Origin of the sequence: Mycobacterium sp. E2327, assembly GCF_001672675.1 — a bacterium.
Taxonomy (GTDB): Bacteria; Actinomycetota; Actinomycetes; order Mycobacteriales; family Mycobacteriaceae; genus Mycobacterium.
Map to the genome: position 1 here is coordinate 1 of NZ_LZKE01000030.1, position 55,018 is coordinate 55,018.

The 55,018-nt window shown below is 69.8% G+C and carries 60 protein-coding genes and 2 pseudogenes (1 of these 62 cut by a window edge); 21 read left to right on the top strand and 41 right to left on the bottom strand.

Features of this window, described 5'->3' with window-relative positions; translation table 11 throughout:
• Together A5712_RS03805 and yajC are read right to left on the bottom strand one after the other, a co-directional pair.
• Positions 1 to 512: pseudogene (locus A5712_RS03805) on the bottom strand (protein translocase subunit SecD); the annotation flags it as partial.
• A 70-nt stretch (positions 513 to 582) separates the two neighbouring features.
• Positions 583 to 921, bottom strand: coding sequence for a preprotein translocase subunit YajC (yajC, locus tag A5712_RS03810; protein WP_068101534.1), 339 nt, complete (start codon positions 919 to 921; stop codon positions 583 to 585).
• A gap of 161 nt (positions 922 to 1,082) precedes the next feature.
• Between yajC and gabT the strand changes: the two genes are divergently transcribed.
• Together gabT and car are read left to right on the top strand one after the other, a co-directional pair.
• Positions 1,083 to 2,432 (top strand): 4-aminobutyrate--2-oxoglutarate transaminase, encoded by a 1,350-nt coding sequence (gene gabT, locus A5712_RS03815; RefSeq protein ID WP_068101536.1) that lies wholly within the window; start codon positions 1,083 to 1,085, stop codon positions 2,430 to 2,432.
• Positions 2,433 to 2,562: 130 nt separating this feature from the next.
• Positions 2,563 to 6,045 carry a carboxylic acid reductase gene (gene car, locus A5712_RS03820; protein ID WP_068101539.1) on the top strand — a complete coding sequence of 1,161 codons (3,483 nt, stop codon included), beginning with the start codon at positions 2,563 to 2,565 and terminating at the stop codon, positions 6,043 to 6,045.
• A 63-nt stretch (positions 6,046 to 6,108) separates the two neighbouring features.
• On the opposite strand, the gene A5712_RS03825 is transcribed toward car, so the two are convergent.
• From A5712_RS03825 to ruvC, 6 genes are all read right to left on the bottom strand, one after another.
• Positions 6,109 to 6,786, bottom strand: a complete 678-nt coding sequence (locus A5712_RS03825) for a hypothetical protein (protein WP_068101542.1) — start codon at positions 6,784 to 6,786, stop codon at positions 6,109 to 6,111.
• Positions 6,787 to 6,911: 125 nt separating this feature from the next.
• Complete coding sequence (locus tag A5712_RS03830) at positions 6,912 to 7,298, bottom strand: DUF1304 domain-containing protein (protein ID WP_068101545.1); 387 nt, start codon at positions 7,296 to 7,298, stop codon at positions 6,912 to 6,914.
• A gap of 165 nt (positions 7,299 to 7,463) precedes the next feature.
• Positions 7,464 to 8,114, bottom strand: a complete 651-nt coding sequence (locus A5712_RS03835) for a hypothetical protein (protein WP_068101707.1) — start codon at positions 8,112 to 8,114, stop codon at positions 7,464 to 7,466.
• Between the two features lie 92 nt (positions 8,115 to 8,206).
• Complete coding sequence (ruvB, locus tag A5712_RS03840) at positions 8,207 to 9,253, bottom strand: Holliday junction branch migration DNA helicase RuvB (protein WP_068101548.1); 1,047 nt, start codon at positions 9,251 to 9,253, stop codon at positions 8,207 to 8,209.
• A gap of 49 nt (positions 9,254 to 9,302) precedes the next feature.
• The gene (gene ruvA / locus A5712_RS03845; protein WP_068101550.1) at positions 9,303 to 9,896 is read right to left on the bottom strand and encodes a Holliday junction branch migration protein RuvA; all 594 of its coding nucleotides are present in this window, start codon (positions 9,894 to 9,896) and stop codon (positions 9,303 to 9,305) included.
• Positions 9,893 to 10,462 (bottom strand): crossover junction endodeoxyribonuclease RuvC, encoded by a 570-nt coding sequence (ruvC, locus tag A5712_RS03850; RefSeq protein WP_068101557.1) that lies wholly within the window; start codon positions 10,460 to 10,462, stop codon positions 9,893 to 9,895. The genes ruvA and ruvC overlap by 4 nt, the downstream gene beginning before the upstream one ends.
• Before the next feature lie 142 nt (positions 10,463 to 10,604).
• On the opposite strand from ruvC, the gene A5712_RS03855 reads away from it, so the two are divergent.
• The 5 genes from A5712_RS03855 to A5712_RS03875 are packed head-to-tail and all read left to right on the top strand — an operon-like array spanning position 10,605 to position 14,168.
• Positions 10,605 to 11,216 carry a DUF4178 domain-containing protein gene (locus A5712_RS03855; RefSeq protein ID WP_068101559.1) on the top strand — a complete coding sequence of 204 codons (612 nt, stop codon included), beginning with the start codon at positions 10,605 to 10,607 and terminating at the stop codon, positions 11,214 to 11,216.
• Between the two features lie 10 nt (positions 11,217 to 11,226).
• The gene (locus tag A5712_RS03860) at positions 11,227 to 11,730 is read left to right on the top strand and encodes a DUF2617 family protein (protein ID WP_068101561.1); all 504 of its coding nucleotides are present in this window, start codon (positions 11,227 to 11,229) and stop codon (positions 11,728 to 11,730) included.
• Complete coding sequence (locus tag A5712_RS03865) at positions 11,727 to 12,158, top strand: DUF4247 domain-containing protein (protein ID WP_068101710.1); 432 nt, start codon at positions 11,727 to 11,729, stop codon at positions 12,156 to 12,158. Before A5712_RS03860 ends, A5712_RS03865 begins: the two co-directional genes overlap by 4 nt.
• Before the next feature lie 22 nt (positions 12,159 to 12,180).
• On the top strand, positions 12,181 to 12,636 hold the full coding sequence (locus A5712_RS03870) for a DUF350 domain-containing protein (RefSeq protein WP_068101564.1): 456 nt from the start codon (positions 12,181 to 12,183) through the stop codon (positions 12,634 to 12,636).
• Positions 12,633 to 14,168, top strand: a complete 1,536-nt coding sequence (locus A5712_RS03875) for a polyamine aminopropyltransferase (RefSeq protein WP_068101567.1) — start codon at positions 12,633 to 12,635, stop codon at positions 14,166 to 14,168. The genes A5712_RS03870 and A5712_RS03875 overlap by 4 nt, the downstream gene beginning before the upstream one ends.
• Before the next feature lie 10 nt (positions 14,169 to 14,178).
• Here A5712_RS03875 and A5712_RS03880 read toward each other — a convergent pair whose 3' ends face one another.
• The 4 genes from A5712_RS03880 to pdxS form a co-directional block, all read right to left on the bottom strand.
• Entirely contained in the window at positions 14,179 to 14,934 is a 756-nt protein-coding gene (locus A5712_RS03880; protein WP_068101572.1) for a YebC/PmpR family DNA-binding transcriptional regulator, read from the bottom strand.
• Positions 14,935 to 15,168: 234 nt separating this feature from the next.
• Positions 15,169 to 15,765, bottom strand: a complete 597-nt coding sequence (gene pdxT / locus A5712_RS03885) for a pyridoxal 5'-phosphate synthase glutaminase subunit PdxT (RefSeq protein ID WP_068101575.1) — start codon at positions 15,763 to 15,765, stop codon at positions 15,169 to 15,171.
• Between the two features lie 7 nt (positions 15,766 to 15,772).
• Entirely contained in the window at positions 15,773 to 16,618 is an 846-nt protein-coding gene (gene tesB / locus A5712_RS03890; protein ID WP_068101580.1) for an acyl-CoA thioesterase II, read from the bottom strand.
• 9 nt (positions 16,619 to 16,627) lie between these two features.
• Positions 16,628 to 17,542, bottom strand: a complete 915-nt coding sequence (gene pdxS, locus A5712_RS03895) for a pyridoxal 5'-phosphate synthase lyase subunit PdxS (RefSeq protein WP_068101581.1) — start codon at positions 17,540 to 17,542, stop codon at positions 16,628 to 16,630.
• Between the two features lie 120 nt (positions 17,543 to 17,662).
• Here pdxS and A5712_RS03900 point away from each other — a divergent pair, with 120 nt between their 5' ends.
• Positions 17,663 to 19,324, top strand: a complete 1,662-nt coding sequence (locus tag A5712_RS03900) for a PE-PPE domain-containing protein (protein ID WP_068101583.1) — start codon at positions 17,663 to 17,665, stop codon at positions 19,322 to 19,324.
• A 4-nt stretch (positions 19,325 to 19,328) separates the two neighbouring features.
• Here A5712_RS03900 and A5712_RS03905 read toward each other — a convergent pair whose 3' ends face one another.
• The 9 genes from A5712_RS03905 to A5712_RS03945 form a co-directional block, all read right to left on the bottom strand.
• A complete protein-coding gene (locus tag A5712_RS03905) occupies positions 19,329 to 20,369 on the bottom strand; it encodes an NUDIX domain-containing protein (RefSeq protein WP_068101586.1) in 1,041 nt (346 codons plus the stop codon).
• Complete coding sequence (locus A5712_RS03910) at positions 20,369 to 21,493, bottom strand: glycosyltransferase family 4 protein (RefSeq protein WP_068101589.1); 1,125 nt, start codon at positions 21,491 to 21,493, stop codon at positions 20,369 to 20,371. Before A5712_RS03910 ends, A5712_RS03905 begins: the two co-directional genes overlap by 1 nt.
• On the bottom strand, positions 21,493 to 22,467 hold the full coding sequence (locus A5712_RS03915) for a phosphatidylinositol mannoside acyltransferase (protein ID WP_068101592.1): 975 nt from the start codon (positions 22,465 to 22,467) through the stop codon (positions 21,493 to 21,495). The genes A5712_RS03910 and A5712_RS03915 overlap by 1 nt, the downstream gene beginning before the upstream one ends.
• A complete protein-coding gene (pgsA, locus tag A5712_RS03920; RefSeq protein ID WP_068101594.1) occupies positions 22,464 to 23,096 on the bottom strand; it encodes a phosphatidylinositol phosphate synthase in 633 nt (210 codons plus the stop codon). Before pgsA ends, A5712_RS03915 begins: the two co-directional genes overlap by 4 nt.
• Complete coding sequence (locus tag A5712_RS03925; protein WP_068101597.1) at positions 23,093 to 23,653, bottom strand: HIT domain-containing protein; 561 nt, start codon at positions 23,651 to 23,653, stop codon at positions 23,093 to 23,095. The genes pgsA and A5712_RS03925 overlap by 4 nt, the downstream gene beginning before the upstream one ends.
• Positions 23,646 to 25,700, bottom strand: coding sequence for a threonine--tRNA ligase (gene thrS / locus A5712_RS03930; RefSeq protein ID WP_068101600.1), 2,055 nt, complete (start codon positions 25,698 to 25,700; stop codon positions 23,646 to 23,648). Before thrS ends, A5712_RS03925 begins: the two co-directional genes overlap by 8 nt.
• Before the next feature lie 66 nt (positions 25,701 to 25,766).
• Positions 25,767 to 26,393, bottom strand: coding sequence for a PaaI family thioesterase (locus A5712_RS03935; protein WP_068101713.1), 627 nt, complete (start codon positions 26,391 to 26,393; stop codon positions 25,767 to 25,769).
• 25 nt (positions 26,394 to 26,418) lie between these two features.
• A complete protein-coding gene (locus tag A5712_RS03940; RefSeq protein ID WP_068101604.1) occupies positions 26,419 to 28,248 on the bottom strand; it encodes a PE family protein in 1,830 nt (609 codons plus the stop codon).
• Positions 28,249 to 28,437: 189 nt separating this feature from the next.
• Complete coding sequence (locus tag A5712_RS03945) at positions 28,438 to 29,313, bottom strand: aldo/keto reductase (RefSeq protein ID WP_068101607.1); 876 nt, start codon at positions 29,311 to 29,313, stop codon at positions 28,438 to 28,440.
• Between the two features lie 23 nt (positions 29,314 to 29,336).
• Here A5712_RS03945 and A5712_RS03950 point away from each other — a divergent pair, with 23 nt between their 5' ends.
• Positions 29,337 to 29,837 carry a DUF1990 family protein gene (locus tag A5712_RS03950; RefSeq protein ID WP_068101610.1) on the top strand — a complete coding sequence of 167 codons (501 nt, stop codon included), beginning with the start codon at positions 29,337 to 29,339 and terminating at the stop codon, positions 29,835 to 29,837.
• A gap of 3 nt (positions 29,838 to 29,840) precedes the next feature.
• Here A5712_RS03950 and A5712_RS03955 read toward each other — a convergent pair whose 3' ends face one another.
• Genes A5712_RS03955 through A5712_RS03970 form a run of 4 tightly spaced genes read right to left on the bottom strand, consistent with a single transcriptional unit; the run spans position 29,841 to position 32,259 of the window.
• Positions 29,841 to 30,782 carry a nitronate monooxygenase family protein gene (locus A5712_RS03955; protein WP_068101613.1) on the bottom strand — a complete coding sequence of 314 codons (942 nt, stop codon included), beginning with the start codon at positions 30,780 to 30,782 and terminating at the stop codon, positions 29,841 to 29,843.
• A 4-nt stretch (positions 30,783 to 30,786) separates the two neighbouring features.
• The gene (locus A5712_RS03960; RefSeq protein ID WP_068101616.1) at positions 30,787 to 31,131 is read right to left on the bottom strand and encodes a cupin domain-containing protein; all 345 of its coding nucleotides are present in this window, start codon (positions 31,129 to 31,131) and stop codon (positions 30,787 to 30,789) included.
• A 31-nt stretch (positions 31,132 to 31,162) separates the two neighbouring features.
• Entirely contained in the window at positions 31,163 to 31,588 is a 426-nt protein-coding gene (locus tag A5712_RS03965) for a hypothetical protein (protein WP_068101618.1), read from the bottom strand.
• On the bottom strand, positions 31,585 to 32,259 hold the full coding sequence (locus A5712_RS03970; RefSeq protein WP_068101623.1) for a metalloregulator ArsR/SmtB family transcription factor: 675 nt from the start codon (positions 32,257 to 32,259) through the stop codon (positions 31,585 to 31,587). Before A5712_RS03970 ends, A5712_RS03965 begins: the two co-directional genes overlap by 4 nt.
• A 269-nt stretch (positions 32,260 to 32,528) precedes the next feature.
• Between A5712_RS03970 and A5712_RS03975 the strand changes: the two genes are divergently transcribed.
• The gene (locus A5712_RS03975) at positions 32,529 to 33,419 is read left to right on the top strand and encodes a universal stress protein (RefSeq protein ID WP_068101626.1); all 891 of its coding nucleotides are present in this window, start codon (positions 32,529 to 32,531) and stop codon (positions 33,417 to 33,419) included.
• Here A5712_RS03975 and A5712_RS03980 read toward each other — a convergent pair.
• The 4 genes and pseudogenes from A5712_RS03980 to A5712_RS03990 all read right to left on the bottom strand — a co-directional run bounded on the left by A5712_RS03980 (position 33,416) and on the right by A5712_RS03990 (position 36,150).
• Positions 33,416 to 34,093, bottom strand: coding sequence for a GAF and ANTAR domain-containing protein (locus A5712_RS03980; protein ID WP_197519289.1), 678 nt, complete (start codon positions 34,091 to 34,093; stop codon positions 33,416 to 33,418). The genes A5712_RS03975 and A5712_RS03980 overlap by 4 nt on opposite strands.
• A 147-nt stretch (positions 34,094 to 34,240) precedes the next feature.
• Positions 34,241 to 34,330, bottom strand: a pseudogene (locus A5712_RS32620) (universal stress protein); the annotation flags it as partial.
• Positions 34,331 to 34,354: 24 nt separating this feature from the next.
• Positions 34,355 to 35,506 (bottom strand): site-2 protease family protein, encoded by a 1,152-nt coding sequence (locus A5712_RS03985; RefSeq protein ID WP_068101629.1) that lies wholly within the window; start codon positions 35,504 to 35,506, stop codon positions 34,355 to 34,357.
• Between the two features lie 35 nt (positions 35,507 to 35,541).
• A complete protein-coding gene (locus tag A5712_RS03990; protein WP_068101632.1) occupies positions 35,542 to 36,150 on the bottom strand; it encodes a hypothetical protein in 609 nt (202 codons plus the stop codon).
• A 187-nt stretch (positions 36,151 to 36,337) separates the two neighbouring features.
• Here A5712_RS03990 and A5712_RS03995 point away from each other — a divergent pair, with 187 nt between their 5' ends.
• Positions 36,338 to 36,568 (top strand): hypothetical protein, encoded by a 231-nt coding sequence (locus tag A5712_RS03995; protein ID WP_068101635.1) that lies wholly within the window; start codon positions 36,338 to 36,340, stop codon positions 36,566 to 36,568.
• Here the strand turns inward: A5712_RS03995 and A5712_RS04000 are convergent.
• Positions 36,565 to 37,971: a wax ester/triacylglycerol synthase family O-acyltransferase gene (locus tag A5712_RS04000; protein ID WP_068101639.1), complete on the bottom strand. Its 1,407-nt coding sequence runs from the start codon at positions 37,969 to 37,971 to the stop codon at positions 36,565 to 36,567. The genes A5712_RS03995 and A5712_RS04000 overlap by 4 nt on opposite strands.
• Before the next feature lie 9 nt (positions 37,972 to 37,980).
• On the bottom strand, positions 37,981 to 39,135 hold the full coding sequence (locus tag A5712_RS04005; protein ID WP_369830357.1) for an alpha/beta hydrolase family protein: 1,155 nt from the start codon (positions 39,133 to 39,135) through the stop codon (positions 37,981 to 37,983).
• Positions 39,136 to 39,405: 270 nt separating this feature from the next.
• On the opposite strand from A5712_RS04005, the gene A5712_RS04010 reads away from it, so the two are divergent.
• Positions 39,406 to 39,678, top strand: coding sequence for a hypothetical protein (locus A5712_RS04010; RefSeq protein WP_068101645.1), 273 nt, complete (start codon positions 39,406 to 39,408; stop codon positions 39,676 to 39,678).
• A gap of 16 nt (positions 39,679 to 39,694) precedes the next feature.
• Here A5712_RS04010 and A5712_RS04015 read toward each other — a convergent pair whose 3' ends face one another.
• Complete coding sequence (locus tag A5712_RS04015; protein WP_068101648.1) at positions 39,695 to 40,177, bottom strand: flavodoxin family protein; 483 nt, start codon at positions 40,175 to 40,177, stop codon at positions 39,695 to 39,697.
• Positions 40,178 to 40,291: 114 nt separating this feature from the next.
• Between A5712_RS04015 and A5712_RS04020 the strand changes: the two genes are divergently transcribed.
• On the top strand, positions 40,292 to 42,130 hold the full coding sequence (locus A5712_RS04020; RefSeq protein ID WP_068101651.1) for a long-chain fatty acid--CoA ligase: 1,839 nt from the start codon (positions 40,292 to 40,294) through the stop codon (positions 42,128 to 42,130).
• A 3-nt stretch (positions 42,131 to 42,133) separates the two neighbouring features.
• Here the strand turns inward: A5712_RS04020 and A5712_RS04025 are convergent, their stop codons facing one another.
• Together A5712_RS04025 and A5712_RS04030 are read right to left on the bottom strand one after the other, a co-directional pair.
• Complete coding sequence (locus tag A5712_RS04025) at positions 42,134 to 42,937, bottom strand: sigma 54 modulation/S30EA ribosomal C-terminal domain-containing protein (RefSeq protein ID WP_068101655.1); 804 nt, start codon at positions 42,935 to 42,937, stop codon at positions 42,134 to 42,136.
• 23 nt (positions 42,938 to 42,960) lie between these two features.
• On the bottom strand, positions 42,961 to 43,242 hold the full coding sequence (locus A5712_RS04030; RefSeq protein WP_068101657.1) for a DUF1876 domain-containing protein: 282 nt from the start codon (positions 43,240 to 43,242) through the stop codon (positions 42,961 to 42,963).
• Between the two features lie 264 nt (positions 43,243 to 43,506).
• On the opposite strand from A5712_RS04030, the gene A5712_RS04035 reads away from it, so the two are divergent.
• Positions 43,507 to 44,154 (top strand): TetR/AcrR family transcriptional regulator, encoded by a 648-nt coding sequence (locus tag A5712_RS04035; RefSeq protein WP_068101660.1) that lies wholly within the window; start codon positions 43,507 to 43,509, stop codon positions 44,152 to 44,154.
• On the opposite strand, the gene A5712_RS04040 is transcribed toward A5712_RS04035, so the two are convergent.
• The 5 genes from A5712_RS04040 to A5712_RS04060 are packed head-to-tail and all read right to left on the bottom strand — an operon-like array spanning position 44,141 to position 48,080.
• Positions 44,141 to 45,367 carry a lyase family protein gene (locus tag A5712_RS04040; protein ID WP_068101663.1) on the bottom strand — a complete coding sequence of 409 codons (1,227 nt, stop codon included), beginning with the start codon at positions 45,365 to 45,367 and terminating at the stop codon, positions 44,141 to 44,143. The two genes, A5712_RS04035 and A5712_RS04040, sit on opposite strands and share 14 nt — an antisense overlap.
• A complete protein-coding gene (pcaG, locus tag A5712_RS04045) occupies positions 45,364 to 45,882 on the bottom strand; it encodes a protocatechuate 3,4-dioxygenase subunit alpha (RefSeq protein WP_068101666.1) in 519 nt (172 codons plus the stop codon). The genes A5712_RS04040 and pcaG overlap by 4 nt, the downstream gene beginning before the upstream one ends.
• Complete coding sequence (gene pcaH / locus A5712_RS04050; RefSeq protein WP_068101669.1) at positions 45,875 to 46,630, bottom strand: protocatechuate 3,4-dioxygenase subunit beta; 756 nt, start codon at positions 46,628 to 46,630, stop codon at positions 45,875 to 45,877. The genes pcaG and pcaH overlap by 8 nt, the downstream gene beginning before the upstream one ends.
• A gap of 29 nt (positions 46,631 to 46,659) precedes the next feature.
• Positions 46,660 to 47,145, bottom strand: coding sequence for a hemerythrin domain-containing protein (locus tag A5712_RS04055; RefSeq protein ID WP_068101672.1), 486 nt, complete (start codon positions 47,143 to 47,145; stop codon positions 46,660 to 46,662).
• Positions 47,142 to 48,080: a Rieske 2Fe-2S domain-containing protein gene (locus tag A5712_RS04060; protein WP_068101675.1), complete on the bottom strand. Its 939-nt coding sequence runs from the start codon at positions 48,078 to 48,080 to the stop codon at positions 47,142 to 47,144. The genes A5712_RS04055 and A5712_RS04060 overlap by 4 nt, the downstream gene beginning before the upstream one ends.
• 300 nt (positions 48,081 to 48,380) lie before the next feature.
• Between A5712_RS04060 and A5712_RS04065 the strand changes: the two genes are divergently transcribed.
• From A5712_RS04065 to A5712_RS04090, 6 genes are all read left to right on the top strand, one after another.
• On the top strand, positions 48,381 to 49,664 hold the full coding sequence (locus A5712_RS04065) for an aromatic ring-hydroxylating dioxygenase subunit alpha (protein ID WP_068101678.1): 1,284 nt from the start codon (positions 48,381 to 48,383) through the stop codon (positions 49,662 to 49,664).
• A complete protein-coding gene (locus A5712_RS04070; RefSeq protein ID WP_068101681.1) occupies positions 49,661 to 50,197 on the top strand; it encodes a 3-phenylpropionate/cinnamic acid dioxygenase subunit beta in 537 nt (178 codons plus the stop codon). The genes A5712_RS04065 and A5712_RS04070 overlap by 4 nt, the downstream gene beginning before the upstream one ends.
• A complete protein-coding gene (locus A5712_RS04075) occupies positions 50,194 to 50,421 on the top strand; it encodes a dihydrodiol dehydrogenase (RefSeq protein ID WP_068101684.1) in 228 nt (75 codons plus the stop codon). Before A5712_RS04070 ends, A5712_RS04075 begins: the two co-directional genes overlap by 4 nt.
• Complete coding sequence (gene hcaB, locus A5712_RS04080) at positions 50,418 to 51,212, top strand: 3-(cis-5,6-dihydroxycyclohexa-1,3-dien-1-yl)propanoate dehydrogenase (protein ID WP_068101687.1); 795 nt, start codon at positions 50,418 to 50,420, stop codon at positions 51,210 to 51,212. The genes A5712_RS04075 and hcaB overlap by 4 nt, the downstream gene beginning before the upstream one ends.
• On the top strand, positions 51,209 to 51,922 hold the full coding sequence (locus A5712_RS04085) for a class II aldolase/adducin family protein (protein WP_068101689.1): 714 nt from the start codon (positions 51,209 to 51,211) through the stop codon (positions 51,920 to 51,922). Before hcaB ends, A5712_RS04085 begins: the two co-directional genes overlap by 4 nt.
• Before the next feature lie 76 nt (positions 51,923 to 51,998).
• On the top strand, positions 51,999 to 52,838 hold the full coding sequence (locus tag A5712_RS04090; protein ID WP_068101720.1) for a polysaccharide deacetylase family protein: 840 nt from the start codon (positions 51,999 to 52,001) through the stop codon (positions 52,836 to 52,838).
• A gap of 7 nt (positions 52,839 to 52,845) precedes the next feature.
• Here A5712_RS04090 and A5712_RS04095 read toward each other — a convergent pair whose 3' ends face one another.
• Entirely contained in the window at positions 52,846 to 53,646 is an 801-nt protein-coding gene (locus A5712_RS04095) for an IclR family transcriptional regulator (protein ID WP_068101692.1), read from the bottom strand.
• Between the two features lie 26 nt (positions 53,647 to 53,672).
• A complete protein-coding gene (locus A5712_RS04100) occupies positions 53,673 to 54,740 on the bottom strand; it encodes a permease (RefSeq protein ID WP_231981961.1) in 1,068 nt (355 codons plus the stop codon).
• Positions 54,741 to 54,816: 76 nt separating this feature from the next.
• On the opposite strand from A5712_RS04100, the gene A5712_RS04105 reads away from it, so the two are divergent.
• A protein-coding gene (locus A5712_RS04105) for an SGNH/GDSL hydrolase family protein (protein ID WP_068101699.1) crosses the window boundary here: on the top strand, positions 54,817 to 55,018 show its start. The gene runs 674 nt beyond the window's last position; 202 of the gene's 876 nt are visible here — the first part of the coding sequence; the start codon lies at positions 54,817 to 54,819; the stop codon falls past the right edge of the window.

The following is a 55,018-nucleotide window of genomic DNA, read 5'->3' on the forward strand; positions in this document are numbered from 1 at the left end:
CGACGATGTAGCCGCGTTCGGTTTGCACCCCGGCCGCCTCGAGACCCAGGTCGTCGGTGTTGGGGCGCCGGCTGCTCGGGCGCCGGTCCGCCCGCGGGCGCCTGGGCCGGCGGCTTGGGCTGGGCGGCCTGCGCCGGCATCGAGTTGAGCACCGGCCGGATGTACAGCCGCGCGGTCTGCCCGAGGTTGCGGGCCTCGCTGCCGTCGCTGCCGGGCACCGTGATGACCAGGTTGTCGCCGTCGACCACGACCTCCGAACCGGACACGCCCAGCCCGTTGACCCGCGCGCTGATGATCTGCTGCGCCTGGGCCAGCGCCTCCCGGCTCGGGCGTGACCCGTCGGGGGTGCGCGCGGTCAGGGTGACGCGGGTGCCGCCCTGCAGGTCGATGCCGAGCTTGGGCGCGGCCTTCTTGTCGCCCGTGAGGAACACCAGCAGGTAGACGCCGATCAGCAGCAACAAGAACACCGACAGGTATCGGGCAGGGTGCACCGGCGCCGAAGACGATGCCACTTTCCTCGTATCTCCTTGAGAATCGGTTTCTTGCCCCGGCAGAGCCTAGAAAAGCCTACGTGCCCCTCACCTACCGGCCCGGGTCGGTCAGCCCGTCGGATTCCTCCAAGTCGTCGGCGGCGTCGTCGTCACCGAGCTCGGCCGGCTCCTCGGGCAGGATCTTGTCGCGGATGGCCAGCTTCATCCACGTCGTGACCACGCCGGACGCGATCTCCAGGTCGACGGTGTCGTCGGTGATGGCGACGACGGTGGCCTGAAGCCCGGACGTGGTGTGCACCCGGTCCCCGGGACGCAACGAGTCGTGCAGGTCGATGGTGGCCTGCATCGCCTTCTTCTGGCGGCGCCCCTGCAAGTAAATGAAACCGACCATGATGAGCACGAACGGCAAAAACATGACCAAACTATTCATTGCGCCTATCTTTCGTATTCGCCCGTTCCGAAGCTCGAAACGACCAGTAACGGCCAGTCTGCCAGCACCGCAGGGGGCCAACGACTGGCCCCGCTGCCTCGCGCGGAACCAGATAGGCTTGACGCGCGACGTGACATGCGCGCCGCGGTGAGGAGGACGTCGTGGCCAGCCTCGAGCAGACTCGCCACCTGGTCACCGAAATCCCCGGTCCCACATCGCTGGAACTGAACAAGCGCCGGGCCGCGTCGGTGTCGCACGGCGTCAACGTCTCGCTGCCGGTGTTCGTCGCGCGCGCCGGTGGCGGCATCGTCGAGGACGTCGACGGCAACCGGCTCATCGACCTGGGCTCCGGCATCGCGGTCACCACGATCGGCAATTCGTCGCCCCGGGTGGTCGACGCGGTCCGCGCGCAGGTCGCCGACTTCACCCACACCTGCTTCATGGTGACCCCGTACGAGGAGTACGTCGCCGTCGCCGAGGAACTCAACCGGATCACGCCGGGCTCCGGCGAAAAGCGCTCGGTGCTGTTCAACTCCGGCGCCGAGGCAGTCGAGAACGCCGTCAAGGCCGCGCGCGCCTACACCCGCAAGCCCGCCGTGGTGGCGTTCAACCACGCCTACCACGGGCGCACCAACCTGGCGATGGCGCTCACCGCCAAGTCGATGCCCTACAAGAGCGGCTTCGGCCCGTTCGCGCCCGAGATCTATCGGGCCCCGCTGTCCTATCCCTATCGGGACGGCCTGCTGGACAAGGAGCTGGCCACCGACGGCCAGAAGGCCGCCGAGCGGGCGATCCGGGTGATCGAGAGCCAGGTCGGCGCGGACAGCCTGGCCGCCGTCCTGATCGAGCCGATCGCCGGCGAGGGCGGATTCATCGTCCCGGCCGAAGGGTTCTTGCCCGCCCTGCTGAATTGGTGCCGCAAAAACGACGTGGTGTTCATCGCCGACGAGGTGCAGACCGGGTTCGCGCGCACCGGCGCGATGTTCGCCTGCGAGCACGAGGGCCCGGCGGGCCTGGAACCCGACTTGATCTGCACCGCCAAGGGCATCGCCGACGGGCTGCCGCTGTCCGCGGTGACCGGCCGCGCCGAGATCATGGACGCCCCGCACGTCGGGGGTTTGGGCGGCACGTTCGGCGGTAACCCAGTCGCGTGTGCCGCGGCGCTGGCCACCATCGAGACCATCGAGAATGACGGATTGATCGAGCGGGCCCAGCACTTGGAACGGCTGATCACCGAACCGCTGCTGCGGCTGCAGGCGGCCGACGACCGGATCGGGGACGTTCGGGGCCGCGGCGCAATGATCGCGATAGAGCTGGTGAAGTCGGGCGGTTCGGAGCCCAATCCCGAACTGACGGAAGCGCTTTCGAAGGCGGCCCACGCGGCCGGGGTCATCGTCTTGACGTGCGGGATGTTCGGCAACGTCATCCGGCTTTTGCCGCCGCTGACGATCAGCGACGAGCTGCTGACCGAGGGCGTCGCCACCCTCACCGGCCTCCTCAACGAGCTCTAGCGTCGGTGTGCAACATCACACCCACGGCCAGTCCATTGAGGAATACCGTTAGTTTTGCTAACGTTTTTGACATCAGCGCAACGTCGCGCCACCCATTCACCTAGTGCTTATGCGTTAAGAGGGAATCTTTATGTCGACTACTACTACTCAGGAACAGTGGCTCGCACGCCGCGTCGACGACCTCACCGCCAACGACGCCCAGTTCGCCGCTGCCCGGCCGGACCCGGCCGTCGCCGAGGCCCTTGAGCAGCCTGGACTGCGATTGCCGCAGATCATCCAGACCGTGCTCGAGGGCTACGCCGACCGCCCGGCTCTCGGGCAGCGCGCGGTCGAGTTCGTCAAGGACGCCGCGACCGGGCGCACGTCGGTGCAGCTGCTCTCCCGCTACGAGACCGTCACCTACGGCGAACTGCGCGACCGGGTCGACGCGCTGGCCCGCGCGCTGACCCACGACTCGGTCCAGGCCGGCGACCGCGTGTGCGTGCTCGGCTTCAACAGCGTCGACTACGCCACCATCGACATCGCGCTCGGCATGATCGGCGCCGTGTCGGTCCCGCTGCAGACCAGCGCGGCGATCGCCCAGCTGCAGCCGATCGTGACCGAGACCGAGCCCAGCGTGATCGCGGCCAGCGTCAACCAGCTGCCCGACGCCGTCGAGCTGATCCTGAGCGGACCGGCACCGGCCAAGCTGGTCGTGTTCGACTACCACCCCGACGCCGACGACGAGCGCGAGGCCGTCGACGCCGCCCGCGCGCGGCTGGCCGACACCGCCGTCACCGTCGACGCCCTGGCCGACCTGCTGGAGCGCGGGCGCGCGCTGCCCGAGGCGCCGGCGTCGGCGCCCGCCGAGAATGACCCGCTGGCCCTGCTGATCTACACCTCCGGCAGCACCGGCGCGCCCAAGGGCGCGATGTACCCGGCGAGCAACGTCGGGAAGATGTGGTGCCGGTCGGCCCGCAACTGGTTCGGACCGAGCGCCGCGTCGATCACCCTCAACTTCATGCCGATGAGCCACGTCATGGGCCGCGGCATCCTCTACGGCACGCTCGGCAACGGCGGCACCGCCTACTTCGCGGCCCGCAGTGACCTCTCGACGCTGCTGGAGGACCTCGAGCTGGTCCGGCCCACCGAGATGAACTTCGTGCCGCGGATCTGGGAGACGATCTACGCGGAGTATCAGCGCCGGGTCGACCGCGGCGACGACGAGGCCGAGGTGATGGACGAGCTGCGCAACCACCTGCTGGGCGGGCGGTTCATCTTCGCGATGACGGGCTCGGCGCCCACCTCACCGGAGCTGCGGCAGTGGGTCGAGTCCCTGCTGCAGATGCACCTGCTGGACGGCTACGGGTCCACCGAGGCCGGGATGGTCCTGTTCGACGGCGAGGTGCAGCGCCCGCCGGTCGTCGACTACAAGCTGGTCGACGTCCCGGACCTGGGCTACTTCTCCACCGACCGGCCCTACCCGCGCGGCGAGCTGCTGCTCAAGACCAACAACATGTTCCCCGGCTACTACAAGCGGCCCGAGGTGACCGCCGGCGTGTTCGACGAGGACGGCTACTACCGGACCGGCGACGTCGTCGCCGAGGTCGCTCCAGACAAGCTGGTCTACGTCGACCGCCGCAACAACGTGCTCAAGCTCGCGCAGGGCGAATTCGTCACCGTCGCGAAGCTGGAGGCGGTGTTCGGCAACAGCCCGCTGGTGCGCCAGATCTACGTCTACGGCAACAGCGCCCACCCGTATCTCTTGGCGGTCGTGGTGCCCACCGAAGAGGCGCTGGCGGCGTACGACGTCGAGACGTTGAAGCCGATGATCGCCGACTCGCTGCAGTACGTCGCGAAGGAGACCGGGCTGCAGTCCTACGAGGTGCCGCGCGACTTCCTCATCGAGACAACGCCTTTCACGCTGGAGAACGGTCTGCTGACCGGCATCCGCAAGCTGGCGTGGCCGAAGCTGAAGCAGCACTACGGCGAGCGCCTCGAACAGCTCTACGCCGAGCTGGCCGAGGGCCAGGCCAACGAGCTGAGCGAGCTGCGCCGCAGCGGCGCCGACGCGCCGGTGCTGCAGACGGTGAGCCGCGCCGCGGCCGCCCTGCTGGGCACCGCGAGCAGCGAGGTGTCGCCGGACGCGCACTTCACCGACCTGGGCGGAGACTCGTTGTCGGCGTTGACATTCGGCAACCTGCTGCACGAGATCTTCGACGTCGACGTGCCGGTGGGCGTGATCGTCAGCCCGGCCAACGACCTGGCGGCGATCGCCACCTACATCGAGGGCGAGCGCCAGGGCACCAAGCGCCCCAGCTTCGCCTCGGTGCACGGCCGCGACGCGACCGAGGTGCATGCCGCCGAGCTGACGCTGGACAAGTTCCTGGAGGCCTCGACGCTACAGGCCGCGCCCGAGCTGCCCAAGCCCACCTCCGAGGTGCGCACCGTATTGCTCACCGGCGCAACCGGATTCCTGGGCCGCTACCTGGCCCTGGACTGGCTCGAGCGGATGGACCTGGTCGACGGCAAGGTGATCGCGTTGGTGCGGGCCCGCTCCGACGAGGACGCCCGGGCGCGGCTCGACAAGACCTTTGACAGCGGCGACCCCAAGCTGCTGGCCCACTACCAGGCGCTGGCCGCCGACCACCTGGAGGTCATCGCCGGCGACAAGGGCGAGGCGGACCTCGGCCTGGACCGGCAGACCTGGCAGCGGCTGGCCGACACCGTCGACCTGATCGTCGACCCGGCGGCGCTGGTCAACCACGTGCTGCCGTACAGCGAGCTGTTCGGGCCGAACGCGCTGGGCACCGCCGAGCTGATCCGGCTCGCGCTGACGACGAAGATCAAGCCGTACACCTACGTCTCGACGATCGGGGTGGGCGACCAGATCCAGCCCGGCAAGTTCACCGAGGACGCCGACATCCGCGAGATCAGCGCGACGCGGGCGATCAACGACAGCTATGCCAACGGCTACGGCAACAGCAAGTGGGCCGGCGAGGTGCTGCTGCGCGAGGCCCACGACCTGTGCGGGCTGCCGGTCGCGGTGTTCCGCTGCGACATGATCCTGGCCGACACCACCTACGCCGGCCAGCTCAATGTCCCGGACATGTTCACCCGGATGATGCTGAGCCTGGCCGCGACCGGGATCGCGCCCGCCTCGTTCTACGAGCTGGACGCCGACGGCAACCGGCAGCGCGCCCACTACGACGGGCTGCCCGTGGAGTTCATCGCCGAGGCGATCTCCACGCTGGGTGCCCAGAGCGCGGACGGTTTCCGCACCTTCCACGTGATGAATCCGTACGACGACGGCATCGGGATGGACCAGTTCGTCGACTGGCTGATCGACGCGGGATGCGCCATCCGGCGCGTCGACGACTACGGCGACTGGCTGCAGCGGTTCGAGACCAGCCTGCGTGGGCTGCCCGAAAAGCAGCGCAACGCCTCGCTGCTGCCGCTGCTGCACAACTACCAGAAGCCCGAGCGGCCCATCAACGGCTCGATGGCGCCCACCGACCGGTTCCGCGCCGCGGTTCAGGACGCAAAAATCGGCCCGGACAAGGACATTCCGCACATCTCGCCGAAGATCATCGCCAAGTACGTCAGCGACCTGCAACTGCTCGGTTTGCTGTAAGCACGCACAGAAAATCGCCGGCCCTACGCGGGTCGGCGATTTTCTGCGTCAGCTCTTCCTGACTCAGCCCTGCGGGTGGGGCCAGCGCAGGTACGCCGCGTTCGGCGAGGAGGCGGCGTCGCGCTGGCGGCGCCAGCCGCGCTCCATCCGCGGCTTGGTCACCGCGCCCGACGACACCGCGGGCGACTCGTCCAGCCCGGACACGTACACCGGCTCCCCGACCGGCGCAGCTGCCTCGGGCTCCGGGTGACCCAGGGGTGCCACGTCGCGCGCCAGCCGCACCGCCGTGCGGGCCAGGACGACTCCGCCCACGAAGATGATCAGCGCGCCGAGGCCGGAGAAATAGGAGACCTCGAGGGCGGCGCGCTTGCGCTCGGTCGCCGCGATCGGGTCGCCGGCGGATCCGATGCCCAGCAGAGGAGCGATTTGGCCGCCCACCACGAACCACGCGCCGGACAGGACCGCGAGCCAGCCGCCCAGCATGGCGGCGATGCGGTTGCCGGCGACGATCAACAGCAGGCCACCCACCACCGTGGCGGCGCCGGGGAGCACCTCGAGCCAGCCGCGCGCCGTCGTCCACGCCCAGTCGCGGTCGGGCGTGTAGGCGAAGTTGAAGTGGGGGCCGACGAACGGGATCAGCGCCCCCCAGGCGCCAAGGAGCACCAGGATCAATCCGCTGATCGCGCCGCGCGAGCGCGGCATGGTCAACGCGCCTGGATAGTCCCTATCTGCGTTTTTCATTCCATCTCCTCAATTGAAGCCGGGCCCATTTCCGGCCCCCCGGGAGTACCCGACCCGGCCGCGATGTAACACCCGCGGCCGCAAGGAGCGGATTTGCGTGACCAGTGAGGCTGATGTTGCTGGCGTTACCAGGACAGGCCGAGCACCACCAGCACGATGGCGATCACCGGAAAGGTGCCCTGGATGACCGCGGCCCGTGCCTTGTCCCGCGCGGAGAACACCAGCACGATCGCCGCGGCGGCCATGGATCCGACTCCGGCGAGAATGAGCGCGACCCCGACGGCCTTGTCGCCCATGATCACCGGGGGAATGCCCAGGAGGGTGACGATGGCCAGGAACAGGTTGTAGAACCCCTGGTTGAAGGCGAGCAGCCGGGTGGTCTCGGCTTCCTCGGCCGTCGTGCCGAAGACGGCGCGGGTGCGCTCCGAGGTCCAGGTCAACGACTCCATCGTGAAGATGTAGACGTGCAGCAGGGCGGCCAGCCCGGCAAACACCAACCCGGCGGTGAGCATCGCTCCTCCTCGGTAAGCCAACGACCCAAGAACCATACCGAGCGGCGCTCGCCCTGGCGCGCAACAGCACCGGCGGCCCGCTGGGGCTACCGGTGCTCTCGCGCGATCAGGCCAGATGGTGCCGACCCGCGGCGCCCGGCGCCAGCGCCGCGCTTGCGATCGGCACTAGACGCCGGCGTGGTGGTGGCGGCGGAAAAGGCCGCCCCCGGTGCGCCGATGGAAGAAGCCGCGCCCGGTGCGCTCGTCGGTCGGCACGTCGCGACGCGATTCGTCATACATGGCCGGTTGCTCCGCCGGGGCCGCGGCCACCGGCGCCGGTTCCGCCACGACGACGTCGCGGGCATGCCGCACCGCGACACGCCCCAGGGCGGCGCCGCCGAGGAACACGATCAGCGCACCGAGGCCGGTGAAGTAGGTGACCTCGAGCAGGGCCCGCTTTAGGTCCGTCGCGGCCGCCGGCTGGCCGAAGTCCCCGATGTTCAGCATCGGCGCGAACGCCCGGCCGACGACGAACCAGGCGCCGGCGACGACGGCCAGCCAGCCGCCGAGCACCGCGCTGGCGCGATTGCCGGACACGAGCAGGATCAGGCCGCCCACCGCGGCGACGACGCCGGGGAGCACCTCCAGCCAGCCTTTCGCCGTCGTCCACGTCCAGGCCGGGTCGGCCATGTACGCCCAGTTGACGTTGGGTCCGAAGAACGGGATCAGCGCGCCCCACGCACCCAAGAGGATCAGCAGCAGCCCGCTCAGCGCGCCGCGGCTGCGAGGCATGTACGCCGCGCGAGGGCGGTCATAGTCGGGGTTGGTTCGCCTCATCAGAATCTCCTTCAACAGTGATTGCTGTTGCGAGGCGGGTACCCGCGGCGCGAGTGACGTAACCCACACCCCGGGGGGCGGCGCCAACCGTCCTAGTCGAACAGGCCCGGTTGCCCGAGGCCGGTCGCCCCGGCCGGCGGCGTCAGGCCGAGGTGCGTCCAGGCCTGGGCGGTGGCCACCCGGCCGCGCGGGGTGCGCGCGACCATGCCCGCCCGCACCAGGAACGGCTCGCACACCTCCTCGACGGTCGCGGCCTCCTCGCCCACCGCCACCGCCAGCGTCGAGACCCCGACCGGGCCGCCGCCGAAGCCGCGGGTCAGCGCCGACAGCACCGCCCGGTCCAGCCGGTCCAGCCCCAGTTCGTCGACGTCGTAGACCTCCAGCGCGGACTTCGCGACGTCGCGGGTGATCACGCCGTCGGCGCGCACCTCGGCGAAGTCGCGGACCCGGCGCAACAGCCGGTTGGCGATCCGCGGGGTCCCCCGCGAGCGTCGCGCGATCTCGGCGCCCGCGTCGGCGCCCAGCTCGATGCCGAGGATCCCGGCGGACCGGGCCAGCACCCGCTCCAGCTCGGCGGGCTCGTAGAAGTCCATGTGCGCGGTGAACCCGAACCGGTCGCGCAGCGGGCCGGTCAGCGCGCCGGACCGGGTGGTGGCGCCTACCAGCGTGAAGGGCGCCACCTCCAGCGGAATCGACGTCGCCCCGGGGCCTTTGCCCACGACCACGTCCACCCGGAAGTCCTCCATGGCCAGGTAGAGCATCTCCTCGGCGGGCCGCGCGATGCGGTGGATCTCGTCGATGAATAACACGTCGTGCTCGACCAGGTTGGACAGCATCGCGGCCAGGTCGCCGGCGCGTTCCAGCGCCGGACCGGACGTCACCCGCAACGACGAGCCGAGCTCCGCCGCGATGATCATCGCCAGCGAGGTCTTGCCCAGCCCCGGCGGACCGGACAGCAGGATGTGATCCGGTGTGCCGCCGCGGTTCTTGGCCCCCTCGATGACCAGCTGCAGCTGCTCGCGCACCCGCGACTGCCCGATGAACTCCCGCAGGGAGCGGGGCCGCAGGCTGACGTCGATGTCGCCCTCGCCGACGGTCAGCGCCGGCGAGACGTCGCGGTCGGAGAAGTCGTCGGTCATTTGCGCCGCTCCTCCTCATCGCTCCGCTCTGCATCGTCGCCGGCGCGCGTCATCGCGACTTACCCAGCAGGGACAGGGCGGCCCGCAGCGCGCTGGACGTGGTCGCCTCGTGATCGCCGGCCAGCACCTTGTCGGTGGCCTCCTCGGCCTGCTTGGCGGCGAAGCCCAGGCCGACCAGCGCCTCCACCACCGGGCTGCGCACCGCGTGGCCGTTGACGAGCGGCGCCCCGTTGGTCGCGGCCACGGCCCCGACCTTGTCGCGCAGCTCCAGCACCATCCGCTCGGCGCTGCGCTTGCCGATGCCGGGCACCCGGGTCAGCGCGGCGACGTCGCCGTCGTGCAGGACCTGGCGCAACGTGGCGGCGTCGTGCACCGCCAGCGTCGCCATCGCCAGCCGCGGCCCCACCCCCGACACCGACAGCAGCGTCAGGAACAGGTCGCGGGTCTGCGCGTCGGTGAACCCGTACAGCGTCATCGAGTCCTCGCGCACGATCATCGCGGTGATCAGCCGGGCCTCGCTGCCCTGCCGCAGCGTCGCCAGCGTCGACGGCGTCGCGTTGACCCGGTAGCCGACGCCGGCCGCCTCGATCACGACGTGGTCGAGCGCCACCTCGAGCACCTCGCCGCGCACCGACGCGATCATCGGGCGGCCGCCTTGCGCGTCGCCGCCAACTTGGCCCGGTAGGCGTGCCGTTGCTGCGCGGCGAGGGCCTCGGCGGCGGCCATCCGGGCGATCATCGGCGCGCGCCAGCTGTGGCAGATCGCCAACGCCAACGCGTCGGCCGCGTCGGCCGGCGTCGGTTTGGCCTGCAGCGCAAGGATTTTGGTGACCATCGTGGTGACCTGCGCCTTGTCGGCGAACCCGTTGCCGGTGACCGCGGCCTTCACCTCGGTGGGGGTGTGGAAGTGCACGTCGATGCCGCGCCTGGCCGCCGCCAGCGCGACCACGCCGCCGGCCTGCGCGGTGCCCATCACGGTCGACACGTTGTGCTGGGAGAACACCCGCTCGATGGCCACCACGTCCGGCCGGTGGGTGTCCAGCCAGTGCTCGACGGCATCGCTGACGGCCAGCAACCGCTTGGTCAGCGGCGCGTCCGAGCCGGTGCGCACCACGTCGACGTCGAGCGCGACGACCTTGCGCCCCCCACCGGTCTCCACAACCGCCAGGCCGCATCGGGTCAGCCCCGGGTCGACGCCCATCACGCGCATTGCCGGCTCCTTCGTACGAACAGCTGTTCGAGAGCCTAACCGGCGACACCGACGGCATCCGGTAGGACACGCTGCCCTCGGGTAAAAGCTGTTAACTTATAGCCCACGTTCGCTCTAGCCCTGTGGCAACGGAAGGTTCAGCGTGGGAACAGTCCTGCTCGTCCTGGCGGCGGTGCTGTTCATCGCGTCGATCGTGGTGCTGGTCATCGCTTTGCGGCGACCCAAGAAGCCGGCCCCGCCGCGGGGGCGCTCCGACCCGCTGTCGTTCAACGCCATGCCGCAGTTCGGGCCCCGCCAACTCGGCCCCGGCGCGATCGTCAGCTACGGCGGCGTCGACCTCGTGGTGCGCGGCTCGGTGACGTTCCGCGAGGGGCCGTTCGTGTGGTGGGAGCACCTCCTGGAGGGCGGCGACCAGCCGATCTGGCTGAGCGTCGAAGAGGACGACGGGCGCCTGGAGCTGGCCATGTGGGTCACCCGCAAGGACCTCACTCTGCAGCCCGGTGACCAGTACGTCATCGACGGCGTGGCCTTCCACGAGACCGAGCGCGGCCGGGCGTCCTACACCACCGAGGGCACCACCGGCCTGCCCGCCGGCGGCGAGATGGAATTCCTCGACTGCACCAACGCCAACGAGAGCGCCCTGCTGTCGTTCGAGCGCTGGGCACCGGACATGCCCTGGGAGGTTTCGACGGGCAAGTCCGTCGTGCCCGGGGAGCTGACCGTCTACCCCGCGCCCCCACCCTCCTCGCCATAGGACCGCCTCGGTGCCCCTCCATCAGCTCGCCGTGACTCCGGCGGACGTGTCCGGGGAACGGCTGGGGCTCGCGCTCAACGCGCCCGCGCCGGCGCCGCTCGCCACCTGTTCGCTGGAGCATCCGGACGGCGGCGCGCTGCTGCTCGGCGTGCTGGGCGCATCGCACGTGGTCGCGGTCGAGCACGCGAAAGGCCAGTTCTCCGAACAGGTTTCGTGTACCGCCCGCGGCATCGGCGGCGACCTGCCGCGGCGCACCGACGCCCCCGGCTACCGGCTGCGGTCCCGCACCGAGACGCACGAGGAGGCGAGCTTCCGCCGGCTGGCCGGCGAGCTGCGCGAACGCTGTGCGCGGCAACCGGGCTGGCTCGGCGGCACGTTCCCCGGCGACGACGCCGCGCTGACCGCCCTGGCCGCCGAGCCCGACGGCGCCGGATGGCACTGGCAGACCTGGCATCTGTACCCGCTGGAGTCGGGCGGCGTGGTGGTGCACACCGAGAGCCGGTGGCGCCCGTGAGCCGCAACCGCCTGTTCCTGATCTCCGGGGCGCTGGCCGTCGCCGCAATCGCCTGCCTGGTCTTCGGAATCATCTTGGAGCAGAAGGACATCGGGTCCTACATCGCGAGCCATTACCACGAGTACTCCCGCGACGTGAACGGCACGCGCTACCAGTGCACCGGCTCCCCCGACCAGGTCGCCGACGCGCTCGCCGACTATCAGGCCCCCGAGGCGCGCGCGTCCAACGGCGACAGCGAGTACCTGCGGTACAGCAACAACATCGTGATCGTCGGGCCCGACGGCAACAATCCGTGCAGCATCCGCGTCGAACCCCTGAGCGCCGGATACAGCCACGGCGCATTCGTCTTCCTGGGCCCCGGCTTCTTCCCGGGCTCCCCGTCGGGCGGCGCCGGCGGCACCCCGGGCGGCCCCGGCGGAACCAAGTGATCTAACCGCAAAGGAGACAACCATGAACCTCGCCGTCGAGATCGGCAACGTCGACGTCAATCCCGTCTTGAAGGGCGCGGTCGCGACGATCCTGTACTTCGCCGTCGGGATGGCGGTGCTGCTCGTCGGGTTCTACATGGTCGACTGGCTGACCCCGGGCAAGCTGCGTCAGCTGGTGTTCATCGACCGCCGCCCCAACGCCGTCGTCGTCGCGGGCGCCATGTACATCTCGCTCACCATCGTCATCATCACCGCCATCGCCAACAGCTACAGCCAGCTGGGCCAGGGGCTCCTCGGCGTGGCGGTGTACGGGTTGATGGGCGTGATCCTGCTGGGGATCGCGCTGCTGGCGATGCACCTGCTGATCCCCGGCGACTTCCACGAGCACATCGACGAGCCCACGCTGCACCCGGGGTCCTTCGCGGTCGCCCTGATATTGCTGGCCGTGGGAGGGGTGACCGCCGCGGCGGTGTCATGACGTCCCAGGGCCGTTGGCGCGCCGTCTTGTTGGCCGCCGTGGCGGCCTGCGCGGCCTGCGGCATCATCTACGAACTCGCGCTGCTGACGCTGTCGGCCAGCCTCAACGGCGGGGGCATCGTCGCCACGTCGCTGATCGTCGCGGGCTACATCGCGGCGCTGGGCGCGGGCGCGCTGCTGGCCAAGCCGCTGCTGGCGCACGCGGCGATCGCCTTCATCGCCGTCGAGGCGCTGCTGGGAATCATCGGCGGCCTGTCCGCGGCCGCGCTGTACACGGTGTTCGCGTTCCTGGACGGCTCGGTGGGCTCGACGTGGGTGCTGGCGGCGGGCACGGCCCTGATCGGCGGCCTGGTCGGCGCCGAGGTGCCGCTGCTGATGACGCTGCTGCAGCGGGGGCGGACGGCGCACGCCGCCGACGCCGGCCGCACGCTGGCCAACCTCAACGCCGCCGACTACCTGGGCGCGCTGCTGGGCGGGCTCGTCTGGCCGTTTCTGCTGCTGCCGCACCTCGGGATGATTCGCGGCGCGGCGGCGACGGGCATCATCAACCTGGCGGCGGCGGGGATCGTGGCGGTCTTCTTGTTGCGCCGCATCGTGTCCGCGCGGCAACTGGCCACGGCGCTGTGCGCGCTCGCGGCCGCGCTCGGGCTGTTAGCAACGCTGCTGGTGCGTTCGGCCGACATCGAAACCACAAGCAGGCAAAGGCTTTACGCCGACCCGATCATCGCCTACCGGCACACGGCCTATCAGGAGATCGTGGTGACCCGGCGCGGCAACGACATGCGCCTCTACCTCGACGGGGGCCTGCAGTTCTCCACGCGCGACGAATACCGCTACACCGAAAGCCTGGTATACCCCGCCCTCGGTGCCGGCGCCCACTCGGTGCTGGTGCTCGGCGGCGGCGACGGCCTGGCCGCCCGCGAGCTGCTGCGCCAGCCCGGCATCGGCAAGATCGTGCAGGTCGAGCTCGACCCCGCCGTCATCGAATTGGCGCGCACCACCATGCGCGAGGCCAACGGCGGCTCGCTGGACAACCCGCGCGTCAAGGTCGTGATCGGCGACGCGATGACCTGGCTGCGTGGCGCCTCGGACACCGGATTCGACGCGGTGATCGTCGACCTTCCCGACCCCGACACGCCCGTGCTGGGCCGGCTGTATTCGACCGAGTTCTACGCGCTCGCCGCCCGCGCGCTGGCGCCCGGCGGGCTGATGGTCGTACAGGCGGGCAGCCCGTTCTCCACGCGGACGGCGTTCTGGCGCACGGTCTCGACGATCCGGGCCGCCGGTTATGCCGTCACGCCGTATCACGTGCATGTGCCCACGTTCGGGGACTGGGGGTTCGTCTTGGCGGCGCGCGCCGGTTCCGCACCGGTCCCGAGGGTGCCGGCCGACGCTCCCCCGCTGCGCTTCCTGAACCAGCGGGTGCTCGACGCGGCCACCGTCTTCGCCGGCGACATCGGCGACCGCCCGCTCGAGCCGTCGACCCTGGACAATCCGCGCGTCGTCGAGGACATGCGGCACGGGTACGACTAAGAGGGTTGGTTCACTCCTCGTCGAGCGCGGCCAGCACCTCGTCGGAGACGTCGACGTTGGTGTAGACGTTCTGCACGTCGTCGCTGTCCTCCAGCGCATCGACGAGCTTGAACACCTTGCGGGCGCCGTCGAGGTCGACGGGAACGCTGACCGACGGCTGGAAGCTGGCCTCGGCCGACTCGTAGTCGATGCCGGCGTCCTGCAGCGCGGTGCGCACCGCGACCAGGTCGGTCGGCTCGGAGATGATCTCGAAGCTGTCGCCCAGGTCGTTGACGTCCTCGGCGCCGGCGTCGAGCACGGCCGTCAGCACGTCGTCTTCGGTCAGGCCGTTCTTCTCCAGCGTGACAACGCCCTTGCGGGAGAACAGGTAGGCCACCGAGCCGGGGTCGGCCATGGTGCCGCCGTTGCGCGTCATCGCCACCCGCACCTCGCTGGCGGCGCGGTTGCGGTTGTCGGTCAGGCACTCGATCAGCACCGCCACCCCGTTGGGCGCGTAGCCCTCGTAGGTGATGGTTTGCCAGTCGGCGCCGCCGGCCTCCTCGCCCGCCCCGCGTTTGCGGGCGCGCTCGATGTTGTCGTTGGGCACCGAGGTCTTCTTGGCCTTCTGGATCGCGTCGTAAAGCGTCGGGTTGCCGGCCGGGTCACCGCCGCCGGTACGGGCGGCGACCTCGATGTTCTTGATCAGCCGCGCGAACTCCTTGCCGCGACGCGCGTCCTTGACGGCCTTCTGGTGCTTGGTGGTGGCCCACTTGGAATGGCCGCTCATCGGTGTTGCTACCTCTTCTTCTTTTGCATTCTGGTGCTCGATAACTCGCCCAACGAGTCTACGTGGGCGGTGGATGCCGATGGCCCCGGTGCTCCCCGCCGTCACCGCAGTCACAGGCGTCACAAGAAAGCGAGCGGCACCCTACTTGCCCGCCTCAGAGCGACAACGGCTGTCGCTGTGAGGCGGACAGAAAGCCTCATGCCACCCCTCGGGGGACGCAAGTGGCGGATGTGACTACGCCTCGCCCCTGACGATGTCGACGAACATGTGGTGGATGCGGCGGTCGCCGGTCATCTCCGGGTGAAACGCGGTCGCCAGCATCGGGCCCTGCCGGACCGCGACGACGTGCCCGGCCGCGCTGGCGAGCACCTGGACCCCGTCGCCCGTCCGCTCGACCCACGGCGCGCGGATGAAAACCGCGCGCACCGGCCCGTCGAGCCCAGCGAATGGAATGTCGCCCTCGAACGAGTCGACCTGTCGCCCAAAAGCGTTGCGCCGCACGGTCATATCGATCGCGCGCAGCGGCAGCGCCTGCCGGCCCCGGGCGCCGGCATCGAGGATGTCGGTGGCCAGCAGGATCATGCCGGCGCACGCGCCGTAGGCGGGAAGCCCGTCGGCCAGCCGCCTCCGCAACGGCTCGAGCAGCTCGAAATCCAGCAACAGGTGGCTCATCGTGGTGGATTCGCCACCGGGAATGACCAGCCCGTCCACCGCATCCAGCTCGCTGCGGCGACGCACCGGCATCGACTCGGCTCCCGCCTCGCGCAGCGCCGCCAGGTGCTCGCGGGTGTCGCCCTGCAGGGCCAGGACCCCGATCTTCGGCGCGCTCACGGGGAAATCATTGCTTGTGCGGCTGGTATCCGCGCGGGAAGCGGGTCAGACCCTCCTGCATGACCGCCGCGACCATCTCGCCGTACTGGTTGAAGATCTTGCCCTGGCACAGCGCGCGACCGCCGCAGGCCGAGGGCGAGGACTGGTCGTAGAGCAGCCACTCGTCGGCCCGGAACACCCGCATGAACCACATCGCGTGGTCGAGCGAGGCCACCTGCAGGTGCGCGCGTTCATCGAGGTGAGTCACCTGCGCCGAGCCCAACAACGTGAGATCGCTCATGTAGGCCAGCGCGCAGATGTGCAGCACCGGGTCGTCGGGCAGCGGGTCGCGGTGGCGGAACCACACCTGCTGCTGCGAGGCCTTGCCGGGCAGCCGCTCCACGCGCTCCCGCGGCACGATGCGGACGTCCCACTCCTCGAACTGGCGGAACCCGGCGTCGTCGAACACCTTCATGGAGCTCAACCCCGGCAGGCCGTCCGGCGGCGGCGCGGCGGGCATCGCGTCCTGGTGGTTGATGCCCTCCTGGTCGGTCTGGAACGACGCCGACATCGAAAAGATGGTTTCGCCGTGCTGGATGGCGTTGACGCGGCGGGTGCAGAACGAGCCGCCGTCGCGGATGCGTTCGACGATGAAGACCGTCGACGCCGTGGCGTCCCCGGGCCGCAGGAAGTAGCCGTGCAGCGAGTGCACCAGGAAATGCGGGTCGACGGTGCGCACCGCCGACACCAGGGACTGCCCGGCTACATGGCCGCCGAAGGTGCGCTGAAAATATCCCGAGTCCGGGCTGAACACGTTTCCGCGATAGATGTTGACCTCGAGTTGCTCGAGATCAAGGATCTTCTCGATCGACACAGGTTGTTCTTACCAGCCGCGTTCGGCCAGGCGGTGCGGCTGCGGGATCTGCTCCACGTTGATGCCCACCATCGCCTCGCCCAGCCCGCGCGACACCTTGGCCAGCACGTCCGGATCGTCGTAGAAGGTGGTGGCCTTCACGATCGCGGCGGCGCGGTGCTCGGGCGCCCCGGACTTGAAGATGCCGGAGCCGACGAACACGCCCTCGGCGCCGAGCTGCATCATCATCGCCGCGTCGGCGGGGGTGGCGATGCCGCCGGCGGTGAACAGGGTGACCGGCAGCTTGCCCGCCCGGGCCACCTCGAGGACCAGCTCGTAGGGCGCCTGCAATTCCTTTGCGGCGACGTACAATTCGTCCTCGGACAGCGACGTCAGCCGGCGGATCTCGCCGCTGATGGCCCGCATGTGCGTGGTGGCGTTGGACACGTCGCCGGTGCCGGCCTCGCCCTTGGAGCGGATCATCGCCGCGCCCTCGCCGATGCGCCGCAGCGCCTCGCCGAGATTGGTCGCGCCGCACACGAACGGCACGGTGAACTTCCACTTGTCGATGTGGTGGGTGTAGTCGGCGGGCGTCAACACCTCCGACTCGTCGATGTAGTCCACCCCGAGGCTCTGCAGGATCTGCGCCTCGACGAAGTGACCGATGCGCACCTTGGCCATGACCGGGATGGTCACGGCGGAGATGATGCCCTCGATCATGTCGGGGTCGCTCATCCGCGACACCCCGCCCTGGGCGCGGATGTCGGCCGGCACCCGTTCCAGCGCCATGACCGCGACGGCGCCCGCGCCCTCGGCGATGCGCGCCTGCTCGGGCGTGACGACGTCCATGATGACGCCGCCCTTCAGCATCTCGGCCATGCCGCGCTTGACGCGCGCGGTGCCGGTCTGGTTGGCCTGGCCACCATTTGCCTGGGCGGTGTCCACGTCTCTCCTTCGCTCCGTCAATGCCTGCACCAGTCTAGTGGGGGCCAACAAACCGGTTTTTCCAGCTCGGGCGCGGGACCTGTCATATCGTCGGATCACCGAGTCGAAAGAAACGTAGCGATGAATTTCGCCGTGATGCCGCCGGAATTGAATAGCGCGCGCATGTTCGCCGGTCCGGGCCAGGGCCCGATGCTGGCGGTGGCGTCGGCCTGGGACGGGCTGGCCGAGGAGCTGCGCGCCGCGGCGGGCTCCTTCGCGTCGGTGACCGCCGAGTTGGCGGGCGAGGCCTGGGCCGGCCCGGCGGCGGCGGCGATGGCGAGCGCGGCCGGCCCGTACGCGGCGTGGCTGAGTGCGGCGGCGGGTCAGGCCGAGCAGACCGCCGCCCAGGCCCGGTTGGCCGCCGGCACCTACGAGGCGGCGCTGGCGGCCACGGTGCACCCAATTGCGGTGGCCGCCAACCGAACCCGGTTGCTGTCGCTGGTGGGATACAACCTGCTGGGCGAGAACGCCCCGGCGATCGCGGCGGCCGAGGCCGAGTACGAGCAGATGTGGGCGCAGGACGCGGCCGCGATGTCGGATTATTACGCCGGTGCCTCGGCCGCGGTCGCGCAACTGGTGCCGTGGCAGGCGCTGCCGCAGAACCTGGGCAGCGGAAACGTCGGCGTCGGCAACATCGGCATCAACAACGTCGGCAACGGCAACATCGGCATCGGAAACCTCGGCAACGCGAACTTCGGCATCCAGAACACGGGCAACCAGAACATCGGCATCGGGAACACCGGCAATCAGAACATCGGCTTCGGGAACCCGGGCAACGGCAACGTCGGGGTGCTGCTCGTCAACGAGAACCAGGTGGGAGTCGGCGGGCCGACGGCGCTGATCATGGGCGGCACCGGCCTGGGCCCGCTGCCCCGGCTGCACAACGTGCTGGCTTCCGAGCTCTTCATCAATCCGACTCATCCCGACTACAACGCGCAGTTCCTGGTGACGCCCGAGAAGTTGTTCCCCTTCACCGGGCTGGACAGCCTGACGCTGGACCAGTCCGTGGCCCAGGGTGTGCAGAACCTGAACACGGCGATCAACACGCAACTCGCGGCGGGAAACCACGTCATCGTCTTCGGCGGCTCGCAAAGCGCCGTGATCGCCACCGTCGAAATGCGCTATCTGCAATCTTTGCCGGCGGGCGTGCGGCCGGCGCTGGACCAGCTGTCCTTCGTGCTGATCGCCAACCCGGACCGCCCCGACGGCGGGCTGCTGGCGCGCATGCCCGGTTTCTCCATACCGGGAATGGGCTTCACGTTCTACGGCGCGACCCCCACCAACGCCTACCCCACCATCGACTACGCCGTCCAATACGACGGCGCCGCCGACTTCCCGCAGTACCCGATCGATATTTTGGCCGACGCGAACGCCATCGCCGGCTTCCTTTTCGTGCACCCGGCCTACAACACCGTGACCGCCGCGCAGCTGGCGTCGGGGGTGGTCCAGCCGGTGTCGCCGGGGGACACCATGACGACCTACATCCTCATTCCCAACCCGAACCTGCCGCTGCTGGACCCGCTGCGCGCCATTCCCCTGGTGGGACACCCGCTGGCCGATCTGGTCCAGCCGGACCTGCGGGTACTCGTCGAGCTGGGCTACGACCGCACCGCCTACCAGGACGTGCCCACGCCGTTCGGGCTGTTCCCGCAGATCGATCCGGCGACGCTCGGAGCCGAGCTGCAGCAGGGGGCGGTGCAGGGCATCACCAACGCGCTGGCCGACGTCGGATTGCGGCTCTAAGACCTCAGAGGATGGGCTGCGGCACCCCGGCCGCGGCGCGGTCGGCGCCGTCCGCCAGCCGGTTGGCCACCGGCAGCAACTCGCCCAGTTGGCGCGGGTACACCTGCTCGCCCGCGGCGGTCAGCTCGGCGATGTCGTTAGCGTCACACCAACGGGCGCCGTGAATGTAGCTGCGTTCCAGCTCGGTCCGCCCCGCCAGGGACGGCTCGAATCGGCGGGTGCGGTGCAGGAGGTAGAACTCCTCGCTCTCGATCAGCGAGCCGTTGAACTCGAATACCTCGTCGCGCCGCCACACGGGTCCGATCATGTCGGCCGGCTCGACCCGCAGGCCGGTCTCTTCGGCCAGCTCGCGCACGGCCGCCTCGACCAACCGCTCGCCATCGCCCACCTCGCCGCCCACGGTGAACCACCAACGCGGCGCGGCCCCGTCGCCGAATGCCGGGTTGGCCGGGTCCGACCCGCACAACAACAGCACGGCGCCGGACTCGTCGAGCAGCACCACCCGCGCCGACGTGCGGTGGTTGGGCACGCCGCGCTCGGGGTGTGCCAGCGCGTGCGGGCGCTCCACGATCTCGAAATAGCTTGGCAGCGCGGCGGTTCCGCCCAGCCGAAGGGTGCGCACCAAGAATCGCTCACGCAGGGCCAGGGTGTCGCGAACGGCGTCGTTGTGGAAGCGGCGGGCCAGCACGACGCGGGCCTCGGCGTCGGCCAGCTCGGCGATCAGACCCGCCGGCAGCGACGCGGGATCGACCATCGCGAGCGCGGCCGACAGCTCGTTTTCCGCGTTCTCGCGGGCCGCGCGCGGCGCGTGTTCCGCCGCGTCGGCCAGCGCGGCCAGCCGCCTGCCCTCGGCAGAACTCCCATACCCGTCGATCGCCACGGCCCGAGCCACCACCGCGCGTCGGGCCAGCGCCCCATCGAGCGCCTGCCAGGACAGGTCGTAGCGGACGTGCAGCCGGTCGAGCCGGTGGGCGGTCTGGTATGCCCAGCCGGCGAAGGCGACCAGCGCCACCAACGCCACGACGGCGATGACGAGCCACGTCATCAACTGGCCACCTGCACCTTGGCGCCCGCCCCGGCGACCGTCTCGTACACCCGCATGATCTGGCTGGCCACCACCGACCAGTCGTAGCGGTGGACCGCCCTCGAAGCGGCCGCCACGTAGCGTTCGCGCAGCGCGTCGTCGGCCAGCACCTTGACCAGCGCATCGGCCAGCGCGGCGCCGTCATCGACCGGCACCAGCCGCCCGCAGTCGCCGTCGCACAACACGCGCCGGAACGCGTCCAGGTCGCTGGCCACCACCGGCGTGCCGGCGGCCATCGCCTCGACCAGAACGATCCCGAAGCTCTCCCCTCCCGTGTTGGGCGCGCAGTAGACGTCGGCGCTGCGCATCGCCGACGCCTTTCCGGCGTCGTCCACCTGGCCAAGAAAACGGAGGTAGCGAGTCATTCCGCCTGCCTGCTCGCGCAATTCGTCCTCGTCGCCGCGACCGACGATCAGCAACTGCGCATCCGGGTGACTCTCGACCACCCGCGGCAGCGCCTCGAGCAACACCGTCATGCCCTTGCGGGGCTCGCCGTAGCGGCCCAGGAAAAGCACGGTCTTGCCCGGCCGCGGATATCCGTCGAGCCGCGGCGCCGAGGCGAACGAATCGACGTCGACCCCGTTGGGGATCTCTACCGCGTCGGTGCCCAGCGCCTCCATCTGCCAGCGCCGGGCCAGGTCGGAGACCGCGATGCGGCCGACGATCTTTTCGTGCATCGGGCGCAGGATGCCCTGAAAGACCGTCAGGGTCAGCGATTTGGTGGTCGACGTGTGAAACGTGGCGACGATCGGCCCCTCGGCGATGTTCAGGGCCAGCATCGACAGGCTGGGCGCGTTGGGCTCGTGCAGGTGCAGGACATCGAAATCTCCCTCCACGAGCCACTTTTTGACCTTGCGGTGGGTGGCCGGGCCGAACCGCAGCCGCGCCACGGACCCGTTGTAGGGAATCGGGACAGCCTTGCCGGCGGAGACGACGTAGTCGGGCAGCGCGGCGTGCGGGGACACCGGTGCCAGGACGCTGACCTCGTTCCCGCGGGCGCGCATCACCTCGGCCAGCTGCAGGACATGGGATTGCACCCCGCCCGGCACGTCGAACGAATACGGACAGACCATCCCGATTCGCATCAGGTTTCCCTCAACCTCGCCTGCTTGGCGTCCGACAAATCCGCGAGCCACTGCGGCTGCATCATGTGCCAGTCCTCGGGGTGCGCGGCGATGTTCGTGGCGAACTGATCGGCCAGCGCCTGCGTGACGGCCTGGACGTCGCCGCTCGAGGTGTCCACGGGCGGGTGGATCTCGACGGGCCAGCCGTCGGGCTCGTTCCAGCAGTGCGCCGGGCACAGGGCCGCCCCGGTTTCGATCGCGAGCTTCGCCGGCCCGGCCGGCATGCGGGTGGGTTCGCCGAAGAATTTCACTTCAACACCGGTGCGGGTCAGGTCTCGCTCGGCCATCAGGCACACCGGCCGGTTGGCCCGCAGCCGCTCGCAGAGCAGCTCGAACGGCGGGCGTTCGCCGCCGGAGAGCGGGATGACCTCAAAGCCAAGGCTTTCCCGGTACCCGATGAAGCGCCGGTACAGCGATTCGGGTTTGAGGCGCTCCGCGACGGTGGCGAAGGTGCCGTGCGTCTGCACCAGCCACACCCCGGCCATGTCCCAGTTGCCGCTGTGCGGCAGCGCGAGCACCACTCCCCTGCCCTCGGCCAGGGCGGCGTCGATGTGGTCGGCCCCGCGGAACGTCTTGTCGATGCGACGGGCCAACTCGCGGTGGTCCATCGTCGGCAGCCGGAAGGCCTCCCTCCAGTAGCGCGCGTAGGACGCCAGCGAGGCTCGCATCAGCTGGTCCGGCACCTGATCGGGTGGCACGCCGATCACCCGGGCCAGGTTCTTGCGCAACTGATCTGGCCCACCGCCGCGGGCGGCGTAACGCGCGCCGGCGTCGAATGCGTTGCGGGCGGCGAACTCCGGCATCGCCCGCACCGCCATCCACCCGGTGGCGTACGCCCAGTCGCTCATCCTGTCGGTGGTGGTGGCTGCTACCAGGCGACTCACCAGGCGGCGGGGCGCCCCGATCGCGTTGAGGCCGGGCGGGTTCGGGATCACGGCATGGGCTCCGTCGCGCCGGGGGAAGTGCGCACCGTGTGCAGCCGCTGCACGCAGGTGACGACGCTGGCCGCCGCGAGCAGCCACATCGCCACCGACAGCGCGGGCGGCCAAGCGATGTAGGGGAAGTCGGAGATGCCGGCGCCGACCAGCACGATGATCAGCCGCTCCGGACGTTCGATGATGCCGCCGTCGCCGCGCAGCCCGCTGGCTTCGGCCCGCGCCTTGATGTAGGAGATCACCTGCGAGGTGACCAGGCAGATCAGGGTGGCCACCACCAGGAGCTTGTCGTGCAGGCCGAAGGCCGCCCACCACAGCAGCCCGCAGAACACGGCGCCGTCGCTGATCCGGTCGCACGTCGCGTCCAGCACCGCGCCGAAACGCGTTCCGCCGCCTCGTTCCCGGGCCATCGCCCCGTCGAGCATGTCGAAGAGCACGAAGAACCAGACGACCAGCGTGCCGGCGAAGAGCCGGCCCGTCGGGAACAGTGTCAGTGCCCCCGCGACCGCGACGACCGTGCCCAGGATCGTCACGGCGTCGGGCGTCAATCCGACTTTCAGGCATGCCCGTGCCGTGGGAGTGGTGAGCCGCGCGAACGCCGCCCGCGACAGGAACGGCACTTTGCTCATGACTGTTTCGCCCACTCCGTGGCCAGCAGCTGGCGGGTGTCGCGCAGCAGCTGAGGGATGACCTTGGCGCCACCGACGATGGTGATGAAGTTGGCGTCGCCGCCCCAGCGGGGCACGACGTGCACGTGCAGGTGCTCGGCCAGCGAGCCCCCGGCCGACGTGCCGAGGTTCATCCCGACGTTGAAGCCGTGCGGCCGCGACACGTTCTTGATGACGCGAATCGCCTTCTGCGTGAAGGCCATCAGCTCCGCGCTCTCCGCCTCGGTCAGGTCCTCAAGCTCCGACACCCGCCGGTAGGGCACCACCATCAGGTGCCCGGGGTTGTAGGGGTAGAGGTTGAGCACGGCGTAGACGAGTTCGCCGCGCGCGACCACCAGGCCGTCCTCGTCGGGCAGCTGCGGGATGTCGGTGAAGGGCTGCTCGGTCTTTCCGTTATCGCGCTTCATCGGCGCCTCGGCCAGGTAGGTCATCCGGTACGGCGTCCACAGCCGTTGCAGGTGGTCTTGCTCACCGACGCCCCGGTCCAGGATGGTGTCGTCGCGCTCGGAGTCACTCACCGCCGGTTACCTTCACCAGTTCGGCTGTGGGAGTAGCGTTTTCGCGATCGGCGATCCACTTCACGATCGCATCGACGGCGCTGTCCCGGTCCACACCGTTGATCTGCGTGCGGTCACCGAAGCGGAAGCTCACCGCTCCGGCCTGCACGTCACGGTCGCCGGCCAGCAACATGAACGGCACCTTCTGGTTGGTGTGGTGCACGATCTTCTTGGCCATCCGGTCGTCGCTGGCGTCCACCTCGACCCGCACGCCGTGCGACTTCAGCTGCGCGGCAACGCTTTCCAGATACTCGACGTGCTCGTCGGCGACCGGGATGCCGACCACCTGTACCGGCGCCAGCCACGCCGGGAACGCGCCCGCGTAGTGCTCGGTCAGGATGCCGAAGAACCGCTCGATCGACCCGAAGAGCGCGCGGTGGATCATCACCGGGCGCTGCCGCGTCCCGTCCGGGGCGGTGTATTCCAGCTCGAAACGCTCCGGGAAGTTGAAGTCCAGCTGGATGGTCGACATCTGCCAGGTGCGCCCCAGCGCGTCCTTGACCTGGACGGAGATCTTCGGGCCGTAGAACGCCGCGCCCCCCGGGTCGGGCACCAGGTCCAGCCCGGATTCGGCGCCCACCTCGGCCAGCACGTTGGTGGCTTCCTCCCACACCTCGTCGGAGCCGACGAACTTCTCCGGGTCCTTGGTGGACAGTTCGAGGTAGAAGTCGGTGAGGCCGTAGTCGCCGAGCAGGTCGAGCACGAAGCGCAGCAGCGAACGCAGCTCGTCGCGCATCTGGTCGCGGGTGCAGAAGATGTGCGCGTCGTCCATCGTCAGGCCGCGGACCCGGGTCAGCCCGTGGATCACGCCGGACTTCTCGAGGCGATAGACGGTGCCGAACTCGAAGAGCCGCAACGGCAATTCGCGGTAGGACCGCCCGCGGGCCCGGAAGATCAGGCAGTGCATCGGGCAGTTCATCGGCTTGAGGTAGTAGTCCTGCCCCGGTTTGCGCAGCGACCCGTCCTCGTTGTGTTCGGCGTCGATGTGCATCGGGGGGAACATGCCGTCGGCGTACCAGTCCAGGTGGCCCGACGTGTGGAACAGCTGGGCCTTGGTGATGTGCGGGGTGTTGACGAATTGGTACCCGGCCTCGGTGTGCTTGCGCCGCGAGTAGTCCTCGAGCTCGCGGCGCACGATCCCGCCCTTGGGATGGAAAACCGCCAGGCCCGAACCGATTTCGTCGGGGAAGCTGAACAGGTCCAGCTCGGCGCCGAGCTTGCGGTGGTCGCGGCGCTGGGCCTCCTCGATCAGCTCCAGGTGCTTCTCGAGCGCCTCCTGCGACTCCCACGCGGTGCCGTAGATGCGTTGCAGGCTCGCGTTTTTCTGATCGCCGCGCCAATAGGCCGCCGAGCTTCTGGTCAGCTTGAACGCGGGGATGTGCTTGGTGGTGGGGATGTGCGGTCCCCGGCACAGGTCGCCCCAAACCCGTTCGCGGGTGCGGGGATTGAGGTTGTCGTAGGCGGTAAGCTCGTCACCTCCGACCTCCATGATCTCAGCGTCGCCGGACTTGTCGTCGACGAGTTCGAGCTTGTAGGGCTCGTCGGCCAGCTCGGCGCGCGCAGCGTCCTTGGATTCGTAGACGCGCCGTTCGAAGAGCTGGCCGTCCTTGACGATCTGGCGCATCCGCTTTTCCAGCTTGGCCAAATCCTCCGGCGTGAACGGCTCCGCCACGTCGAAGTCGTAGTAGAAGCCGTCGGTGATGGGCGGCCCGATGCCCAATTTGGCTTGCGGGAAAAGGTCTTGGACGGCCTGGGCCAACACATGCGCGGCCGAGTGCCGGATCACGCTGCGGCCCTCGTCGGTGTTGGCCGCGACCGGGACGACCTCGGCGTCGGCGTCGGGCACCCAGCTCAGGTCGCGCAGCTTGCCGTCGGCGTCACGCACCACCACGATAGCGTCGGGCGCGCCGCGCCTGGGCAGCCCGGCCTCACCGACCGCGGCGGCCGCGGTGGTCCCGGCAGGCACCCGGATCGGGTTTGCCGGGGTGGGCTGTGCGGCGGCGCTCATCGGGTTTGGTCTCCAAGGCTGGGGTGCGGTGATTGGTCGTGCCCATGCTATCGGGGCCGAGCAGGCTCAGGGCTGGCCAGGCTTGAGCCGCACGAACAGCGCCTCGGCCTCGGTCAGCAGGGTGTCGCCGTCGCACAGCCGGCCCGACACGAAGATCTTTCGGCCGTCCACCCGGTCGATGCCGGCCTCGAACTGCAATTCCTTCTCGATCGGCACGATGCGGCGGTAGTCGATCTTGAGGTAGGCGGTGCGCTGGCGCGGCCCGCCGGTGATCACCGAGGACGTCAGCCCGAGCACGCTGTCGAACAGCATCCCCAGCGCCCCACCGTGCACGGCGCCGTTGCGCCCGAGGTGAAATCGGGCGAAGCGCGCCCAGCCGTGGATGCGCCCGTCGTCGCCCTTGCTCGCCTTCATCGGGATGGACAGGATGTTGCCGCGCATCGGCAGTTCCATCCGGCGCCCGGACGGCGACTCCCACTCGTCGGCGTCGTACGGGCTCAATAGCGCCGAGAGCTTCTCGAGCTGATCCGCGGCCTCGGTGATCACTGCGTCGGGGGCGTCGACGGCGCGGGCGTGGTCCTGCAGCTTGCGCACGGCGTCGATGAACCGGCCGTAATCGGGGCCGCCCTTCGTCGTCGGATCCGGGGGGTTGAACCCACCGCCAGGGTGTTTGTGATGCTCGCCGGCCACCAGGACACCGTATCGGTGACCTGGAGGACTACCCGTGCTGACCGGAAGGACCCTGAGCGCCGGGGCTGCCGTCGTTGCCGTTGCCACCGTCCTGGGTCGACCCCGCGCCGCCGTCGCCATGGATGCCGAAGCCCCCGCCGCTGCCGCCGCTGCCGCCGCTGCCGCCCGGGCCGGCGGCTCCGTTGGTACCAGGCCCGCCGAACAGGAGCCCGCCAGGCCCACCCACACCGCCGATGCCGCTGCCGCCGCCGTTGCCCCCGGTGCCGCCGGTGCCACCGTGGCCTCCGTTGCCGCCGTATCCGCCGAATCCGCTATTGCCCGGCGCAGCTTGGCTAAAGCCACCTGGGCCGCCCTGGCCGCCCGGACCACCGACACCGCCTAGACCGCCTACACCCCCGGTGCCGGCGATGCCGCCGTCACCGCCCGCGCCGATTAGCCCGGCGGCACCACCATGACCTCCCGATCCGCCCGCACCGCCCGTACCGCCCGCACCCCCGATACCGCCCGCGCCACCAGCGGCACCGTCGCCGGCTGTGGCGGAACCGCCGCCACTGCTCATCGCGAACCCACCAAAGCCGCCGGTGCCGCCGGGGCCGCCGGCGGCACCACTTCCCCCGACGCCCCCGGTACCGCCGGCCCCGCCGGCACCGCCACTGCCAACCAAGAGGCCGCCACGACCACCGTCGCCGCCCGCGCCCCCGACGCCGCCAGTGCCGCCAGGTGCGCCCGCACCGCCATCACCCGCAGACCCGCCGGAGTGGCCGAAGGCAGCACCATGTCCCGACTCAGCGACACCCCCGAAGCCGCCGGCTCCACCCGCACCGCCGGGAGCCAAGGCAACGGTCCCGTTGCCGGCCGCACCCCCGTCCGCTTCACCCGAACTGGTAGCGGCCGTCCCGCCGGCGCCGCCGGCGCCGCCGTTTCCGCCAGCACCACCGGGTCCGCCGCTACCGGCCCGCGCGTTCCCGGTACCAGTCACGTCCGCGCCGCCACCCAACCCGCCGGTGCCGCCGGCGGCGCCAAGTCCGCCATCGGCACCGGCACCCCCGTTGACGCCGGTGGCGTTGGCATTACCGACCACCACGTCGGACCCGGGGGCCCCGGTCGCAGCCGTGCTATTCACCGTCGGGTTGACACCGTTGGCCCCGGTCAACCCCGTGCCACCCTGACCACCAGCACCCCCGGTGCCGAATAGGACTGCATTACCGCCGGTGCCGCCGTGCCCGGGCAACCCGCCGTTGATGCCGGCTAGCGCGGCACCTCCCTGGCCGCCGACCCCGCCGTTGCCGTAGAGCCACCCACCGGTGCCACCGGTGCCACCGGCCGCGCCGGCCCCGCCCATGCCGCCCGTGCCACCGCTTCCGATCAAGCCAGCGGGACCGCCGTTGCCGCCGATCTGCCCGGGCAGGCCGTTCCCGCCGGCACCGCCATTGCCGTACAACAGGCCACCGGCCCCGCCGGTCTGGCCCGGAGCACCGGGCACGCCGTTACCGATCAAGGGCCGGCCCAGCAGCGCCTCGGTGGGGGCATTGATCACGCCCAACACGTCCTGTTCCAGGGTCTGCAACGGTGATGCGTTGGCGGCCTCGGCGAGGGCATACGCGCCCGCGCCGCCGGTCAGGGTCTGCACGAACTGCTGATGGAAGGACGCCGCCTGCGTGCTCAACGCTTGAAAGGCCTGACCGTGGCCGCTGAACAGTGTCGCGATCGCACCCGAGACCTCGTCCGCCCCCGCCGCCAGCACCCCGGTCGTGGAGCCGGCCGCCGCCGCGTGGGCCTCATTCAGGGCAGACCCGATGCTCTCCAAATCCCTTGCCGCAGAGGTCAATACCTCCGGCGCCGCAACCACAAACGACATGTCTTCCCTCCGCCCACGCAGCCGTATTCGGCGCGTCCGGGCGGCGTCACGGCGACGGCAAGCCGCAGCGTGGGGGTGTCGCGGTTGGTGTGACCGTGCCGGCCGCCCGGAGCGCTCGCCGCCCAGTGTGCGGAGTCGGGCGGCCGCGGGATATCGGGAATCTTCCCTATTTTTGGGTGCGGACGGCGGTTACACGGTCTGCTGGGCGCCCGCCTTGGCCAGCGTCTCGAACTCCTCGTCGGTCAAGGTGATCTCGGCGGCGGCGACGTTCTCCTCCAGGTGCGCGAGGCTGGACGTGCCCGGGATCGGCAGCATCACCGGCGAGCGCTTCAGCAGCCAGGCCAGCGCCAGCTGCGACGGGCTCGCGTCGTGCTCGGCAGCGATGCGCTGCAGCGGGCCGTCGGGCGCGGCCAGCGGCCCGGCGGCCAGCGGGAACCACGGGATGAAGCCGATGCCCAGCTTGGTCGCGGCGTCCAGCAGCGGCTCGGCGCCGCGGGAGGCCAGGTTGTACATGTTCTGCACCGACACGATCTCGGTGATCTGCTGGGCGGCGGTGAGCTGATCGACGTCGATCTCGGACAGGCCGATGTGGCGGATCTTGCCCTCGTTCTTCAGCGTGAGCAGCTCGCCCACCTGGTCGGCCAGCGGGAAGTTGGGGTCGATGCGGTGCAGCTGGAACAGGTCGATGGTCTCGACGCCGAGGCGGCGCAGGCTCATCTCGCATTCCTGGCGCAGGTAGCTCGGGTTGCCCAGCGGCACCCACACGTCCGGGCCGGTGCGCAGCAGCCCCGCCTTGGTGGCGATCACCAGACCGTCGTAGGGGTGCAGCGCGTCGTGGATGATCTCCTCGGAAACGTAGGGCCCGTAGGAGTCCGCGGTGTCGATGAAGTTCACCCCGAGCTCGACGGCGCGGCGCAACACCCGCACGCATTCGTCGCGGTCGGCGGGCGGTCCCCACACGCCCTTGCCGGTCAGGCGCATGGCGCCGAAACCGAGCCGGTGGACGGTCAGGTCGCCACCGAGGGTGAACGTTCCGGATGCTTGGGCAACAGTCTGAGTGGTCACCTATACGACCGTACGCTGAACCCGTGGACCTACAAACGCTCGAAGAACTTCCACTCACCTACAAAGAAATAGGCGCCACCGCCAACGGCGAGCTGCCCGACGGCTACGACCACCAGCACAACGAGCGTCAAATCGGCACCGGCCGAATGCGTTTCGAGCAGGCCGGCGACGCGGTCATGCGCTGGGGCATGCAACGCGGATCCGGCCTGCGGGTGCAGGCCAGCACCGAGGTCGCCGAGGTCGACGCCGTCTTGGTGGTGCGACTGGGCTTTCTGCCGGCGCCGTGCCGGGTCGTCTACGTCGTCGACGAGCCCGACATCCGCGGATTCGCCTACGGCACGCTGCCGGGCCACCCGGAGTCGGGCGAGGAGCGCTTCGTCGTGCGCCGCGACCCGGCCACCGACGCGGTGTACGCGGAGGTGTCGGCCTTCTCCCGGCCCGCCGCCTGGTGGAGCAGGGCCGGCGGTCCGGTCGTCAGGGCGGCCCAGCACGTCATCGCCCGGCGCTACCTGCGCGCCGTGTAGCCGCTACGAGCCCCAACCGGTCAGCAGCTTCTCCGCACCCGCGCACATCTGCGCGATGACCTCACCCACCGGCGCGTCGTCGCGGATCATCCCGACGCCCTCGCCGGCATCGACCGGCGCGACGCGGCGATCGTCGGCGGCGACGGCCGCCGCCAGTTCGTCGCACGCCGACGGGTCCAGCGCGTCCTCCCGGCCCGTCCAGCGCGCGACGAAGTCGTTGGCCAACACGCGCGACGGGAACTTCGCCGGCCAGGGCAGCCCACCGGCGACGTCGAAGGCCCGGGTGACGGCCGTGTCGGTGGACCGGGCGGCGATCAGCGCGCGGCGGCTGCCGGCACCGGTGAGCGCCTCCGGGCACGCCGCCAGCCGGGTGCCCACCCACGCCCCGCTCGCACCGGCCGCCAGCACCGCGGCCAGGCTGCGCGCCGAGGCGACGCCACCGCCCGCGAGGACGGGCACCGTGACGGCGTCCAACACGTCGTCGAGCAACGGCAGCGTCGCGAGTTTGACCTCGCCGTGCCCGCCGCCCTCGGACCCCCGCGCGACCAGGATGTCCACGCCGGCGTCCACGGCCCGGCGGGCGCCCGAACCGTCGTAAACCTGTGTGGCGGTTGGGATTCCGGCGTCGTGCGCCTTCGCGACCCACGACCAGTCGGTGCCGAAACTGACCGACAACAGGGCGGGCCCGGCAGCCAGCGCGTCCTCGAGCAGCCTCTGCCGGGTCCGAATCACCCAGTCCACCAAGCCAATTCCGAATCTCCCGCGCACATGCGGCAATTGGGCTTGCAGCGCTTCCCGGTTGCCGTCGCTGCCCATGCCGATCATGCCCAGCCCACCGGCCGCGGTGACGGCAGCGGCCAGCCCGCCACCGGCGACCCCACCCATCGGGGCGTTGACGATCGGCACCCGCAGCCCGAAACTCCTTGACCAGGGCGTGGATAGCATCCGGTCAGTGCGCCCCGGGCTGGCTCTTCAGCACGGTCAGCATGACCACTGAATCCTCGACGGCGTGCAGGGCGTGCCGCTCCGCCGGGATCGCGACGTAGTCGCCGGCCTTGCCGTCCCAGGCGTCGCCGCCGGTCGTCAGGCGGACGTGGCCCTGCAACACCTGCAGCGTCGCCTCGCCGGGGCTGTCGTGTTCCGACAGGTCGTGGCCGGCAAGCAGGGCGAGCACGGTCTGCCGAAGCTCGTGGGTGTGACCGCCGTGGATGGTGTGCGCGGCGCGTCCGCTGTGCGACCGCCCCGCCTCGGCCAGCTTTTCGGAGGCCAGGCCGGTCAACGAGATGGATTCCATAGTCGTCCCCTTCGGTCGTACAAGCCCGCAATCAGACGGTCAATAGCAGTATCCCCGCCACCAGAAGGGCCACGGCCTTGACCGCCTCCAGGCCGATGTAGCCGTAGTGGGCGTGGGACCGCGGCCCTTCCGATCCGGCCAGCACCGCATCGGAGCGGCGGGTCAGCGCCGGGCGCACCGCGATCAACTGGATCGCCAGGGCGGCGACGGCGACGGCGACCGCCGCGGTGATTCGCGCGGGCGTCGGGCCCGACACCACGATCGCGACGATGACGAGGGCGAAGGCGACCTCGACGGTGTTGAGCGCGCGAAAGACCAGACGCCCGATGCCGAGGCCGATCTGCAGCGTCACGTTGGGCGCGCGGAACTTCAGCGGGGCTTCGAGGAACGAGATGGCCAGCACCATGCCGAGCCAGACGAAGGTGACCGCGACGGCGACCGCGGATCCGGTGCTCACCGGGCCGGGGCGGCCGGCGAGACGTGGGCCAGGCACAGATCCGGTTCGACGAACGCGTCGAGGCGATCGACCGAAACCGGCGCCCCCCACGCCTCCAGGGCGCCCTGCATCAGGCCGAGGTGGATGGGGCACACGACCGCGCCACGGGTTTCGGCCAGTTCCAGGAACGGGCAGTGCCGCAGGCCCACCAGTTGCTCGCCGTCGGACGTCCGGCGCTCCGGGGCGAAGCCGAGGTCGTCGAGGACCCCGACCAGCCGATCGACCGCTTCGTCGGCGCCCCGGGCCTTCGGCGCCTTGGCGCGTGATTCCAGGTTCCGCCCCCAGGCCCTGCCCGCGGCAACCGCCTTTGCGCGCGGATTCCGGTCGGCGGCCAGCGCCTCGGTCAGGACTTCGGCCAGCATGCGGTAGTGGCGCGTCCCGCCGCGATCCATCTGCCGCACCGCCTGGAACATCAGCGGCGGGCGCCCGGGGCCCTTGCGGTCGTGCTCCACCTGCTCCACCTGGCTGGCCGCGAGCAGGCTGTCGAGGTGGAAGCGCACGGTATTCGGGTGCACGCCAAGCTGTTCGGCGATCGCAACGATGCTCAGCGGATCGGGCGACGACCGCAATAGCCGCAGCACCTCGCGGCGGCGGCGTCCGGTGTTTTCTCCGACTGACGTAATGCCGCTCACGCTCCTTTGGTCTCGTCGGCCCCGGGCTGGGCGGCGACCAGCGATGTGTCGACATCGCGGGCCCCATTATCGGCCAGGTGTGGGTCGAGCGCCGCGGGCAGGTCGCACGTCACATCAATCGACTTTACACAACCGCTCTTGTGAAAAGATGACGGTCGCCGAAAACTTCTGTGCCACGCGCGGTCTTGTGACAAACGCCCCTGCTGAAACGCACCCGGCCCCGATACGGTCGTGCGTGAACGGCCACGCCGACGAATCGAGGACTGGGGATGTCATCACAGAACGCACGTTTGGGCATCGTCGTCGGCATCGACGACTCGCCGGCCGCCAGGACCGCGGTGCAGTGGGCGGCGCGCGACGCCGAGCTGCGCAACGTTCCGCTGACCCTCGTGCACGCCGTTTCTCCCGAGGTTCGGACGTGGCTGAGGACGCCCGTGCCCGCCGGGGTGATGCGCTGGCAGCAGGAGCACGGTCGACGGCTGGTCGACGAGGCGCTCAAGCTCGTCGAAGCGGCCTCGCTGCGCGGCGGCCCGGCCGGCATCCACACCGAAATCCTTTCCTCGGCAGCCGTTCCCACGCTGATCGGCTTGTCCAAGGAGGCGGGCATGCTGGTCACGGGGGCGCAGGGCAGCGGCCGCTGGCCCGGCCGGCTGCTGGGCTCGGTCAGCTCGGCCCTGCTGCGTCACGCGCACTGCCCGGTTGCGATCGTCCACGATGCCCCCGTGACCCCGGGCGCCGGTCGGGGCCCGGTGTTGCTCGGCGTCGACGGCTCACCGGCATCCGAGCCCGCAACCGCGATCGCCTTCGACGAGGCGTCCCGCCGCAACGCGGACCTGGTGGCCCTGCACTCGTGGAGTGATCTCGACCGATCGGAGTGGCCCGAAATTGACTGGCCCACAACCCAATCGGCGGCCGAAGAGGTGTTGGCCGAACGGCTGGCGGGCTGGCAGGAGCAGTACCCCGACGTGGGGGTGACCCGTACCGTGGTGCAGGCCCAGCCGGCACGACGGCTGGTCGAGCAGTCCGTGGGGGCACAGCTGGTCGTGGTCGGCAGCCGGGGCCGCGGCGGTTTCGCCGGAATGCTGGTGGGATCCGTCGGGGAAGCCGTCGCCCAGATGGCGCAGGCGCCGGTGATCGTGGCGCGCGAGGCCCCGGCCTAGTCGCCGCGCTCGCCCACGAGATGCGCATCGTCGGGGCGGAACCGCAGCCGTCCCTGCACCACCGAGCGCGCGACATCGGTGAGCGGCTTGCGGTGGTGGTAGGCATACGCGCGCAACCGCACCAACGCCCGCAGCGGTGAAACGGCGAGCCGTTCGGAAAGCATGCCGGCGGCTTGGTGAATCTCGGCGTGCCAGAGAACCGGACCGGGGCCGTTAGCGTGCTGGGCTTCCGGTGGCGGAATGCCACATTCGGCGTCGACCACCAGCAGCAGCGCGGTGTCGGCATAGATCAACGCGTCCATCAACCGGCCCTGGTCGAGGTGGCCCGTGGTGTCGCCGAAGAGGTCGAGCACCCCGACCTCGATGGCGCCCAACGCCAGCGGAAGGCTGTACATCGCCCGTATCCCGAGCCGACCCGCTTCCGCCGCGAAGGTCGGCCAGCGGCGGCTGCTCAGCGGCGCGGCCAGGTCGCTTACGAGGATCGGCCTCCCGCGCGCCAGCGCATCGAGCCCCGGGCCCTGGCCCAGGGTCACCTGCAACTCTTCGGCCTCGCCGGCTCGCGAATCCGTGACATACGCGGGTTTCAACGTCCAGTTGTCGCTCGTCAGAATCAGACCGGCGGCGCTGGCACCGACCGCCTCCACGCAGGCCAGACACGCGTGTCCGGGAGACATCGGGGATCCGTCGCGTGCAGCGAGCGACGCGATCGACGCCCAAACCCGGGAAGTACGGTCACCGTTCAAGACCCAGATCATTCCCGTCGCGATCATCGACCGATAAGAGCCGAACGTCACTTCTTGGGCGCCGGCGCGCTAGCGGACCACGAGGCGGCTGATGGCCTCGTCGACGCCCCACAGCGCGGCCGCGATCGCCGCCGACGAGCCGTCGATCCCCACGATGATCGGTTTCACAATCCTCCCAACACCTTTCGACCGCTAGACGGGAGACGTCACGGCCGGCCCAGGGTGGGCGAGCCGGTAGACGTCCATCAGCCGGGTGAGGTCGCTCGGCGTGACGATGCCGACCACCTCGCCGCCGTCGCGCACCAGGGCGCGGCTGCGAGGACCGGCCGGCGCCATCCGCTCGAGCAGCGCGGTGAGCGGCTCCCGCGGCCCGGCGGTGGGCACCGCGTCGAGAGGCAGGGCGATGTCGGCCACCCGGGTGCTGCCGCGCGCGTCCGGCGCGACGTCGCGCAGCTGGGTCAGCGTCACCAGTCCCACGATCGATCCGTCCGGATCGACGACGGGGTACGCCGAATGACGGTCGCCCAGGACGTAGCGCTGGATGAAATCCTCGACCGTGAGCCAGGCGGGCGCGGTATGCGGGTGCGCGGTCATCGCGTCGGAGACGCTCACCCCGGCGAAGAGCTGCCGCGCCGTGATCCGGGCCTCTTCGTCGCGACTGGCGGCGAAGATGAACCAGCCGATGAAGGCCAGCCAGACGCCGCCGACCACGCCGCCCGCGACGAATTCGGCCAGGCCCAAACCGATCAGGACGAACGCGACCACCCGTCCCGCATGCGCCGCGCCGATGCCGGCGCGCACGATGTCGCCATGGCGCCGCCACAGGTAGGCGCGCAGCACGCGGCCGCCGTCGAGCGGTGCGCCGGGCAACAGGTTGAACAGGCCCAGCAGCAGGTTGATGCCGGCCAGCCACGAGGCGACGCCGACGACGACGGGCGCGGCATGCAGGGCGCGCAGCCCCGCGACCAGCCCGCCGAATGCCGCCGCCAAGGCCAGGCTGGTGGCCGGGCCCGCGATCGCGATCCGGAAGGCCGCCTTGGGCGTCTTCGCCTCACCACCGAGGTTGGTCACCCCGCCGAACAGCCACAGCGTGACGCTCTCCACGGCCACCCCGGCCCGGCGGGCGACCACGGCATGCGCGAGCTCGTGGGCCAACAGCGACGCCAGCAGCACCACCGCGCCGCACGCTCCGGCGAGCCAATAGACCGGGGCCGAATACCCCTTGGCGGTGCCGGGCAGCGTGCTCGCCAGGCTCCAAGTGAACAGCCACAGGATGACCAGCACGCTCCAGTTCACGTTCACCGGAAACCCGGCAACCCTGCCCAGCGGGATCGCGTCACGCACCTAGAACCTCCAAAGTCGCGGGCGGACAGATTGTTTCAGGACCCGGCTCCCGCCGGTGCCGTCATGAGCGGCCGCTCGACCCGGTGCTTGATGCGGAGCAACAAACCCCGAGTGCCCAGCGCGAGCACCGGTCTGGCCAATTCCATGGCGAACACTTCGCCGGGATGGCGCAGGGCCAGCCGGACGCGGGTCAACAGCCGCACCCGGTCTTCCCAGTGCGGCTGGATGTGGAAGGACCACACCGCATTCCAGCGGAGGTCTTCTCGTGTGGCATCGAGCACGATGTACTTCTCGGGCACGATATGGGCGACGGTGAACGTCACCCCGTCGGGCAGCCCCGGCCAGCCGTCGGGGGTCAGGCGCAAGACGTCGCCTGCCGCAAGGTGTTCCGCCGACGACGGCGAGTCGACCGCGCGTCGGCCATCGGCCAGCCGCATTAGCGCCGGCCACACCGCCGCCACCGGCGCGTCGATGTACACCGCCTCGGTGGTCTGGATCGCCGGGTCGGCCACCAACGCGTCACCGGGCAGCATCATCCGGCACTCCGCCTTGGTGGCGCCCCAATCGCGGTAATAGCGTCGCGCGCCGTACAGCATCGCGAGCAGCGCCGCCGTCTCAGTGATCCGCCTGGTCGCGTTGCCCATGGCGCAAGTGTGGGCGGGCGGTCGAACCGTCCGCCAGGGTCGATGGTCCCCGGGGCAGCGCCGATGTGCCTTCGTCGCCGGCTCGGGACTTTGGGCCCTATCCGGTATCGGCGCGTGACGAAATAATGACTACGTCTGACGTAACTTGGCTGCGGCGGTTGCGGCTGAACAAAGGAGACTGACGGTTATGGGTGGTAGCCCACCGTTGTTATTGTCCGATTCCGACGTTGACGCCCTCGCGGGTGAATTTTTACGCTCGCGCTACCTGGGTCCCATCTATGCCGACTGGTCGCCCGACCGGCGCCTGGACACGTTCCTGCGGCGGCGCGGTCTGCCCCGCGTGGCCGACGACGGCGATCTCGCGAAGACCGTGCTGGATCGCATCATGGCCCGCGTGAGCGGCGGGGCGCGGGGCTAGCCGCTGCGCGCACCCACGGATGCCTCGAGCTCGGCCAGGCACTCCTCGGTGAGCGGGATCAGCTTCTCGATGTCGGGCACCACATCGGCACCGGCGGCGTAACCGAATCCGATGCGGTCGGCGTATGAACACGTCGTCACATTGAGTGCCATCCCGTCGTAGACGGTGGACACCGGATAGATCTCCTCCAGACGCGCGCCGTTCCAATACATTTCGCTGCGCGGGCCGGGCACGTGCGAGATGGGCAGGTTGTATCCGGTGCGCAGCTTCGGCGTGAAAGGCAGCAGCGGGAAAATCACCGTCGCGGCGATGCTTCCCGCGGCGGTCAGCAGCGATGCCGCCGATCCGCGCTTGGCGACCCACTGCTTTCCTTCCGACATCGATCGGTGGATCAGGTCCAACCGCGCGGCGGGATCGTCCAGGTCGGTGCCCAAGGGGCACAGCCACAGACCGAACATGTTGCCGTGCTGGTCATTTCCGTCGTCGCGCTCGCGGGCGCGCACCGTGATCGGGCAGACCGCCACCAGGGACCGTTCCGGCAGTTCGCCACGCTCGAGCATCCAGCGGCGCACCGCACCGGACACCAGGGCGGTCACCACGTCGTTGCCGGTGACACCGACCGCCCGTTGCACGGCCTCGATGCGCTCCCTCGGCCAGCTGGCGGCCGCGACGGCGCGTTCATGCCCGAGGTGACCGTTGAACCGCGTGTAGGGCGCCGCGAAAGGCAGCACGGTCGTGTGGCCCACCAGGCTGTCGACCACGGTCGACAGCTCGCCCGTGACGGCCCGCCCGATCAGCCCGACGCTGGACGTCGCCGCGCCGAGCAACGATCGCAGCGGCGCGACGAGACGCGACACCAGCCCGCCGTCCGCCGGCTGCGGCGCCTCGGCACGGCGGTCGGCGTAGAACGGCGGCATCGACCGGCACTGCGGATCGGGGCTCAGCGCGTCGGCGATCATCCGCAAGCCCGCCACGCCGTCGATGACGGTGTGGTGCACCTTGATGTAGAACGCGAATCGGCCGCCGTCGAGGCCGTCGATCAGATACGACATCCACATCGGTCGGGAGCGGTCGAGGCGCTTCGCGTCCAGTTCGCCGATGAGCCGCCAGAACTCGTCACGGCCCCCGGACACGGTGTGGCGCCGGCAATGGTGGCTCAGGTCGACGTCATGCATGTCCCGCCACACCCACACGCCGCCGGTGTCCACGCCGCTGTGCGGATACCTGCGCAGCCTCGGGTCGATCGGATGGCCGCCCGTGAGCGCGTCGCGGTATAGCTCGTCGACGAAGTCCGGCCCGGCGTCCTGCGGCGGCGACAGGATCAGCACCGCACCGACATGCATCGGGCTGGCCACCAGCTCCGCGGCCATCATCGCCACGTCAAGCGGGTCCATCGGAGCCATCTCGGCCGCCTACGCGGGGCGGTCGCGTTGGGTCGACGGCGCGTCGAGGAGACCCGATTGCCGCAGCGCGTCCCACACGAATTTCTGTACCGGCCGCGACCGGAAGAATCCGGTGTGACCGCCCGGGTACCAGACGATTTCGGGTTTACCCCAGTGCTCCCAGAGGCGGACCACCTGCTCGCGCGGGTGCACGACCCGGTCGGCGACGCCGGCATAGATGAAACGGCCCGGCATCGGCACCAGCGGTTCGAGCGACAGCGGCGACGTCATCCGGCCGAGGGGTTCGGCCAACTCCATCGTGCGCCGGCGCGGGTCGCCTTTGCTCAGGCCGGCGTGGCGCCCCAGCAGCTGCACCAGGTCCGCCACCGGAACGCCGAGAATGGCGCAGGTGAGGCCCTTTTCGAGGCTGGCGACCAGCGACGCGATGTAGCCGCCGAGCGAAAGGCTGTTCAACCCGATCAGCGAGTCGGGCTCCTGCGACCGGATCCACGACAACAGCCTGCGGATGTCCCACACCGCGTGAGCCGTCGCATGCACGTCGTCGAGGATGTCCTCGCCGGGAAACACCACGCCCTTCGGCAGCCCGCGGGCCCGTGGGCCGTGCATCGGCAGCACCGGCATGACGACGTTGAGACCGAGTTCGTCGTGCAGTTTCCAGGCGCGGAACAACGCGAGATCCAGTGGGGCCCGGCCCATCTCGGTTCCGTGGACGCACACCAGCCAGGGCCGCGGTTCGGGATGACGCAGCAACAGCGCGTACTCGCGCCTGTTCGCGGTGTAGCCCATCCACCGCTGCCCGCCCGGCTCACCGGGCCGAGGCAGGTATCCGCTGTCGAAGGACAGGCGATACAGGGTGCGTTTGCGGCCCTTGACCTGTTGGACCGTGACGTCCGAAAGCGGCGGCGGCGCACCGAAGAATCTCTTCGGATGATCGAGCCATCCCCGCTCGCCGTAGAAGTCCAGGGCCGCGACCACTTCCCGGCTGATGCGGTCGAACGCCCGGGGTTCGCTCACCGGCCGTCGCGCCTTCAGGCCGAGCAGGACGACTTCGTCGCGAAAAGCCTGCAGCGCCAGCGCGAGGGTGGGGCGCGCGATCGGCAGCCCGCCCTCCTCCTGGTCGAGGTAGTCGCGCCACGATTCGGTGAGGTAGAGGCCGGTGTGCATGAACGGGCGGACGGCGTTGCCCAGCCCGCCGATCAGGGGGGCATTCCAGCGCGGGTCGCCCGGTCGCTGACCGTCGTCGCCGGCGGCTTCTGACATGGCGGCACGCTAACACCCGCCCGAATCGGCGCGTTAGGGACTTACGGCCCGGTCGCGGTCGCGGAAGTCCCGGGATGACCGGGTGAGGACTTTAGCCACTCGTCGGGTTGACCTGCCGGCCGTAACGTCAGGACGTCGGCAGCATGCCGAAGCGCCGAGTTCAAGGAGCTTGAAATGGCAAAGGCATCGGAAAAGAAACCGAAAAAGGCCGAGCCCCGCTGGGCGGAATTGTCCGACGAGGTGCTCGAGTCGGTCGAGGCCGGCCGCAAGCAGGCGATCGAAGCCGTCCGCAAGTTCGTCGACGAGGTGGGACCCGTGTTGCCCGAGCAGTCCCGACGCAAAGCCGTCGTCGACGCCGCCCTCAACCTGGCCGACGACTTGGTGGCCGCGCGGATGGAGTTCTTCCGCAGCGTGGTGCGCAGCGCCGGCGAGGCGATGAGCAAATAGCCTTCACCCGCGGCGATCACGAGGCGGCCGGCGAGCCCGCGACGCGCTCGCGCAGGTGCGCGGCGAAGGCCGCGGCCCGGTCGAGGTCGTGATCGTTGGGCCGTCCCCGGTTGATGCCGCCGATGAATCCGAACGGCCCCATCGTGTCGAACCCGCGGCAGGAGAACGCATCGAGTACTTCGAAGCCCTTGGCCGCCAACTGGTTTCGGACCGGCTTGTTGTAATCCAGCAGCGGGACCTCGCGGGCACCGCTGGTGAAGAAGGTGAACGCGCGGGGTCCGCGAACGCGCGGCAGGCGGCGGATCAACGCCCGCAGCCTGGCGTCCACGCTCATGTAATAGATGCCGGACCCGAAGCCGACGAGGTCGTATTCGCAGAGCTTTTCGGGGTCCACCGATTCGGGTTCGACGACCTCGGCGCCGAGCACCTCGGCCATCCGGTCGGCCACCCGACGGGTGTTGCCGTGCGACTTCGAAACGCAGACGATGAGCGACTTCATGGCTCAATGCTGCGCGTCGGGCACCGCGGCGGGTAAGGGACTTTGTCCCCTATCCCCCGCCGAAGAGCCGCAGAACAGTGAGCTTTTTAAGCCCGTCACCAATGGATCGAAGACATGAGCGCAACACTCGCCGCACTGGAAAAGCCCGACCTCTCCAAGATCGAGAACCGGGCGCCGTCGGTGGCACGGATGTTCGTCGACCGCGTCGCCGCCAGCCCGGACACCGAAGCGTTCCGGTATCCGCAGAACGGCGGCTGGGAGCGCGTGACGTGGCGGCAGGTCGGCGAGCGTGTGCAGCGCATCGCCGCCGGGTTGATCGCATTGGGCATCCAGCCGGAGGACCGGGTGGCGCTGGCATCGGCGACGCGTTACGAGTGGGTGCTCGTCGATTTCGGCGTGTTGTGTGCCGGCGCGGCGACGACGACGGTGTACCCGACGACCATCGCCGCCGACGTCGCCTACATCGTGGCCAACTCGGGAAGCCGGGTGGTGGTCGCCGAAAACCAGTCACAGGTCGACAAACTCGTCGAGCGCCGCGCCGAACTGCCCGACGTGACCAGGGTGGTGATCATCGACGGCAACGGTGACGGCGACTGGGTCATCACCCTGGGCGAGCTCGAGCAGCGCGGCAAGCAACTTCTCGCCGACTCGCCCCACGCGGTCGAGGAGCGGGTCGCCGCCGTCGGGCCGGACCAGCTGGCCAGCCTCATCTACACCTCCGGGACCACCGGGCGGCCGAAGGGGGTGCGGCTGACCCACGGCGCTTGGACCTACACCGCCGCGGCCATCGACTCCCTGGGCGTGCTCGGCCCCGACGACCTCAACTTCCTGTGGCTGCCGCTGGCGCACTCGTTCGGCAAGGTGATGCTGGCGCTGCCGCTGTTGATCGGCTTCCCGACCGCGATAGACGGGCGCGTCGAGAAGATCGTCGACAACCTGGCGGTGCTGCACCCGACCGTCATGGGCGCCGCGCCGCGGATCTTCGAGAAGGCACACGCACGCATCGAGCAGATGATCGCCGAGGAGGGCGGCCTGAAGAAGCGGATCTTCGACTGGTCGATCCGGGTGGGCCTGAAGGTGTCGGCGGCCCGCCAGGCGGGCGAAAAGCCCTCGCTGGCGGCGTCGCTCGCCTACCGGGTGGCGGACCGGCTGGTGCTCTCCACGATCCGGGAGCGCTTCGGGGGCCGGGTCCGGTTCTTCGTCTCCGCCGCCGCCGCGCTGGACCGCAACGTCGCGCAGTGGTTCGACGCCGTCGGCATCACCGTGCTCGAGGGCTATGGGCTCACCGAGACCTCCGCCGCGTCATTCATCAACCGCCCCAACGCTTATCGCTTCGGGACGGTGGGCTGGCCGTTCCCCGCCACCGAGGTGAAGATCGCCGACGACGGTGAGATCATGCTGCGGGGCCCGGGGGTGATGACGTCGTATCACGATCTGCCCGAGGCCACCGCCGAGGCGCTGGACGAAGACGGCTGGTTCCGCACCGGCGACATCGGCGAGATCGACGCCGACGGCTACCTGCGCATCACCGACCGCAAGAAGGACATGTTCAAGACGTCGCAGGGCAAGTACGTGGCGCCGGCGGCCATCGAGGTGCGTTTCAAGGGCCTCTGCCCGTACGCGGGGGAGCTGCTGGTCATCGGGGAGGCCAAGCCCTACTGCGTGGCGCTGGTCAGCCTCGACGGCGAGGCGATCACGGACTGGGCCGAAAAGCACGGCATGGCCGGCAAGTCCTTCGCCGAGATCGCCCGAGACGAGCGCACCCGGGAACTGATCGCCGGATACATCGACCAGCTCAACGCGGAGCTGAATCGCTGGGAGCAGATCAAGAAATTCACGATCCTGGACCGCGAACTGTCCATCGAATCCGGCGACCTGACGCCCAGCATGAAGCTGCGCCGCAAGGTGGTCGTCGGCAAGGCCGCGGACGACATCTCGGCTCTCTACGGATAGCGCTCAGCCCGCGGGCGTGATGAGCCCGTAATGCCCGTCGTAGCGGTGATACACGACGCTGCCGCGGTCGACGGAGGCGTCGACGAAGAACAGGAACGGCAGCCCGAGCAGCCCGATCCGCACGATCGCGTCGTCGACGGTGAGCCGCGGCGCCGGCTGCGGGCTGACGGTCAGCGACAGCTGGACCGCGGCCAGCTCGTCGGCGAGCTCCGGATTGACTTGGGCCAGGCGGTATTCCGCCGGGCCCTGGCGATACAGCACGCTGTCCTGGTTGGTGCCCGCCTCCGTGAACAGGTGGAAGTCGTAGTCCAGCAGCTCCATCTCGAGCGCGGCCTCGTCGACGGTGCAGGTGGGCAGGCTGTACGACTTGTGCCGCACGACGCGCCGTTCGCCTTCGGGCCTGGGGAAGTAGTCCGGCCGGTGGGTGGGCTCGGACTGATGCCGCCACTCGTTCGGGTCGTTCCGGGGCAGGCGCGCTCGCTTGGCATCCCAGTGTTCGGCGCCGCGTTCCAGCCGCCGGCGCAGCCGCGCCTCGAGCCGATCGATCGCCTCGGCGGCCGTGACACCGTCGACCTGCGCACGGACCGGCCGGCCGTTGACGTCCAGATTGGCCTGCGCGACCACCCGCCGGGTCACCGCGGGATCGCCGTGCTGCGTCAACCGAACCCGGGCGTGCAGCACCGGTGCGTGGGCGAAGCGCCCGAGCTCGCCAACCTTTTTGCGCGCGTACTCCGCGGCACCGGGCAGCCGCCCGTGGGTCGTCACCTCGACATCGAGGACGGCCGGTAAATCGTGAGTCTTTGCCATGATTCGCTTTCTTCGGTCGCGCGTCAGCGGTGTAGACCAGTGACGGGTTCGTGGGTGCTGGCCTGGATATCGGTTGACGTCAAGGCCAACAGCTGATTCGACAGATCGGACAGCGCGCGGGCGATCGCCAGTTCGTCGCCGATCTGGGCGACCGGCCGGTCGGCGGGATCCAGCCGCGCCAGGCCCACGCCGACGAACTTCCTGCCCGCCCAGGCCAGCCGCGCCTTCGCGCGGGTGCGCTCTTCGTGCTCTTCGACCACCAGGTCGATTTGGCAGGTCTTGGTGCCGTCAGCCTTGCCGGTCATCGCCAGTCTCCTTGTCTTGCCGGGTGTTAGCCCACCTAGATGCGACCACCGGCGGACGCCGCGAAGTAGGGGCGAAAGTCACCAGTGCGCGGGGCACGCGCGTGAAACGCTTTTCGACGGGCTGCCGACCATTCAGCAAATTGGTCGATAAACAAACCGTCGATATTAATCGACAATATTGTTGGTTGTAATCAACAATTCGTTGACTTATATCGACGCGTCCATAAAGTAACTTTCGTGGACGACCTCGCGCAGGCCGAGTAGATGCACGCCTCCCGCGGCCGCCGCCCGTCGCATCATTCGGGCGACGACCGCGAGCAAGCCATCCTGGCCACCGCGGAGCGCCTCCTGCAGGAGCGGCCGCTGGCCGACTTCTCCGTCGACGACCTGGCGAAGGGAGCGGGCATTTCCCGTCCCACTTTCTACTTTTATTTCCAGTCGAAGAACGCCGTGCTGCTGTCGCTGCTGGACCAGATGAACGGCAAGGCGCACGCGGCGCTCACGGCGTTGGGCGGCAAGCTGTTCGGCGACCCCGCGGCGCTGTGGCGGGCACGCATCGAGGCGTTCTTCGAGGTGTCGGGCTCGCACCGGGCGGTCGCCGTGGCGGGCGCCGCGGCGAAGGCCACCAACCCCGAGGTCCGGCAGCTGTGGTCGACGCTCATGCAGAAGTGGATCTCGCACACCACGGCGGCGATCAAGGCCGAGCGCCGGCGCGGCGCCGCCCCGGACACCTACCCGGCCGAGGATCTGTCCGTCGCGCTGAACATGTTGAGCGAGCGGGTGATGGCCGCGACGTTCACCGCCGAGGAGCCGGCGATTCCCGAGGACCGCGTGATCGACATGCTGGTGCACATCTGGATGGCCAGCATTTACAAGGCCGACGCGCAGGAGTTGGCCACTAGCGGTTTTTGAGGATCCGCGCGGCGCGATCCAGGCTCTGGTCGATCAGACGGTCGGCGGCACCGAAGTAGGTTGCCGACGGGGCCTCGCCCGCCAGCTCCGCGATCGCGCGCTGCTCGCCGTAAACGTCTGCCAGGAGCAGGTTTTCGGCCATCCGCGCGGAATGCACCTGAAGCCCGGCCAGCAGTTCGCCGCACTGCGAACACGCGACCACGGTCCGTCGGGTCAGCGTGCGCAGGGTGTCCCATTCGGCGTGCCACGGGCCGTCGGGCCGTTCGTCGTTGGCCAGCGCGGCGGCGATGTGCAGCGTCGAGGCCAACTGCGGCGCCGTGAGGGCGGCCCGCCGGATCAGGATGGACAGCACCGGGTTGCGCTTGTGCGGCATCGACGACGACCCGCCGCGGTTTTCGCCCGCCGGCTCGCTCAGTTCGCCGATCTCCGGGCGGGCCAGGGTGACGACGTCCGCGGCGATGCGGCCCCAGGCGTCGGTGCACCCGACGAAGGTGTCCCCCGCCGCGGTGACCGGCGTTCGCGTCGCGTGCCATGGCGCCCGGTCGCTCAGCCCCAAAGACGTTGCAACGCTTTGCGCCAGGCGATCGGAGACCGCCGACGGTTCCGCCGCGCCCCCGATCAGCGTCGCCAGCTCCGTGGTCGCGGCCCGCGTCCCGGCGGCGCCGCCGACCTGAATGGGGGTGACCAGCCCGGCGAGCCGCTCGTGGGCGTCGACGACCCCGTCCAGCCAGCGCGCCGCCTTGGCGCCGAACGTGGTGGGCGCCGCGTGCTGGGTGAGGGTGCGGGCCACCATGGGCGTGCCCCGGTGCGCCGCGGCGAGGTCCGACAGCGTCGAAACCTGCTGCGTGAGTTCGGATATCAAGGTGTCGGCGGCGGCGCGCACGCCCAGCATCAGGGCGGTGTCGAGAACGTCCTGGCTGGTGAGGCCGCGGTGGATCCACGGCGCAATGGCCGGGGTGGCCCGCCCGCGCAGCAGGTCGACCAGGCCGATGACCGGGTTGCCGCCGCCCTCGGCGCCGGCCGCGAGCGACTCGCCGTCGCCGTCCCGCAGCAGGGCCGCCAGGTCGGCGCCGGCGCATTCGCCGGGCGCCAGGCCGGCGGCGGTCATCGCTGCCAGCCAGGCGGATTCCACCGTGACCATCGCCTCCAGCAGCGCGGCGTCCGTCATGTGCGTTCCCGCCCGCTGGTCGCCGGGCCACAGCAGGTTGGTCATCGCCGGTACTCCAGGAACACGGTCTCGTCGGGGCCCTGCAGGTGGATGTCGAAACGGTATCCCGCGCAGCCGGTTTCGGGGACGCATACCAGGCCGGCCACCGCCGCATCGCCGTGCGGCAGGTATGCGCGGGTGAACAGTCGATCCAGCAGGCCGCGCGCGAAGACGGCGAGCGCGAAGAATGGCGCGCGCCCGGGTGCCCCCGGGCCGGGCGCCACGGTGGTGAACGAGTAATGGCCCGCGGCGTCCGTCGCGCACCGGCCCCATCCGGTGAACGATGTTTCGTCGCGCCGCAGGGAACCGGCCTGCCGCGGGATGCGGCCGGCGCCGTCGGGCTGCCACAGCTCGACCAGCGCGTCCGGCACCGCTTGGCCGGCGCCGTCGTAGACCGTGCCGTGCAGCCGGACCGCCTGCGGATGTCCGTCGCCGACCAGGTGGCTGTCACCGGGATACGGCAGGCCCAGCCCGAGGAAGGGCCCGACGGTTTGCCCTGGGGTGCAGGCGAATTCAGCCATCGTCGGTCCAGGTCCGGCGGGCGCCGCAGAGCACGATGTCCCAGCGGTAGCCGGTGGCGTACTCGGGCTGGGTGAGGTCGTGGTCGTAGCGGGCGATCAGCCGCGCCCGGGCGGCGGGATCGGGGATCGATTGGAAGATCGGGTCCAGGTCGAACAGCGGGTCGCCCGGGAAGTACATCTGGGTGACCAGGCGTTGCGTGAAAGCCGTTCCGAATACCGAGAAGTGGATGTGCGCCGGGCGCCAGGCGTTGCGGTGGTTGCGCCACGGGTAGGGGCCGGGCTTGACGGTCAGGAAGCGGTACGACCCGTCGGATCCGGTGAGGCAACGGCCGGCGCCGACAAAGTTCGGATCCAGCGGGGCCGGATGCTGGTCGACCGGGTGGCGGTAGCGGCCCGCGGCGTTGGCCTGCCAGATCTCGATCAATTGGCCCGCCACCGGCCTGCCGGCGTCGTCGAGCACCCGCCCGGCCACGATGATCCGCTCCCCGATCGGCTCACCGGGATGGCCGGCGGTCAGGTCGGCGTCACGAGGGTCGACGTCGCGGCCGCCGAAGCACGGCCCGTGGCGTTCCAGCTCGTCGGGGTCGACGAGCAGCGCGGGCCGGTTCGGATGGCGCAACGCGGTGCTGCGGTAGGGCGGATAGTCGAGCCGCGGCCGGGCCGGATCCCCGACCTTCGCGCCGGCGCGCGCGATCGCGGCCATCTCCGCCGTGATGTCGTGCTGGGACGCGACATCCTCGGCGCTCATGAGCCGTGAGGCTACTCCCGATTTCGCGCCTAGAGGGCGCGAACCAACGCCGCGCGGCCCTTGGTGCGCAGTCGGTGCAGCGCGGAGCCCCGGTACTGCTCCATCTTCGCGGCCATCCGGTTGCCCAACTCCTCGAGTTCGGCATCGGTGATCTTCACCTCGGGCGGGGCGGGGATCAGGTCGCGCTCCTCCTCGTCGGCGTGCGCCTCCAGCACGGTCTTGAAGGAGTTCCACTCGTCTTCGTAGCCGGGCGCGCTCTGCGGCGTCTTGAGCAGCACGGAAAGCTGGTCGACCACCTGTCGGTGCTCGGCGTGCGCGACCGCGATCAGCTTGCTGGCGTCCTTGAGCGCCGGGTAGTACAGGTCGTCCTCGATGCGGAAGTGGATGTCGAGCTCGATCAGCATCTCGTCGAAAAGATCATGGCGCTCTTCGCTATTCACCGGCGCCTCGCTGATCTTGCGGCCGAGCCCCTTGATCACGACGTGGTGTTCCTTCAAAACGTCGTATGCGTTCACTTAGCTACCTCCTCGGCACGCACCTCAACCATTCCGTCGGCCAGCCTGGCCTCGTAACACGGCAGCGGCGCCGCCGCCGGGCCGCGCAACACCTCGCCGGATTCGGCCGCGAACCACGAACCGTGCCAGGGGCACACGACTCGGCCGCGATCGACCCACCCGTCGGCCATCGGCGCGGCCAGGTGCGGGCAGAACTCACCGAACGCCGACACCTCGCCCGGCTTCGTTTGGCACACAACCAATCCCACGCCATCGACCTCGACGCGCACCGGCTTTCCGTTCAGCGAACTCGCCGGCAGCACCGGCGTCCATTCCGTTGCGCGCAGTCGCTCACCGGAGCGGTCGATGCCGATGCCGGACTCGAACACCAGCGACCCGCCGAGGTAGCTGCCGCCGAGGGTGATCGCGTAGCCGAGCGCGGTGAGCGCGATGCCGCGGCCATGGCGCCCCCGGCGGCGGTCCCACCAGGATTGGGCGTAGAGCGCTGTGGCGGCGAGGTTCACCAGCCCGTGCACCAGCCCGACCCGGCGGTCCTCCTCGTGGGTGTGCTGCCAGTCGGTGGTGCCGGTGACCGCCGACCCGACGCTCGCCAGGATCCCCACCCCCAGCGCGCGGGAGGCGAACCGGGACGCGTCGCGAACCTCGCTGGGCCGCTGGCCGGGCAGCAGGCTCAGCGCGTCCAGCGCCACCGTGGTGCCGAGCGCCCCGCTCGTCAGCGACGCCAGCGGCGGATGAACCGGGTGCCCGAGCCAGACGCCGTGCAGCGCATTGGTGACGGTGTCGCGGGCCCCGCCCAGCGCGTTGTAGCCGAAGCTGAGGAGGTGCTCGAAGCGGTAGCTCGGCCGATCCAGCCACTCCTGACGCCCGATAGCTGCCAGCACTCGCGGTCCGAGTTCCCGCAGCCGGCCGCCGGCCCCCCGGGACCGATAGTCCATGACACCGCCCTTCCTTAGGTGAAAACTGGCAGAGCGATAACAGCCGCAAAATCGGCGATTACCGTGGTATTACTTCGCGCTCACACCGTCGGTGAGCTCACGGTGACCACGGTAACCGCGCCGCCTTGGGCCGCGGTTGTCCAACACCTGTGAGTTAGCCAAAAGGATGCTCCGAGGTCCCTGGCCGTGGGGATTGACCAGGCGCTCAGCCTGCGGGATTCTATTGAGCAGAATTAGTTTCTGAAAAGCAGAGGCCGCGTGACCGATCTTCGTTGCGTTTTCGACAACGTCCGGCGCGGGATGATCCCCGCCCACATCTACAACGACGCCGAGCTGTTCGCATTGGAAAAGGAGCGCCTCTTCGGCCGGGCGTGGACGTTCGTGGGCCACGAATCGGAAGTGCCGCACGACGGCGACTACGTGGTGCGCCGGGTTCTCGACGACTCGTTCATCATCGCCAATTCGGCCGGCGTCATCCGCGCGATGTTCAACATGTGCCGGCATCGCGGGATGCAGGTGTGCCGCGCGGAGCTGGGCAACGCCTCCAACTTTCGCTGCCCGTACCACGGCTGGTCGTATCGCAACGACGGCCGGCTGATCGGGCTGCCGTTTCACCGCGAGGCCTACGGCGGCGAGGACGGGCTCGCGCGGGATGGCCAAAGCCTGCTCCCCGCACCGAATTTCGCGAGCTACAACGGGTTGATGTTCATCAGCATGGACCCGGCGGCCGAACCGCTGGCGGATTTCCTCGGCGACTTCCGGTTCTACCTGGACTTCTACACCAAGCAGAGCGCGGACGGCCTGGAGGTGCGGGGGCCGCAGCGCTGGCGCATCAAGGCGAACTGGAAGATCGGCGCCGAGAACTTCGCCGGCGACATGTACCACACGCCGCACACGCACGCGTCGATCGTCGACATCGGCCTGTTCCGCGAGCCAAAAGCCCAGAAACGCAAGGACGGAGCGACCTATTGGGCGCACCGCGGCGGCGGGACCACCTACAAGCTTCCGCCCGGCGACTTCGGCGAACGGATGCGCTACGTCGGCTACCCCGACGAGATGATCGGCCGCATCAGGGACGCTTGGACACCCCGGCAGCAGCGGGTGGTCGGCGAGGACGGGTTCATGATCTCCGCGGCCACCTGCTTTCCCAACCTCAGCTTCGTGCACAACTGGCCGAAAGTGCGTGACGGCCATGATGATCAGGTGTTGCCCTTCATCTCGATCCGGTTGTGGCAGCCGATCAGCGAGAACGAAACCGAGGTGTGTTCCTGGTTCGCGGTGGACTCCGCCGCACCCGAACGGTTCAAGAAGGACTCGTACAAGGCCTATTTGATGTGCTTCGGGTCGACGGGCATGTTCGAGCAGGACGACGTGGAGAACTGGGTGTCGCTGACCACCACCGCGGGCGGCTCGATGGCACGGCGGCTGCTGCTGAACAGCCGGATGGGACTGCTCGGCGACGACAGCCCCGTCGTTGCGGCCCTGCCCGCAGACGCCTTCCATGGGCCCGGACGCGCCCAGGTCGGCTACAACGAGCACAATCAGCGCGAATTGCTCAAGCTGTGGGCGGACTACCTGCAATGAGAAAACCGTTACCATGCCTGCCTTTTAGCGACGTTCGGCACCACCAGGCGCATCAGTTCCTGGTCGACGAGGCCTACCTGCTGGACGCCCAGCGCTACGACGCGTGGCTGGACACGCTGACCGACGACGTCCGCTACGTCATGCCGGTCCGGGTCACGACGGCGCGCGGTGCCGGGTTCGATACCTCCCCTTTTCCCACACCCGGCATGGCGCACTTCGACGAGGACAAGTACTCCCTGAGCCAGCGGGCGGCCCGCTTCGCCACCGAGCACGCCTGGACCGAGGACCCGCCGTCGCGGCTGCGCCACTTCATCACCAACGTGCGCACGTATGCCGACGACGACACACACCTCACAGTCGAGTCGGCCGAGCTGCTCTTCCGCAGCCGCGGCGACGTCAACGAGAGCGCGCTGGTGTCGTGCGGGCGCGAGGACGTGCTGCGCTGGTGCGGCGATCGCTGGAAGCTGGCCCGCCGCACCATCTTTGTCGACGAGTCGGTGCTGCGGATGCAGAATTTGGCGGTGTTCCTGTGAGCGAAGCCATCACGATAGCCAACGAGTTCACCGAGGTGGTGATCCAGCGGATCGACACCCGCAACGGGTCGCGGTTGCTGATCAGCGCGCCCAAGACCGGACGCTCGATCTCCCTCGACGCGCTCGAGATCGAGGCGCTGACCCGGCAGAACACCCGTACGCTGACGGCCATGGTCGGCAATCCCGATGGCCCGCTGCTGCCCGACGAACAGGACCAGCCGTGACGGCCTGGCTCGAGGGCAAGCGGGCGCTGGTGGTGGGCGCCGGCTCGGGGATCGGCCGGGCCGTGGTGGACGCGTTTCGCGCCGAGGGCGCCAAAGTCGCCGTGCTGGAACGGGATTCCGACAAGTGCGAGCGGTTGCGGCGGGAGTCGCCCGACGTGCCGGTGGTCGAGGGCGACGCCGTCACCCGCGAGGCCAACGAGCGCGCCGTCGCCGCGGCGGCGGACGAATTCGGCGGGCTGGACACGCTGATCAACTGCGTGGGAATCTTCGATTTCTACCGGGGCGTCGGCGACATCGACGCCGGCGACCTGTCGGGCGCGTTCGACGAGATGTTCCGCACCAACGTGTTGAGCCACCTGCAGTCGGTCAAGGCCGCGCTTCCCGCGCTGCGGGCCGCGAGCGGGTCGGCGATCGTGTTAACGGAGTCGACGTCGTCCTACTACCCCGGGCGGGGCGGCGCGCTGTACGTGTCGTCGAAGTTCGCCGTTCGCGGGCTGGTGGCCACACTGGCTTACGAACTGGCACCGCAGATTCGGGTCAACGGGGTGGCGCCCGGCGGCACGCTGAACACCGACCTGCGCGGCCTCGCCAGCCTGGGGCTCGACGGCGTGCGCCTCGACGACACCCCCGACCGGGCGCGCGACGTGGCGGCGCGCAGCCCGCTCGGCGTCGCGCTCACCGGCGGGGACCACGCCTGGAGCTTCGTGTTCCTGGCGTCGGACCGCTCCCGCGGCATCACCGGCGAAACCGTCCACCCCGACGGCGGATTCGGGCTGGGCAAACCACGATGAACCTGGCTGAGCAGCGCGAGCTGGTGGCGCAGGGCTGCCGGGTCGCGGCGGCGCGCGGCTTGGTCGACGGCATCCTCGGCCACCTGAGCCTGCGCGTCGACGACGAACGCCTGCTCGTCCGCTGCCGCAGCGACACCGACACCGGGGTGGCGTTCACCCGCACCAGCGACATCCGGCTGGTCAAATTCGACGGAACGGCCGGCGCCCCAGGCGAACTCGACGGCTACCGCGTCCCGAACGAGCTGCCCATCCACGTCGAAACCATGCAGGCGAACCCGGAACACCAAGCCGTCGCGCACCTGCACCCGCCCGCCGTCGTCGCCGCCGACCTCGCGGGCATCTCGATCCGGCCGATCTACGGGGCCTACGACATCCCCGGCGCATGGCTGGCGCGCGGCGGCGTGCCGGTCTACGAGCGCGCGGTGCTGATCCGAAGCTCCAAGCTGGGCAAGGAAATGGTCGAGGCGATGCGCGGCCGGCCGGTGGTGATCCTGCGCGGCCACGGGATCACCAGCGCCGCCAACACAATTCAACAGGCGGTGCTGCAGGCGATCAGCCTCGACTCCCTGGCGCGGATGGCGTTGCGAGTGCGGGCTGCCGGTGGCACCCCGCGCGACATCGACGACGCCGACTGGGACGACCTACCCGACCTGGGCCCGGGCTTGCACACCGACGCGGCCTGGCGACACGAGATCGCGCGGTTGGGCTAAGTCACAGGTTGATATCGGGCGCGCGCCCTGCCCGGACAGCGGCGGCGGCGGGCTTAACCTGGCCGACGTGAGCGAACTGGACCGGAGGCGCTTCCTGGTCGCGGTGGCCGCGACGGTGGCGGTCACCGGGATCTCGTGGTGCTCGGACGCCGGGCCCAAGGAGACGGTGGCGCGCGCCGAGGTTCCCGGACCCGCGCCGACCCCCGCCGCCCCGGCCCTGCCGCCGCTGCTGTCGCCCCCCGACCGCACCGCGCGAGTCGCGCTGCCCGGCGGCGCGGTGCTGAGCAAGCTTCCCGGCGACGGTGACCTGCTGGCCTGGACGGTCGACGACGGCGTCGACACCGATGTGGTCCGGCTCTATACCGAATTCGCCAGGGACACCGGCGTGCGGCTCACCTATTTCGTCACCGGCTCCTATCGGTCGTGGACCGACAACGTCGCGGTGCTTCGCCCGCTCGTCGAATCCGGACAGATCCAGCTGGCCAACCACACCTGGTCGCATCCGGACCTGACGAAACTCACGCCGAACCAGGTGGCCGACGAGCTCGGTCGCACCGACCAGTTCCTGCGCAGCACGTACGGCGTGGACGCCACCCCGTACTTCCGGCCGCCCTACGGCCACCACAACGCCGTGGTGGACGCGGTGGCCGCCGATCTGGGCTACCAGGTGCCCACGCTGTGGTCCGGGGACCTGCGGGATTCCGCGCTGCTTTCCGAAGACCAGATCGTCAAGTTGGCCGACCTGTCCTTCACGCGGCAGAACATCGTGATCGGTCACCTCAACCACGCACCGATCACCCACGTTTACCAGCAGCTGGTGGACATCATCCGGGCCCGCAGGCTGCGCACCGTCACGCTTAACGACGTCTTCCTGAAGCCCGAAATCCCGCACCGCACAGCGCATTTCGCCGGCTAAACCAGCATCAGCCGATCTGATCGCCAATCTCCTTGGCCGCCTTGACAAGAGCGGCCACCACCGATGGGTAGCGGTCGCCGTCGAGCCGGTCCTGCGGCGCGGCGGCGTTCAGCGCGAGCCGCACGCCCGGCGCCCGCGTCGGGATCGGCACCGCAACCGAGGCGACACCGTCCTCGCTCTCCTCGCGGTTGATGGCGTAGCCCCGCTCGCGGGTGCGCGACAGCTCGGCCTCCAGCTCGGCGCGGCTGCCGATCGAATGCGAGGTGACCCGTTCCAGCTCTTCGTTCGGAAACAGCTGGCGGAGTTCGTGTTCGGGCAGCTGGGCGAGCATCACCTTGCCGGTCGAGGTGCAGTGTGCCGGCATGGTGCGCCCCAGCCGGGACGCCACCCGGACCGCCGCCGGACCCTCGATCGCGGCGACGAAGTGGACGTCCGCGCCGTCGAGCATTCCGACGTGAATCGATTCGCGCAGTTGCTCGCTCAGCGCACGCATGATCGGCGCGGCGGACCGCTGGATGTCGAGCCGGCCGAAGACCGCGAACGCGACGCCGGTGAGCGAGGGTCCCGGCAGGTACGCCTTGGACACCGGGTCTTGGCGCACGAAGCCGCGGTAGGCCAGCATCGCCAGCAGCCGGTGCGCGGTCGACGGCGCGACCCCCAGGTATCGGGTGGCCTCGCTCAGCCGGATCTCGGGCCGCTCCCCCAGCAACAGCAGCAGCTTCAGCGCGTTGTCGACCGACTCGATCGGGTACTGCGGCGCAAGCGGTTCGGCGGACGGCTCGCTTCCCGCCCGTTGCCTGCTGCTCATGGCAGTGACGGTACTCGGGACGCGATTCAAATCAGGGTCAGGAATGCCGCGCCGAGCAGGCCGGCCGCGATCATCACGACCACCGCCGTCGCGACGGCCCGCCAGCCGAAGCTGCGCGCAACCATCACCGCACCCGGGACGCTGACCGCCGGCAGGGTGATCAACAGCGCGCCGAGGGTTCCCGACGAGACGCCGAGCAGCGCCAGGCCCTGCAGGATCGGGATCTCACCCGCCGTCGGGACGACGATGAGCGTGCCGACGACCGCCGCGAGCACCACGATCAGCAGGCCGCCCTGCTGCAGGTGGGTCAGGGAGAGGAGCCAGCCGCGGAACGCACCGAGTGCAAGCACCAGGACGGCGTACTCGGGCAGCAGGACCAGGCACAAGCGCAGCAGGGCTCGCGCGAAGCTTAGGGCGGGCGCCCAGGGCTGCGGCGTCAGCGCGGGCGTCTCGGGCGGCGGAACGCGCCGCGACCGCGTCACCAGGCCGACGACAGTCGCGACGCCGACCACCGCGGCGATCCCGACCACCAACCGGGTCAGCGCCCACTGCCACGGCGCGACGAACACCAGGAACACCAGCACCGCGGGATTCAGCACCGGGTTTCCCAACCAATACGCGATCGCGGCGACTCGGCTGACCCCGTTGCGCCGCAAGGTGACCGCGACCGGGGCGGCGCAGCACGTGCACATCATCGACGGCATGCCGGCAAGGCCGCCGGCCACCGCGCTGAAGACCAGGCGGCGCCGGTTCAGCAGGCGGGGCAACCACGAGCGCGGTATGAAAGCCTGAACCGACGCGCTGATCAGCAGCGCCACCACCAGCGCCTGCCAAATGGACAGGACGTAGGCGTGGAAGAACGTCGTCGCCGCATGCCAGGTCGGGGCGTCGCCACTGTGCACGCCGCCCACCGTGAGGATGTTCGATCCCGGCCAGTGATGGGTTCGCCGGGCCCTCAGCGCTTTCGTCGCATACGGCGCCCACTTGGCCCACAGCAGCCCCGTCACGAACACCGCTGCCGTAGCGACGGCGCCTAGCGCCACACCCGCGCGGCCCGGCGAGCGAATTACATTGACACTCAATGGCAGCGCCACGCGCATGACGCTAACGGACAACCTCTGGCAGCGCCCACCGGGGCCGACGGGCTCGAGGGATCGCCCGCGCCACGCCATGCGATGGCCGCCGAAAACGGACTTACCGGTTAGTCTCGGCATCGTGTACGGGGCTACCGAGACCGGATACAGCCGATACGTCGCCATCGGGGACAGCCAGACCGAGGGCCTTTGGGACGGTAACGACACCGTCGGCTTCCTCGGGTTCGCCGACCGGCTCGCCGCACTGATCGATTCGCACTACCCCGGCCTGCACTACG

Bases quoted from the DNA above. Each gene is read 5' to 3' on its own strand.
- yajC (WP_068101534.1), bottom strand. From the start codon at position 921: ATGAATAGTTTGGTCATGTTTTTGCCGTTCGTGCTCATCATGGTCGGT.
- car (WP_068101539.1), top strand. From the start codon at position 2,563: ATGTCGACTACTACTACTCAGGAACAGTGGCTCGCACGCCGCGTCGAC.
- A5712_RS03825 (WP_068101542.1), bottom strand. From the start codon at position 6,786: ATGAAAAACGCAGATAGGGACTATCCAGGCGCGTTGACCATGCCGCGC.
- A5712_RS03830 (WP_068101545.1), bottom strand. From the start codon at position 7,298: ATGCTCACCGCCGGGTTGGTGTTTGCCGGGCTGGCCGCCCTGCTGCAC.
- A5712_RS03835 (WP_068101707.1), bottom strand. From the start codon at position 8,114: ATGAGGCGAACCAACCCCGACTATGACCGCCCTCGCGCGGCGTACATG.
- ruvB (WP_068101548.1), bottom strand. From the start codon at position 9,253: ATGACCGACGACTTCTCCGACCGCGACGTCTCGCCGGCGCTGACCGTC.
- ruvA (WP_068101550.1), bottom strand. From the start codon at position 9,896: ATGATCGCGTCGGTGCGCGGCGAGGTGCTCGAGGTGGCGCTCGACCAC.
- ruvC (WP_068101557.1), bottom strand. From the start codon at position 10,462: ATGCGCGTGATGGGCGTCGACCCGGGGCTGACCCGATGCGGCCTGGCG.
- A5712_RS03870 (WP_068101564.1), top strand. From the start codon at position 12,181: ATGAACCTCGCCGTCGAGATCGGCAACGTCGACGTCAATCCCGTCTTG.
- A5712_RS03875 (WP_068101567.1), top strand. From the start codon at position 12,633: ATGACGTCCCAGGGCCGTTGGCGCGCCGTCTTGTTGGCCGCCGTGGCG.
- A5712_RS03880 (WP_068101572.1), bottom strand. From the start codon at position 14,934: ATGAGCGGCCATTCCAAGTGGGCCACCACCAAGCACCAGAAGGCCGTC.
- A5712_RS03900 (WP_068101583.1), top strand. From the start codon at position 17,663: ATGAATTTCGCCGTGATGCCGCCGGAATTGAATAGCGCGCGCATGTTC.
- A5712_RS03905 (WP_068101586.1), bottom strand. From the start codon at position 20,369: ATGACGTGGCTCGTCATCGCCGTCGTGGCGTTGGTGGCGCTGGTCGCC.
- A5712_RS03910 (WP_068101589.1), bottom strand. From the start codon at position 21,493: ATGCGAATCGGGATGGTCTGTCCGTATTCGTTCGACGTGCCGGGCGGG.
- pgsA (WP_068101594.1), bottom strand. From the start codon at position 23,096: ATGAGCAAAGTGCCGTTCCTGTCGCGGGCGGCGTTCGCGCGGCTCACC.
- thrS (WP_068101600.1), bottom strand. From the start codon at position 25,700: ATGAGCGCCGCCGCACAGCCCACCCCGGCAAACCCGATCCGGGTGCCT.
- A5712_RS03940 (WP_068101604.1), bottom strand. From the start codon at position 28,248: ATGTCGTTTGTGGTTGCGGCGCCGGAGGTATTGACCTCTGCGGCAAGG.
- A5712_RS03955 (WP_068101613.1), bottom strand. From the start codon at position 30,782: ATGCTATCCACGCCCTGGTCAAGGAGTTTCGGGCTGCGGGTGCCGATC.
- A5712_RS03960 (WP_068101616.1), bottom strand. From the start codon at position 31,131: ATGGAATCCATCTCGTTGACCGGCCTGGCCTCCGAAAAGCTGGCCGAG.
- A5712_RS03975 (WP_068101626.1), top strand. From the start codon at position 32,529: ATGTCATCACAGAACGCACGTTTGGGCATCGTCGTCGGCATCGACGAC.
- A5712_RS03980 (WP_197519289.1), bottom strand. From the start codon at position 34,093: ATGTCTCCCGGACACGCGTGTCTGGCCTGCGTGGAGGCGGTCGGTGCC.
- A5712_RS03990 (WP_068101632.1), bottom strand. From the start codon at position 36,150: ATGGGCAACGCGACCAGGCGGATCACTGAGACGGCGGCGCTGCTCGCG.
- A5712_RS03995 (WP_068101635.1), top strand. From the start codon at position 36,338: ATGGGTGGTAGCCCACCGTTGTTATTGTCCGATTCCGACGTTGACGCC.
- A5712_RS04000 (WP_068101639.1), bottom strand. From the start codon at position 37,971: ATGGCTCCGATGGACCCGCTTGACGTGGCGATGATGGCCGCGGAGCTG.
- A5712_RS04005 (WP_369830357.1), bottom strand. From the start codon at position 39,135: ATGCACACCGGCCTCTACCTCACCGAATCGTGGCGCGACTACCTCGAC.
- A5712_RS04010 (WP_068101645.1), top strand. From the start codon at position 39,406: ATGGCAAAGGCATCGGAAAAGAAACCGAAAAAGGCCGAGCCCCGCTGG.
- A5712_RS04015 (WP_068101648.1), bottom strand. From the start codon at position 40,177: ATGAAGTCGCTCATCGTCTGCGTTTCGAAGTCGCACGGCAACACCCGT.
- A5712_RS04020 (WP_068101651.1), top strand. From the start codon at position 40,292: ATGAGCGCAACACTCGCCGCACTGGAAAAGCCCGACCTCTCCAAGATC.
- A5712_RS04025 (WP_068101655.1), bottom strand. From the start codon at position 42,937: ATGGCAAAGACTCACGATTTACCGGCCGTCCTCGATGTCGAGGTGACG.
- A5712_RS04030 (WP_068101657.1), bottom strand. From the start codon at position 43,242: ATGACCGGCAAGGCTGACGGCACCAAGACCTGCCAAATCGACCTGGTG.
- A5712_RS04035 (WP_068101660.1), top strand. From the start codon at position 43,507: ATGCACGCCTCCCGCGGCCGCCGCCCGTCGCATCATTCGGGCGACGAC.
- A5712_RS04040 (WP_068101663.1), bottom strand. From the start codon at position 45,367: ATGACCAACCTGCTGTGGCCCGGCGACCAGCGGGCGGGAACGCACATG.
- pcaG (WP_068101666.1), bottom strand. From the start codon at position 45,882: ATGGCTGAATTCGCCTGCACCCCAGGGCAAACCGTCGGGCCCTTCCTC.
- pcaH (WP_068101669.1), bottom strand. From the start codon at position 46,630: ATGAGCGCCGAGGATGTCGCGTCCCAGCACGACATCACGGCGGAGATG.
- A5712_RS04060 (WP_068101675.1), bottom strand. From the start codon at position 48,080: ATGGACTATCGGTCCCGGGGGGCCGGCGGCCGGCTGCGGGAACTCGGA.
- A5712_RS04065 (WP_068101678.1), top strand. From the start codon at position 48,381: ATGATCCCCGCCCACATCTACAACGACGCCGAGCTGTTCGCATTGGAA.
- A5712_RS04070 (WP_068101681.1), top strand. From the start codon at position 49,661: ATGAGAAAACCGTTACCATGCCTGCCTTTTAGCGACGTTCGGCACCAC.
- A5712_RS04085 (WP_068101689.1), top strand. From the start codon at position 51,209: ATGAACCTGGCTGAGCAGCGCGAGCTGGTGGCGCAGGGCTGCCGGGTC.
- A5712_RS04095 (WP_068101692.1), bottom strand. From the start codon at position 53,646: ATGAGCAGCAGGCAACGGGCGGGAAGCGAGCCGTCCGCCGAACCGCTT.